This is a genomic window from Terriglobia bacterium (assembly GCA_020072645.1).
In the GTDB taxonomy this organism is placed as follows: domain Bacteria; phylum Acidobacteriota; class Terriglobia; order Terriglobales; family Acidobacteriaceae; genus Angelobacter.
This window is the reverse complement of record JAIQGK010000014.1, coordinates 114,728-156,388: the sequence shown is the minus strand read 5'-3', so window position 1 is coordinate 156,388 and position 41,661 is coordinate 114,728. Positions and strand designations below refer to the sequence as shown.

Below are 41,661 nucleotides of genomic sequence, written 5' to 3'. Positions count from 1 at the left end.
ACCTTCCTCGCAACACTGCAAGATTCTGCGCCGCAACTCGTCTCCGAATGCTTTCGCCATCCTTTATGTTGCCGCAGGAGCTTCGCCGAACTTACAGTAGCATAGCTTCCATCAGTACGCTATTAACTAAAATGGTATAGCACATGTAAGGATCGCCGGAATTGCACGGGATGGCTGACATCGTACGAGATCGGGGCCCGGCGGGCCTCCCGTTTCTATCAGTGTCATCCGTGTTGGTCAGTAGTAAGGGTTTCCGCAAAGAAAAAAGCCTGGAGCAACTTTCATCCAGGCCAAAAAAAAACAGGAGAGAGATTTAAAATGCACAGAAAACTTACGGGGCAGAAAAATCGAATTTGATGATGATGCTTGATTCTTCCGCAGCGGGTTCGTACTTCCACTTGACCACGGCGGTCGTTACAGCCTGGACCAGCACCGGATTTCCGCCCAGGACTTTTACGTCTTTCACTCTGCCGTCGGGCGTAACCACCAGTTCAACGCGGGCGCTTCCGCTGATGTTATTTCTTTTGGCCAGCTCGGGATAAACAGGTTCTACCCGGCTTTTGACCTTGCGGGCCGTGGCCTGCGCCAATGACGTATTGTTAGAAACCAGAAAAAATAATGCCAGCAGTCCAACAGAAAACGAGCGTATCCATTGATGGCGTGCACGGCGCCGAAAGGGGATGAAATTCACCGTCTTCTCCTCAGTTGCCTGCTACGCGGCGTGCCATGCTTTCCCGGCGCACAGGCCACAACTTGATGAGAATCCTAACGGCGAAATGAAAGAACGCAAACGTCACGAAAGTAACCGGAAGCCGCAGAGCCACTGCGTTGCCGGATTGCTTTATCTCAAGATTGCTGGCTGGCCGTCGAGGATTGAGGCGTGGCATTTGCCTCAACCTCAGCGCCGGTTGTATGAGGAGTCTGGCCGCGCATCAGGAAGTGTCCGACGAGAGAAATTACGCCCAGCACGGCGGCGCAAGCGAGAAAAACCGCCCGGATGCCGAGCTTTTGCGCCAGATATCCGGAGAGAACTAGCCCAAACACCTGGGATACAGCAATCAATGACATGAAGGTGCTGCTCACTCGCCCAACCATGGAGGGCGGAGTTTCCTGCTGGGACATGGTCTGAGCGGGAATCCAGACAAACGCAATACCGAAGCCCATGGTAAATGTGCTGAGCGCCGCCATCGGAGTGTTGCGGAACGCTCCCAGCAGTCCTGCACCCAGGCCAAGCAGGAAGAGGCCTCCCAATACCACATAGGATTTGGGCCCGCTTCCCGCCAGACGCGTAATCAGTTGTGTGCCCACGATCATGCCTACGCCCACCATGGCGCTGATAGCGCCAAACATGAATGAGCCGGCATGGAGCGAGTCGCGAATATAGATTGAGATCAACGGGCTGAAAGAGCTCAGCACAAACATCGCGACGGCCATCGCAATAAAGACAAATGCCAGTCCCGCATGCGTGAAGATGAATTTGTTTCCGGCCAGAAAATCCTGGGCCAGAGACTTCACGGTCTTTTCGCTTTGCGCGCGCGCGGGCCGTATCACTGAAAGGGTTGAAATCATGGCGGCGGAGAAGATGAAGCTGGCCACGTCAAGATAGAAACAGGATTTTTCAGTAAGCCATGCCACCAGGGCGCCCGCCGCTGCCGGTGATAATAGCCGAACGATATAAAAAGCCTGCATCATCAGAGCGTTGGCGGAAAGCAGCCCTTCCGGAGGGACAATGGTGCGCAGGGTTACGGATTGGGCCGGAGTAAAAAAGCTGGAGACCGAACTCAAGACCAGAAAGATCGCGGAGACCTGCGGGACGCTGTGGACAAATACAAGCATCAGAATCAGCGCGGCGCGAATGAGATCGCTGGCAATCATGAGGCGCTTTACATTCAAGTGGTCCACAAAAACGCCGGCAATCGGGCTGATGACGGCCATGGGGAGTACGAATGCGATGGTGACCGTGGTGACCTGAACGGGCGTCCCGTGCCAGCGGAACGTGATGAGGCTGATCACGCCGAAGAGGGCAAGAAAATCGCCAAAGACACTGACAAACTGGGCCAGCCAGAGCGTGCGGAATGGCTTGTACTTCAGGATTGTTTTTACCGTAAAGGCAGCCGGAGTTGTCGCGGAAGAGCTCATGAGTTTTTGATTTGTCAGAGGCAAGATTATCGCAAGCCAGAGTCCTCTGCGCTGCCACATGGACAAAAAAATTCACGGTCGCGAGGATAACGAGAACCTTAGAACGCAGACCATCTCTCACCGGCACCAGGTCGCATCTAAATCTGGCTCAGCTTTTTACGAATTGCGAACATTATTGGAGTTTTTAATTGTAAAGGAGAATAAAACTCAGCTAAGCTATTGAAAATAAAGAAGTAACAGGATAGTACTGTTCGAATTCTAAAAATACATTTAAAGTAAGGTTAATAACGTTTGTTGCATGGAAGTTACCCCCGAATGGCACAACATGCTCTCCCTGCTGCGCTGCTATTGATTGTGGCAACCGAACCCGCCTTGCGCCTGCGACTCGAATGGCTCGAACGCGCCGGTTATCGTGTAAGGACCGCATGCAGCCTGAAGGAAGTTGACCAGGCTTGCCAGGGACAAATCTTTGACGTCGTCCTGATCGCCGATAGTGTGGAACCGCGCATGAAAAAGGCCATTGGCCATGCCGTGCGGCACCATCTCCCTGAAGCTCCCATTTTGCAGATGGGAAGAATCCGCCCGGATATGGATGGCAACAGTTTCGTTACCGGCGATTCACGTGAAGGCGTGCTGCAATCGGTATCAAACATTCTTCAGCGCCGCGACGAGATAAGACCGGCAGCAATCTAAGCCGAGCCGGTTTACTCCTGACAGAAATAAAAAGAGGAACCCTTTCGGGTCCCTCTTTGCATGATTTGAAGGATGTAGCTATTTCGGCGTGACGGTAGTTGCAGAAGCTGTTTTCATGCCGATAGCTTCACCGGAAAGAACGAGTTCAACGCGGCGGTTCTGCTGGCGTCCTTCCGCGGTGTCATTGGTAGCAACGGGCTGGGTCTTGCCCAGACCGCGAGACACAATGGAGTTGTCCGGAATACCTTGTTGAATCAGGTAGTCGCGCACAGCTTGCGCGCGATTTTCAGACAGCTTCTGGTTGTAATCATCGCTGCCCACGGCGTCCGTGTGGCCTTCCACCTCAAGATGCAGGCCGGGATGCGCGATTACGATGCCGCTGACCTTGGCCAGCCGCTCGCGCGCGCCGGACAGCAATTCATAACTTCCGGTCTTAAACAAAACGTCTGACATGTTGGCGATCAGGCCGCGCGCGGTATCACGGGTGGCCAGAATCGTATTCAGCTGCTGCAGCAGTTGCGCGCGCAAGTCGGCTTTTTCCTGCTCGGCTTGCTGGCGCAGACGGTCGGACTCTTCCGCAGCTTTGCGCGCTTTGTCCGCTTCCACGGCCAGCGCCTGCTTTTGTTGTTCGGCTGCTGCGCGGGCTGTGTCTGCCTGCTGACGAGCGGCGTCTGCTTGCTGGCGGGCAGCCTCTGCTTCCTGGCGGGCCTTTTCGGCCTCAGCTTTCATGCGCTCGGCGTCGGCTTTTGCAGCCAGTGCCTGTGCGCGGGCCTGTTCTGCCTGCTGGCGAGCGGCTTCAGCTTCCTGCCGGCGCTGGGCTTCTGCAATGGCATCCTGCCGGGCTTTGGCTTCGCGGTCTTCAGCGGCTTTCTTGTCGGCGGCGGCCTTGGCCTGTGCCTCTTCTTCCGAGCGCTGCTTTACGGCCATCACGCGAGCTTCCTCGGCAGTGCTCACGGTTTCACGCGCCAGCGTTTCAACCGTGCTCTTATCGCGCTTCTGGACGTACGCTTCTTCGGCCTTGCGGAGCTGCTGTGTAGCGCTGGACAGGATGGCGGGCGCGTACTTATCGGCAGCCGTGAGATTGGCAATTCTCACTGCGTTGCGCGCTTCAAAAAGCACGCGCGGCGTCTTGCGGTCGATGCCAAAAATAGCGTCGGAAATCTTGGTGTTGGTGGCCGAATAGGTGCCGCGGCCCAGCAGTTCATATTTGGCGTCAATGTTCTCCTGTCGGCCAACAGTGGTCGCGCTCATAACATTTTCCATCACCACCATGTTGCCCGGTTGGTTCACGGCGAAATAGGGTTCAGCCGTAACGATCATGCCAAATGTCTGCATGTCTGTGATGGCTTTTACGCGGCTGCTGTTATGGTCAAACACCAGTTCGCCCAGATTCACCGCGCGGCCTTCCGGAGAGATGGCCCACAGCACCAGCGAGAGGTATTCCAGGCCGAATTTCGTGGGATCTTCCAAGCCGTCAAACTTAGCGTCAATTTCTACGCTGCTTTTTTTGCCCGTGACCCGGGCTTCACCGGAGGCGTTCTGCATGAGTTCAGTGCCGTGAAAATCAACCTTGACGGCATCACCGCGCAGCCGATAGTTCACTGCCTTGGTGGTGCGGTGAACAGGGCTTGCAGGCGCCGCGGACTGCGCCACGGCAGCTATGCTGGATGCGGCCAGGCAGAGGAACAGGGAAAACGCCAGACGTTGTTTCATGGCATGCCTCGCTTCAATTTCTTCTCTGGATCAATTTGTTAGAACGATTTAGTTCGGTATAACTTTATGTGACACTGGGTATTATGAAAAGTCGCACGCGGTCAACGTGGCGATAGTACTTTGGTGACCACGCCGGCGAGAGGCGGCCTTTATGCCGGGACCCGGACGTTCGCCAACACTTGTTAAGCTCCACCTGCCGCGGCGATCATAACCTGCTTTAAAGGGAAAGGAAATCAAAAGATGCAGCGGAAACGTTTAGCAGTTGGAGTCTCATTGGTCCTGTTGATTGCCGTTATGGGAATGGCCCAGCAGCCGCCACAGGACAAAAGCAAGCGTCCCAGCCCTCCCGGCACAGCCGAGGTGACGCTGAAGAACAAGAAGATCACCATCGATTACAGCCGCCCCTCACTGAAGGACAGGAAAGTTGGGCAGGAGCTTGCTCCTTACGGCAAAGTGTGGCGAACGGGCGCGAATGAAGCCACCGCGTTGAATACGGAGATCGATCTCAACATTGGCGGCGTCAAGGTGCCTGCGGGAAAATACACGCTCTACATTTTGCCTTCAGAAGGAACATGGAAGCTCATTATCAACAAGCAGACCGGGCAGTGGGGAACGCAATATGACGAAAGCCAGGACCTGGCCCGCGTGGATATGAAGAAAACCGCGCTGCCTCAATCGGTAGAGCAGTTCACCATCTCCTTTGACAAGAAGAATGACAGTACGGCAAATCTCAACCTGGATTGGGAAAATACGCGTGTTTCCGTGGAAGTAAAAGCTCAGTAAGAGGTTGTTACAAGTGATGGGGCGCGGTGGAAGGGCGGCGGTAAGCTACTCGCAGCCGGAGCTGCCCGCTCCTACGGATCTACCGCCGGATGTGCCGGGGCTGCCAGGGAGAGTTATGTGGATATCTCCGCCTTGGTTCGACGAGATATTGCAGCGTCCTGAGAGGCCCGACTCCGGTGTGGCAGTCACGATATAACTGGTGGTAGGCGTTTGGCCATCTCCAACGACTTCAAACATGTAACCGGTTTTCAGGCCGCCTGTAAGCGCCTCATCCATGATCAGGCAGGCATTTGTTCTGGTGGGCTTTTCACACGTACTGCCACGAGTGCCAAGGTCCGCCAGGCTGCTGGCGTACCCAACCTCAGGGAAAGCGTCTTTGTACATGAGCTGAGCGGTGTTAATCGTCTTGACTGAAGAGACGGCAGCAGCTTCATTGGCGCGCATTTTGGCATGCACCAGATTCGGAATTGCGATTGCCGCAATGGTCAGGATGACCATTACGACCACCAGGAGCTCAACCAGTGAGAAGCCGGCGAGTCCCGGGTCCGCATTTCCGATAGCGTTTTGTGTTCTTACTCTGGGCATAGCACAAAAGTAACCGCTGAATGAGCACTTAGAATACCCCAAAAACTCCGGAAACTCCCGATTATTAAATTTTCTAATGTGTGTCCAGTTAGGCGGTAAGCCTTAAATGCTTTCGATTCAATAAGGCGAGAGGTTACTTAAGTTTGGCAGATACCGTACTTTCGGGTGAAAGACATCCACGGCCCCCGGCGCACGTCCTGAACGGTCGAGAATAGATTTCCCCTGTTGACAATCCACATGAGCAATCTGTAGCTTTGTGTTGATAGCCAACAGGAGGCGCACATTCATGGGTGAAGCCAAGACAGATGTCTTGCAAGGCACGCTTGATCTGATGGTGCTGAAGACCCTGGAAGCGCTCGGCCCCTTGCACGGTTACGGCATTGCACGGCGCATTGAGCAGGTCTCAGAGAACCTGCTGCAACTGAACCAGGGCACTTTGTATCCCGCGCTCTTGCGTCTGCAGCAACGCGGATGGATAAAGTCAGAGTGGGGCACGTCAGAGAACAACCGCAAAGCCAAGTTCTACAGCCTAAGCCCGGCGGGACGACGGCAGTTGGCAGTGGAAGCCAAAAACTGGGAACGGATTTCTGGCGTGATGGCGCGCCTGCTCAGCGGCCAGGAAAGCTGACGCTTATCCGAGGTTTTCCGTGATGAAAATAAAAAACAAGTCGGAGATCGATCTTAAGATTTTTAATTCCGTTTTAACTAACCTGCCGGAGATGGCCTGACAACATGCCCATGTAAGAGGTGGTTATGGGCAAGCTAATTGAGTTTTATATACCGGCAAGTTTTCAGCTGCGTCCGGCAAGCTCGCTTTCACCGTCGGAACGTGGAAAGGTCATTGAGTTCCACACGCTGCGAGATAAGAAAACGGCTTAGGCCGCGGAGCGATCGTTGCCGGAACCGGCGGTCTTGGTCATCACGTCCTGCGCCTGATCATTAGACGCCGCAGACTCATCTTCTGCCGGGGCCTCATGGGCGGCAAAGGGCAAAAAGACGCTGCAGCAGGTACCGTGTCTTGCTTCATCGGTACGGCTGCGCACGCGCAGGATGCCCTGGTGCTTCTGCACAATGCCCTGGCTCACCCACAGGCCCAGTCCGGTGCCTTTGGAGTCTTTCGTAGTAAAGAAGGGTTCAAAGATTTGCGGCATGTTTTCCGCTGGAATGCCGCAACCATCGTCCGCCACGATAACGCGAATCCCCTCGCGCTCTTGCCGGTCATGCGCGTGCCGCACACGAATATAAATATTGCCCTGCCCTGAGATGGCTTCAATCGCGTTCAATACCAGATTGGAAAATACTTGGCGCAATTCACTGGGAAACGCCGCCAGGGGAACAACGTCACTGAAATCCCTGTGCACCGTAATCCGGCCTTGTTCGATGCGAGCATCGTAGGCGGCCAGCACTTCTTCAAACAGCTGTGGCACGGAACTCATTACCGGGGAAGATATCTCGCGGTAGAAGCCAAGCGTCTGCTTGGTGATGTGCACCACGCGGGCCAGTTCTTCTTCAGCGGTCTTTACGTACACCAGCGCGGACTCAGGCATTTTGGAGTTGGTGCGCAGAATGTACAGCGCGTTCATCACAGAAGCCAGCGGATTGTTGATTTCATGCGCGATGCTTGCCGCAAGACGACCGGTGGCGGCAATTTTTTCCGACTGCCGCAGCGTCTGCTCCGCCGCCTTGCGCGATGTCACGTCCATGGCCACGCCCAGCATGCGCACGGGCAGATCATTCATTACGATGATGCGTCCGCGGGCTTCCAGCCAGTGTAAAGCTTTATCGGCCATGTAAACGCGGTATTGGACTTCATACTCACTGTTGCTGGCCAGCGCGTTGGTAATGGACTGGTGCACCTGCTGCCGGTCTTCAGGAACAATGCTTTCCATCCAGCTTTCATAGCGGCCGTCGAATTTCTCAACTTCGATTCCGTGCAAGCGACGGATCTCATCTGACCATGCCAGCTCGCCGGTTTGCAGGTCCCACTCCCAGATTCCGATACCGACGTACTGCTGCGCCAGCTGCATGCTTTCCTTGCCGCGCTCCAGCATTTCCTGCGCGCGTTTGGTTTCGGCAATCTGCTCCTGCGCTTCACGGTAGAGCCGCACGTTGTCAATGGCCACGGAGGCCATATGCGTGAGCTGGACAAGGATAGCTTCGTCGTCGGGAGAAAACTCGCCAGTCAGTTTTTGCGAAAGCTGGATCAGGCCAAGATTGCGACCGTCGCGCGTGAGCAGCGGAGCCGCCAGCCAGCCGTGGCGCGTGGCGTCTGTAGCGCGACGCACCGGTCCCCAGCTATTTGCTCTTGCGCCGGCATGCAGACGGACAGGCTTGTTGAGATTGCAGGCCAGCATGAACATCTCAGAGCTTTCTTTGGCGAACTCAAGAGCTGCCTGGCCTTCCGCAACGGAAACGCAGGTGATACTGCGGTTCCATTCGCCGCGGGGAAGCAGTGTGGTAAGAGCCTGTCGCGCGCCAATAATGTTTCGCGCCTGATCTGTGATGGTCTGGAGCAAAGAATCGAGCGCGAAAACGGAATTGATCTGGACGGAAGCTTCCGCCAGGGCGCGCAGCACGGCGGTGCGCTGCTGTTCCGCGGCCAGAGTCTGTAGCGACTCATGGTACAAGCGCGCGTTATCCAGGGCATTGGCGGCCTGACGGGCGTAAAGTTCCACCAGCCGCGACTGGCGGTCACTGGGAACGTATGACTTGCGGAAGAACGTAACCACCACGCCAAGCGCGTCGCCACGGGTGTTGACGATGGGCGTGCTGAAGACTGAGCGGAAGCCGACTTGCGCGGCCGCATCGACAAACGGAAAATATATTCCGGCCTTGTCAATATCTTCAATCAATACGCGGTGCTCAGGAGAAAAGAAAGATGCCGGCAGATCACCGAAAGACTTGATCTGCTCGGCAGTGAAGCCGGCGAATGTCGCAACTTGAAGAGTTCTGCTGGAACGCTCCGGCAGAAGCAGCAGCATGCCAAGATCTGTCTTTTGCAGCGCGGCGATGGACGTGAGAACGTCATTCAATAAGCGCTGCAATTCCAGGTTGCTGGAAAGGCGCACGCTGAGATCGTGAAAGCGCTTGAGGTCACTGCGCTGCGATTCCAACTCATCACGCAGCCGGGCAAGGTCATTGCTGAGCGTTCCAGCAACCATTTCCGCCGTCGACCACTTTTGTCGAGCCAGCCCTACCACCAGTGTTACGGCGATCAGCAGAGCTGCCCAGAGTTCATTGCTGGTTGTGGATATCTCCGGTTGATAGAGATAAGAGAAGCCGACCAGCGCGGCGGTGTTGAGCAGAGCTCCCGTGATGGCGGCGGGCAGGCCGCCTATGACAGCGGAAATGCCAGCGGCGGCAATGAAAAATACTCCCACTCCGGGATGGAAGAACGAAAGGCTATAGTGGGCAACGCTCCAGGCTGCCACAGGCAGCAGAAAGGTGACGACCCACGAGATCACGCGCAGGCGAGTGGTAGACGGGGGATACATTCTTTCTCGTTTACTCCTGCTCTAAACTGAGCGTTTGCAGACGAGTGGCAATTCCGAGCATATCACGCAAAAGACTGTGTAAAGCCATCATGGGGGCTAAGGCATTGGGACGAGGACGACAGTGGACTGATCCAGAGTAGAAGCAGGAATTTGGCGACTACGCAGGTGGTCTGGAGTGAGCGCTTGATGAGCATAGGTACAGCGCACCATGGACATAAAAATTATTCTTCAAGTTAAGAAAGTTCTAACAGATCGAAATCTTTGAAGGTTTGTCTTGGGTTCTCAGATTGGAATCAGACCTTTTCGGATTCCGAGGCTCACGGCTTCAGTCCGGCTGGCTGCATGCAGTTTGCCTAGAATCGAGCTGATGTGAAATTTGGCGGTGTGCTCAGAGATCGCCAGACGAGTGGCAATTTCTTTGTTACCCAGTCCCATGCTGACGAGGCGCAAGACTTCGGATTCGCGGGCGGTTAGGTCTTCAATCAGGTCTTCGACTATATCTTCGCGAGCCAGGTTTTCGTGGTACATGTCTTCGCCGTTTATGTCGCGCATTTCATCGATGGCATTGTTTTGCAGCAGACCGTGAACAGAGGTGGGATGGAGAAGAATGAAGCCAGCTTCGGCGGCCTGCAGCGCCATTTGCATGTCTTCAGTATTGGCGTCACGCGAGATGATGGCATGCATAGACCCTTTTAGCGCGGTCCGCACCCATTCTGGATCGGGATCGTCGATCAGGGCGATTGTACCGGAGGAGGCGGGAGCCGCTTCAAGAAAATCCAGCATAGCGGCGGCCGAAGATGGAGTGTCCAGATCGGCCACCAGAATGTCAGCCTTGGAAGCGGCAAATCTTGCCGGTGAGATTTGGGAGTCGCAAATGACGGTTACTCCACGCACCGCGCGCGATATCACGGCGGCCAAATGTGTACGGCGCGCGGACGTGGCTGCGATCACGAGCACACGCAGCGAAATGTCGTCTCTTTTGTTCATTCCCCGAACCGTTTGCTCGTTGTGTCTGTGTGATCGTTATGCTGCGCGGGCTTCCAGGCGCAGACTGACGTTGGTGATTGCGCCGCCACGAATCAGGCTGGCTTCAACGGACGCGCCGGGTTTGTGCGAGCGCAAAATGCCTTGCACCGAATCAATGTCAGCCGCTGGCTCGCCTGCCAACGTGATCAGCACGTCTCCCAGAAAAATTCCGGCTTTATCCGCAGGGCTGCCCGGCTCAACGTGGACCACCAGCAATCCCTCACTGGCGGTTAGATTCAGACGAGTTCGTAAAGATTCCGGCAACGGCGCGGCCTGCATGGCAAGGCCGAGATAAGGACGCTGGATGCCGCCTTTTTCCAGAAGTTCAGCTGAAACGCGCTGTACTGTCGCGGAAGGCACGGTGATGCCCGAGCGATGCAAGCCCGCCGTATTCATGCCCAGAAGCTCTCCCTGGCTATTGACCAGCGGGCCGCCGGAGAAGCCGGAATACATGGTGAGATCGGGACGGATGAATTGGTCAATTTCACCACCGCGCCATGTCCGCATGGGCCCGTTGATCAAGCCAGAGATGATTCCCGAACTGGCGACTATGTGGCCGCGCCGTGTGCGCGCCAGCGCAAGCACCAGTTCACCGACGCGCAGATTTGTGGTCGATGCCCACCGGATGGCAGGAGCATCGAGCGGCTGTTGCAGGCGCAGAACAACGAGGTCAGTGCTGGGATCGCGCCCGCTGACGCGCGCGGAAGCTTTTTGTCCGGGCACGGTAATCACGGTGATTTCGTCGTCACGACGGACGGCGTGGCTGGCGGCTACCACAGCGTCTTTGGCAATGATAATGCCGCTGGAAGGATGTCGCGTGCCGTGCACTGCCACAACGGATTTGCCCACTGCTGCAGAGACGTCCGCCAGATCGTTTGAAAGCTTGCTCCAGATATTTTCCATTTTCGATTCACTGCTCCTGGTTGCGATGGAGAGCAGTATGGAACAATCGATATGGCGGGCGCATCAGCCATTTGGGCAGGGAGATTCTGAGCAGCCGGGGGCGGCTGCGGTCCACGATTCATGAAGGTTGATGCGAGAAATCGCCATGGTCCACATCAATTAAAATTGATTTGGCAGCAAGCAGCGGATAGTCTGCGTTCTTCGCAAGCCGTAGAGTTGGGTTGCGGAGAAAAAATATGCAAATGACATCAGGCAGTCCAAACCAAAAATGGAACCTTGTGCTGGCGCATGACGCCAAGGCAGACGGCCGCTTTGTTTACGCAGTGAAGTCAACCGGAGTATTTTGCCGTCCTTCATGCCCCAGCCGGCGGCCAAAGCGCGAGAACGTTGAATTTTTTGATTCACCTACGCAGGCGCAGCAGGCGGGATATCGTCCGTGCCGCCGCTGCACGCCGCTCGAACGCAATCGGCAGACGCAGAAAGTGGAAGCGGCCTGCCGGTACATTGACCAGAACCTGGACATCACGCTGAGCCTGACGGCCATCTCGCGCCACGTGGCCATCAGCCCATTTCACTTTCAACGACTGTTCAAGCGGATTCTGGGAATCAGCCCGAGGGAGTATCAACAGGCGCGGCGGGCAGGGAAGTTTCGGCAGGCGCTGCTTGGAGACGGCAGCGTGACAGAAGCGATCTATGAAGCTGGATACAGTTCCAGCAGCCGCGCGTATGAAAGCATTCCCGCACAACTGGGGATGACGCCATCGGCGTTTCGCAGGGGCGGGGAAGGCATTGAGATTCGTTGCACCGTGATTTCGACTGAACTGGGCAAGCTGCTGGTTGCGACGACTGAGCGCGGCGTCTGCGCTGTGCGCTTTGGCGAAAGCGATGCCGCATTGCTTCGCGAACTGAAGCATGATTTTGGGGCGGCGGAGATCCGTCGCGATGACGCGGGGCTGGAGGCGGTGGCAAAACAAATAAAGCAGCTCCTGAAGGGATCGACCGCGCCCTTGAACATCCCGCTCGATCTGCGCGGCACGGCGTTCCAGCAGATGGTGTGGAAAGAGCTGCAACGCATACCGTCCGGACAGACATGGAGTTATACGGAGCTGGCGAAGACGATTGGTCGACCGAAAGCTGTACGCGCCGTGGCGAACGCGTGCGGATCGAATCCTGTTGCGGTGGTGGTGCCGTGCCATCGCGTAGTGCAGAAGAATGGGAGCCTGGCGGGATATCGTTGGGGAGTAAAAAGGAAGGCGGCGTTGTTGGAAAAAGAAGCTGCTGGCCACTAGCTACTAGCTGCTAGGGAAGCTCTTACCGCGAAGGGCGCAAAGGAGAAGAAGTTTGAATTACAGTCTTTGCGATTCTTTTGCGTTCGTTGCGATCAAATTTTTGTTATATCGAACGAAGGCACCAGTTCACTTTGCGTACTTCGCGTCCTTTGCGGTGAAATTTTGGCTAGTTGCTAATTGCTATCTGCTATTTGCTCAACAGAAATGAGAACCCATCAAACTTATACTCTGACCAGTGCTCGGCTTTGATGGGCTTCATCTTTCCGCTGCGCGCTTCTTTAATTGCGGCCAGAACGCGAGGCAGGTCGGCGGGATCGGCGACAGGGACGTTGTGCGCGGGAAGTAGCAGCGTGGCTCCCAGCGCAGACATCTTTTTTATAGAAGCTTCGTAGGCGTCGAGATCGGTTTCCGGACGGAATAGGAAGATTGCTCCGGGATAATACATGTCGCCGGTGAAGAGTAATTTGTTTTGCGCGTCCCACAGCGAGATGGAGTCGGGCGTGTGGCCGGGAGTTGAAATTACCTGCAAGACGCGTCCGCCCAGATCGATCTTTGAGCCGTCGTGGATCCAGTCTGTGATGTGAAACGGTTTCACGCGGTAAGTTTTTGGATTGAAGCCGGCGGGAAGCTCGCCACAGATCGCACCGGGAACAATCTCTTCCTGCGCCGCTGCGATAGTTCCCTTGGCATGTTCACGGGTGAAAGCTGTGTCCATGCCGTAAATCCTGCTGAAACGCCAGTTGTCGCTTACGTGATCATTGTGCGTGTGGGAGTTCATGACGCTGACGGGGAGAGTGGTGAGGCCTTTGACAACTTTTTTGATATCGCTGATGCCCATGCCGGTGTCAAAGAGCAGCGCCTGTTTTTTGCCGACGATCAGGTAGGAGATGATCTCTTCCTGCTGGTGCGGCTCGTAAATGGCGAACAGGCCGGGGCGGATGCGATAGACTTCAAACCATTTGTCTGGAACACTGACGCGTTCCAGCTTGCTATAAGCGGGACGAGGCAGGTCGCGGCACCACTCTGGTTTTGAGTCGGGCTGCGAAGCGAGAAGAGCAAGGAGAATGCCGAGGGCGAGATGCATTGGCCATCCTGACAAACAATATTTTCCCGCCAAGGATAATCGTTTTGACGGGGATCGGGTAAGCGATATCAGGAAATAAAAAAGCGTCCCTTCCCGGGGGACGCCTTTTTTCGGAGGAGGAAGCTCGCTGCTTACTGCTTGGGTTGCGGCGGCGCTTGCTGGTGTTGCTGCTGCTGGAAATGCTGGTCCTGCTGCTGCACCAGGGTGTCGAACTTCTTCTTCTGGTCGTCATTCAGCGCGGTACGGACCTTGTCGATGGTGCCTTGGCGGATGGTGTGGATTTTCTGGATCTTGTCATCGCGGGACATTGAGTTGTCCTGCACCACGTTCATGGCCTGGGTGTGCTGGTCTTCAAGAGCGGTCTTTACCTTGGCCTGCTGGTCAGCGGAAAGGTTCAACTGCTGCGACAGGGATTGCACCTGATCGTCAATGCTGGGACGGCCGGCGGACGACGGGCTCTGCGACTGGGTTGCCGCTCCGGGCTGCTGGCCAGGTTGCGCGCTCTGGTCTTGTCCGGGCTGCGTCTGTGAGGGCTGAGTTGAAGGTTGAGAGGGCTGCATGCCAGGTTGTTGCGGTTGCATGGGTTGCGTAGCTTGGCCGCCTGCTGGGTATTGTGCGAATGCCCCCGATGCGAACAAGAATGTGCAGGAAATGACTGCGGTCCTGATAGTTTTCACGGTTAATGGTCTCCTTAGCGCGTGGTGCGGCCAGTTCTTTTGAGATGCCTGTTTTGGCCGAGAGGAGGGCAGACCAGCTCTGGATAGCGAGAAAGATTTTTGGCAGAGAAGCTGCTTCAGCAGCTCGGGAATTCGGGCAGCAACTCTGGCTCCTCATTTTTCGATCGGCCAATAATAAAGAGAGAAATAAAAAAGGCGTCCGCGGGGCGAACGCCCTTCAGCAAAATTTTTCAGGGCCTTATTTTTGTAAGACCTTATTTATGGTCGTGATTGTGATCGGGCCCCTTGCCGTGCATTCCATTCATCTTGCTTTCCATGTCTTTTACCATGGCATCGAATTTGGGTTTCTGTTCGTCGGTCAGGATATCGCGCACCTTGGCGTGGACCGAGTCATGCATGCTCTTCATCTTGGCGTGCTTGTCATCCATGGACATCGATTTGTCGTTCATCGTGGCCTGCATCTGTTGGTGATTTTCTTCCAGGATGGCTTTGACCTTGGTCTGCTGGTCTGAAGTGAGGTTGAGCTTGGTGGAAAGTTCCTTGACGTGATCGTCAACATTGCCCATGCCGGGCCCCATGCCCATGTGCCCGTGGCCGCCCTGCTTCTGGTCTCCGCTTGGCTGCGCCGGAGGATTTTGTTGCGCGAGCGCCGCCATAGCGAACAGGCAAGCTGCAAGTAAAGCTGTCAGTCGGATCAGTTTCATAAGTGATTCTCCCATTTACTGCTTGAGGACGATTCGATACGCCCGCCGCGGAAATGAGCAGAGCTCATCGGCCGCGCAAAGCCATACCTAATAAGAACACAAATGCGGGCGGATGGGTAATCCGGCGGCGAGAGGACCTGCCGCCGTTGGAGCTAATCGATTCAGAACGAGCGCTGCTTTAGTCGCCAAAACCCTGCTTCTGCATGTATTGCAGCGTGGAGTTCAGACGTTCATAGTCCTGATCACTGAGCGCAATAAAGCGGAAGGGATAAGTGCACGATCCGACCTGCGCCGGCAGAAATTCCACCAGCCCGCTGACCGGCCCGGAGAGCGTATTTACCTTGGCCTCAGCGATGGTGGCGCTGCCGATGCTGCTGGTAAATTCGGCCAGGCCGCCGGTAAGAGAAATTTTCTGCAGCACCGCGGAAACCTGATGGCCGCCGAGGTTGAAGCGAATGGATTCGTTGTTGGGAACTCGTACTCGCGGAGACCGCGTCTTGGTTGCTGTTTGGGGAAAGTGTGGCATGAAGAGATGATCGTCTCTTTACGCCGCACGCGAAAGATTACTGAAGCCTACGCCCTAATTTATGTCGCTGTGCTCCAAACCGCTTGAGTTGGTCGTTGAACTAAAGATTGCTTTGCTCCTGATGCAGGCGGCTCGGCGCGTGGTCGGCCTCGCCGCTTGGTTGCTCAAATAACATGTCACTTCGTTCCAACACCAAGTAGAAGACGCAATGCAACATTCATTAACCTTTGGCCGGAGTTACGTGGGCACATGACAGTCGCCTGCGAGAGGCTACAATGGACGGCGAACTAATTGACTCAAACCAGTGAATCTGCCTATCGACAAACTTTTTTTCCTGATCGATTTTCTGGGCGTGTTTGTGGGCGCGTTTGGCGGAGCACTGGCCGCAGTGCGCGACACACGCTATAAGTACGATCTGGTTGGGGTTACCGGCTTGGCGCTGGTGTCAGCGCTGGGCGGCGGCATAACGCGAGACCTAATCCTGCAAAAAGGCCCGCCGCTGGCGTTTGCCGATGTCCGCTACCTGATCACCGCGCTGGCGGGCGCTGTGATTGGAATGCTGTTTGCGCAAAAGATCGGCAAGAACACGGAGCGGGCTGTCATCTTTATTGACGCTGCAGCGCTCGGGTTGTTTGCGGTGGCCGGGTGCACGCGGGCGCTCAATAACGGAATGACCATCCTTGCGGCATTCCTGCTGGGCGTGACAACGGCCGTGGGCGGAGGATGCATCCGCGACGTGCTGAGCGGGCGCACACCGAAAATTTTTGAACGCGGCGAACTCTACGCGATTGCCGCTGCTTTTGGCGCAGCGATGTTCTTATTGTGTGACGCGCTCAAGCTGCCGCGTGAAGTTTCGACAGTCGTGGGTTCGCTGTGCGGATTTGGGCTGCGATTGCTGGCGTTGCGGTATCACTGGGAGACGCGGTCAATCAGGACGGAGTAGAAGCTTAACCACAAAGGACACGAAGGAACACAAAGGATTAACCGCAAAGGGCGCGAAGGGAACAAAGTTTGCTTAGTGCCGGTCAATTACATAGACTTCAGTGGCGCTTTCCCGAGGTTTCCATCTGGCAACGACTACAGCCGAACAGCACAAGTATCCTTCGCTGAGATTTCTTTTCCTCATGGCTGTAATGATCGCCATGGCCGCGTGCGCATCTGCGCAGGGAATCAAGGTGACACTTCTGGGGACCGGTTCTCCTCTTCCCCGAATGGACCGCTTCGGGCCGAGCATTCTGGTGGAAGCCGGGCAAGAAACGTTGCTCTTTGACTGTGGCCGAGGCGCGGCCCAGCGGCTGAATCAGCTTAAAGTTCCGTTTGCCGACGTAACAGCTTTATTTCTCACTCATCTGCATTCTGACCACACGGTTGGAATTCCGGACGTGTGGCTGACCGGCTGGATACGAGGGCGGAAACTCCCGCTGCGAGTCTGGGGGCCACCGGGCACGAAAAATATGATGACGCACCTGGCCCAGGCCTATGAGTTCGACATACATATCCGGCGCGACGTGGATGAAAAGTTTCCCGGCGCAGCCGTGGAGGTTGTGGCCAAGGACATCGGCGAAGGCGTTGTCTACGAAAGCAACGGTGTGAAGGTAACCGCCTTTACAGTCGATCATGGAGTGGTTAAGCCGGCGCTGGGATATCGTGTGGATTTTGGCGGCCACGCGGTCGTGCTTTCAGGAGATACGCGTTATTCTGAAAACCTGATCCGCTTCTCCCATGGCGCGGATGTCCTGGTCCACGAAGTGATCGATCCGGAAGCGTTTCGCGAGCAGGCCCCATTTCTCAACGCGGAACAAAGGGAGAATGTGATCGCGCATCACACCACCCCAGAGCAGGCCGGGAAGATTTTTACCAAGGTGAAGCCAAAACTTGCGGTGTATTCACACATCGTACCGGGGACCACGCCCAACGTGGTCCGGCTAACACGAACCACCTATTCAGGCCCGCTGGAAATGGGAGAAGACCTGATGGCGATTGAAATTGGGGACAAAGTAGAAGTCCACCGGGCTCAGCCTTGAGTGCTACCATATTTCCGCCCGGTAACGTTTTGCCCTGAATCAGGTCAAAACATAAGTTCCCGGACCAAATACAACTATGAGAAAACTGCTGATCGCTTGCGTACCGTTGGTCGTCCTTACTCTTGTTTCATTTTCCGCTGCGCAATCTGCGCCGCCTGCGCCGACGCTGCCGTATTCGCCCAGCCTGGACGTGAGTTCCATGGACAAGTCGGTCGATCCCTGCGTGGACTTCTACCAATACTCGTGCGGCGGCTGGCAGCAGAAAAACCCGATTCCGCCGGACCAGACTTCATGGGGCGTTTACGGCAAGCTGTACCAGGACAACCTGAATTTTCTGCGCGGCATTCTGGAGCAGGCCGCCGCGACCAAGGCCCAGCGCGATACGGTGACGCAGGAGATCGGCGATTTTTACGCTGCGTGCATGGATGAGCCGGCGGTGGAGAAGCTGGGACTGGGCGCGCTGAAGCCGCAACTGGCGGCGATCGTACAGTTGAAATCGGTAAATGAGCTGGCGCCGGTGGTGGCGCGGATGCAGCTTGACTTGGGCGGCGCGATTTTCTTCGGCAGCAGCGCGCGTCAGGACCCGGACAACTCAGAACAGCAGATTGCCGGAGTGGACCAGGGCGGAATTGGACTGCCGGACCGCGACTATTACACCAAGGATGATCCCAAGTCCAAAGAGACGCGTGAGCGCTACGTGCAACACGTGCAGAAGATATTTGAGTTGCTGGGAGACAAGCCGACGATCGCGAAGGAAAATGCCGACGTGGTGATGCGGATTGAGACGGCGCTGGCCACTGCGTCACTCACGCGGGTGGAGCGGCGCGATCCGTACAAGCGCAAGAACAAGATCAAACTGGCCGATCTGGAGCAGATGGTGCCGAGCTTTGACTGGGCGGCTTACTATCGGACGCTAAAAGCGCCGCAGTTTGAAATTATCAATGCGGCCCCGCCTACGTTTTTCAAAGAGCTGGAAGCGCAACTGAAGGGCGAGCCGATTGGCAACCTGCGCAACTATCTGCGCTTTCATCTGGCCAATGGCTATGCAGCGTATTTGTCTTCCCAGTTTGTGCAGGAGAATTTTGACTTCTACCTGAAATACCTGCGCGGCGCGAAAGAGCTGCAGCCGCGCTGGAAGCGCTGCGTGCAATACACTGACCGCGACCTGGGCGAAGCGCTGGGGCAGGCTTACGTGCGCAAGGTGTTCTCGCCGGAGCTGAAGGCGAGCACGCTGGACATGGTGCGCCGGATAGAAGACGCGATGGCGCAACGGATCGCGCAGTTGGACTGGATGAGTCCGGAAACCAAGGAGCAGGCCATGGCGAAGCTGCATGGCATACGCAACAAGATTGGCTATCCGGAAAAGTGGCGCGACTATAGCTCAGTGAAAATCCTGCGTAATGATTTTCTGGGCGACGTGCAGCGCACGACGGAGTTTGAGCGGCACCGCAACTTCAGCAAGATTGGGCAGCCAGTGGACCACGGCGAATGGGGCATGACGCCGCCAACCGTAAATGCTTACTACAACGGCCAGATGAACGACATCAATTTTCCCGCAGGCGTGTTGCAGCCACCACTCTATGACGCGAAGATGGATGACGCGCCGAACTATGGCAATACTGGCGGAACGATTGGCCACGAGTTGACGCACGGTTTTGACGACCAGGGCGCGAAGTTTGATGCCAAAGGAAACCTGCGCGACTGGTGGACGAAGGAAGATAAACAGAAATTCGAGGAACGCACCAAGTGCGTGGCCGACCAGTACGCGCAATACGTGGTGGTGGATGACCTGCACATTAATAGCCGGTTGACGCTGGGCGAGGACGTGGCTGACCTGGGTGGAGAAATCCTGGGCTATATCGCGTGGAAAGACGCCACCAAAGATAAAGACCTGAAGCCGGTGGACGGGCTGACGCCGGAGCAGCGCTTCTTTATCGGCTTTGCGCAGTGGGATTGCTCGAATACGCGTCCGGAGGAGATGCGGCTGCGCGCGCTGACCGATCCGCATTCACCTTCAAAATACCGCATCAATGGCGTGGTGGTAAACATGCCGGACTTTGCCAATGCGTTTTCCTGCAAAGCGGGCCAGCCGATGGTGAATCCGCCGGAGAAGGTGTGCAAGGTTTGGTAACCAGCGTAGATGTACAGTCAAAAACCTGTACCACGACCGATATCAGCGTCTCGGCTGCCATGACGCGGGTGGGAATTCCGGGAATTCGCCTCCTAAATAAAACGGGAGCGCCGCAGCGCTCCCTCTATTCAGGCTATCGATTGGTTTGACTAGTTGACTTTCTCCAGTGTGGCGGTCAGGTTGACTTCGGAACCTGACATAACGGTCATCTCCCGCCCCCAATCCTTGTAACCGACCATGGTTACCTTGATCATGTGTTTGCCCGGCTTTAATCTCAGCTTGGCGGGAGCATTGCCGACGAATGCGTCATCCACGGAGACCTCGGCCCCAACCGGCGTTGAGACCAAGGCAATCATGGCGTCGGCTTCGGCAGGAGTGATGCTGCTTGAGGCCGCAGCCGCGGCCGCGGTTGCGCTCTGAGGTGAGCCTTCCTGGAATTTCGCCTTTTCCAGTGGAATATTGGAGGCTACATAGGCGGTGATTTCGGTTCCTTTGGGAATGTTGATGTCTTTGCCGTGCATGAAGAGGAACAACGGCGCCGCTGGAAAAAAAACAATACCGGTAGCCACCATGGCGCCGGTCATCGCGCCTACGTGTCCTCCGCCTTTGTTCTCCTTCACTGCGCGCATTGGGACTTTCTCTCCGTCCTTCAGGCGAACGCTGTCGATGTTCACGTCCAGCTTGCCGCCGCGGCCCATGCGCCTTTTGGGCTGCGCCTCGGTAATAGTGGCCCAGGCAATACCGCCGCGCGGGATCACCACGAGTCCGTTCACGCTCACATCTTCCATGACCTCAAAGTCGACCGTGTCGCCCTTTTTGTCGGTACCCGACGAGAGGTTCCGCGTCAGCCGCAGTTTCACCGGCGTTCCATCTTCCAGCCCAAAGCCCGTCAGCGCCGGCGCGGCGGGGGTCCCGGGCTGCGTAGAGCTTTGCGGCTGCGCACCCTGCTGCGGCGCGGCGTCTGCTTTGGGAGCGTCCGGCTTTGATTCCTGGCCGGCTGCCGGGGGCGCGGCCTGCGGCTGTGTTGAAATTTGCTGGTCAGGCGAGCCTGGCGAAGGCGGTTGGTTCTGAGCGATAGCAAACTGTAAGCACAAAAGCACACACAAAACGGCGCGGATGTATCTCATGTGGATATCCCTTGTTCCTAAAAAGGATCAACTCTGGATGGCTGCACTCTAACAAAGCTAGACGAAGCTAGCAAGAGAACTTTCGTGAAGGTAGGTTAAGTTGCTGAAGTTTGCGGAGAATGGAATAATTTTATGATTGGTATAGAGCGTGTGGCACAGCCGCCCTCGACTGTGCGATCTTCAAAGCAGGGAGAAATGTTCTCTCTACTGCTTTCTTCCAAAGCAAGTATGGATCGCTATTCTCCAGAAAATCCTTAAGCCGCGAATTTCGCGAACAAACACGAATCCGCCAGTTTGCATAACCAGCATGCGTTTTGACGGACTGTCGCTAACCTTAAATGACTGAAAGAGGTAGGGTTCCCTCACTGCGCTCGGGATAAAGCAAAGCGCTCGGGATTAAACTTCGAGCGCATGTACAATATGCGTTCCAAATGACTCTGACCATCGTCCAAGCCGGTGATCCCGTCCTGCGCAGGGCTGCGCGGGCGTTGCGGCCGAACGAGATTCGCAGCCGCGAGATCCGCGAACTGATCCAGCAAATGAAAGAGACAATGTATGCCGCGCCGGGCGTAGGGCTGGCCGCGCCGCAGATTGGGCAGGGAATTCAACTGGCGGTGATTGAGGACCGTCCGGAATATATAAAGGACTGGACGCCGGAACAATTGGCGGAGCGCGAACGCCATGTGGTGCCGTTCCAGGTGATCATCAATCCAAAGATCACGCTTCTGGGCGAAGAGCGCATTGAATATTTTGAAGGCTGCCTGAGCCTGAATAACCTGATGGCGCTTACGCCGCGCGCGCGCCGCGTCCGGGTGGAATGTGTGGACGAAAAAGGCGAGGCGAAAGTGATTGAAGCCAGCGGCTGGTATGCGCGCATTCTGCAGCATGAGATCGACCATCTTGGCGGAACGATGTACGTGGACCATATGTATCCGCGCACGCTGATGACGGTGGAAAATTTTACGCAGCACTGGAAGGGCAAGACGCTGCCGGAGCTGCAAAAACAACTACTCGCACCGGAAAAACGGCGATAGGTAACATTGTTTTAGATATTCGAGCTAATCATTTACACTTCCCATTCAAAAATCCATTGAAGGAAACTACATGAACAGGACCGCCTTTCATTTCACCGTCGCCATTATTTTCTTTGCAGCTTGTTCCTCCGGGGCACAAAGACCGGCGGGCCCTTCGCCAGAGGACAGCGCCAATCCAGCGGAACAGGTATTCAAGAATATTCAGGTGCTCAAGGGCACGCCGGCGAACCAGATAGTCCCATCGATGCAGTTCATCGCCAATTCGCTGGGCGTGGAGTGCGATTTCTGTCACGTGCGCGGCGCGTTTGAGAAGGACGACAAGAAGCCGAAGCAGACGGCGCGCCAGATGATCCAGATGCAGATGGCAATCAACCGCGACAACTTCAAGGGCGAGCGCGAGGTGACGTGTTTCTCATGCCATCGCGGTGCGCATGATCCGGTAGGCGTGCCGATCATCTCTGACCAAGAGCCGAAACGGCCAGCGGTCGAAGGACTCATGGTGGCGCCCACGCCCAATGCTGCGGAAAAAATCATTGATCATTACATAGAAGCGGTTGGCGGCGCAGAGGCCATGCAGAAAATCACCAGCCGCGTGGAGAAAGGGACGATCAGTTTCGGTCCGCAACAGCTCCCGGTCGAAGTGCTGGCCAAAGCCCCGAACAAACGCATCTCCCTGGTGCACACGCCGAACGGCGATAACATTACGGCGTTTGACGGCCATGCGGGATGGCTGGGCAATCCGGGCGGAAGGCCACCGCGCGACATGAGCGCGCCGGAAAACGAAGCCATCGGCTTTGACGCCACGTTTTACCTGCCCACGGAACTCAAGAAGATGTTTGCGCAGTTCCGCGTGCGGCCCGCGGCGGACAAGATCGGCGGGCACGACGTGTATCAATTGATCGGAGAGAATCCGGGCAAGCCTCCGATGCGGCTGTTCTTTGATAAAGAGTCAGGCCTGTTGTTGCGCAGTGTTCGCTATGCTGACACGCCGCTGGGCCGCAATCCGACGCAAGTGGATTACGCGGATTATCGCGCCCAGGATGGAATAAAAGTTCCTTTCCAGTGGACCGTTGCGCGACCGCTGGGGCGCTTTACGATTCAGATAACAGAGCTGCAGCAGAACGTGCCGGTGGACGATAAGAAGTTTGAGAAACCTGCTGCTGCGCCGCCAGCTCCGGCGGAAGGAAAGGGGCCGGCGAAGTAGGAACTGCGTTTCCAAAAAATTCTTTACCGCGGTTTTCGCGGATAAAGAGTTCGCCGCAGATTGCAGACCTCCGCCCAGATAAGACAAAACTAATTCATTCATCGACGCCGATCTGCGTAATCTGCCCTGATTTGTATTCCCAACTTGGGTCCAACCTATTGCAAGTAAAGCTCCTATTACCTCAGTAATCTTATCTTCCTTGAACTTCCAACATACACTGCATGGTCATGAGCATTGGACGCCGAATTTGGGTCTTGTTATTGCTGACTGCCGGACTTGCCGCTTCATGTGAAGCGCGGCAGTTGGCTGTCATCGTGGACAAGACGAACAACACGGGCGGTCTTTCAACGGTGGATCTGGCGAAGGTCTTCAAGTTTGACAGCCACAAATGGCCCGATGGCCGTCCGGTGATTCTTGTTCTGCGCGATCCTTCCACGCCTGAGATGAAAACGGCGATTGAGAAGCTCTACCACATGCAGGTGGAGGAATTTAAGTCTCTGCTGGCGGCGCATGCCAGCGGCGTAATCATTGTGCGGTCGGAAGATGAGCTTTTGAAATCCGTGGAAGCCATTCCCGGCGCGGTAGGGCTGGTGGATGTCTACTCCATCAATAGCCGCGTGAACGTTTTGAAAGTTGACGGCAAGCTTCCGCTGGAGCAGGGATATTTTCTGAAGGGCAACTAGCCCAAACCGCGGGACGCACAGAGCGTCACGGCCGGCTGCAAAAAAGTTCAAGGAGTTACAGATGAGGCGGATCAAGGTTTCCACGCTGGCGCTGGTCATGATTTTTGGGCTGCAAGCGTTCGCGCATGAAAGCGCCAATGGCATGCATATTTCCACCAAGTCGCCGCAGGCGCATGTGTTCTTTGAAAAAGGCATACAGAAGATGGAGATGCTGCACACGCAGGACGGCCTGGCTAATTTCCGCAGCGCCGTGCAGGCTGATCCGCAATTCGCCCTGGGCCACATCATGCTCACCTTCTTTTCACAGGACCCGACGGAGCAGGTAGCCGAGCGCGAAAAAGCGCTGGCCACGCGCGCTTCCGCCGGTCCGGAAGAAAAATTGATCATTGACTGGCTGGCCAACGCAAGCCAGGCCAACTGGGTCCCCGCGATCCAGGCCATGAATGAAGCGCTCAGCGGCTATCCCCACGACAAGCATCTGCACTGGCTGGCCGGATGGTGGCTGCAACTTGACCGCAGCCAGACGCAGCGCGCCATCGCCATGTTTGAGCAGACCATGAAGATCGATCCCCAGTTTGCCGACGCCTATAACGAAGCCGCGTATTGCTACGCGCGGCAGAACAACTTTGACAAGGCTTTTGCCGACATCAAGCGCTACACCGAACTCGTTCCCAATGAGCCCAACCCGCAGGATTCTTTCGCGGAAATCTCGCGCATGTCCGGGCGCTTTGAAGATGCGCTCACGCACTACCGCATGTCACTCAAGATCGATCCCAGCTTCCATGAATCACAGCTTGGCCTGGGCGATACTTACGCGCTGATGGGTGACCAGCAAAAAGCCCGCGCAGAATATGCCAAAGCCATTGAAGTTGCGTCGCCGGTGCAGAAAGTTTTGTGGTCATTGCAGGTGGCCGCAACGTATGTCCGTGAAGGCGACCTGGCCAATGCAGACAAGGCTTTTACCGCTGTAGCCGAGCAGGCGCATGCCAAGGATTTCGTCAATATAGAAGCTGAAGCATATCGCAGCATGTCCTTGTATCAGCTTGAGGGCGCTGCGTCGCTGGCTTTGCTGGCCAAGGCTGAAGCTGCTCTCCATGAAGTGCATAAAGTTCCGCAATCGTTGCTCAATCAGGAACTGGCCCAGGTGCTGCGTACCCGCGTGGAGCGCGCCCTGGCGGATAACAACTCCGAGCTGGCCGCGGCCACGCTCAAGCAACTGCAAACGCTTTCCGAGGCTAATGACGCTGACGGCATTATCGCCGGAGCATTTCATGGCGCCGCCGGCACTATGGCGCTGACGGAAGGCAAATTTGCCGACGCCGTGAACCATCTGGAAGAAGACGAGTCCAACGCCATCTCCATGCGCGCCCTGATTGCCGCCTATACCAAGAACGGACAGCAGGGCAACGCCACTCGACTGGCCGCCAAGCTGGCCGCGCTGAACGTTCCGCTGATCGAGCAGGCAGTTGTGGTCCCGGAATTCCGCAAGCAGCGCGCCGCCATGGCGTCAAAGTCGAATCCGGCGCTGGATCCGCGAGCAAAATATCGCTAAGACGCAAGCAGTCAGCACTCCGAGTTTAGCGACTAGCCAAACCTGGTAACGAACTACGGGTTTGGCTGTTGAGTTTGATCAGAGCTGCACAGCTTGAGGCAAAAAACCACCATGACACGATCCCACCTGCTGCCTGTCATCCTACTGTTGTCTGCCGTGACCGTGGCCCGTGCCGCGGAGCTGGAGATTACCACTAAGTCGCCGCAGGCGCGCACCGCCTTTAAAGGCGGAATCGCAAAAATGGAAACGCTGCATTGGGAGCCGGCGCTGGAAAGCTGGCGCACGGCGGCCAAGGCCGATCCTGACTTCGCGCTGGCGCACGCATTCCTGGCCATGCTCTCGCGCGATCCGGTGGAGCAGGTTGCGGAGCGCGACAAGGCTCTGGCATCGCGAAAATCCGCTGGACCGGAAGAGCAACTCATTGTTGACTGGGTAGCAAACGCCAGCCAGGGCCGCTGGATACCGGCCATACAGGCCATGAATGAGGCCCTGCGTGAGTATCCGCGCGACAAGCACCTCGCGTGGCTGGCCGGGCTGTGGCTCACCAACCAGCGCCAGTCTGAGCACGCCATCAAGATGTTTGAACGCGCCACCAAAATCGATCCCCATTTTGCCGATCCATGGAACCAGGCGGCGTACTGCTATGCGCGCCTGCGTAATTTCGATAAAGCATTTAGCTACATGAAGCGCTATACCGAGCTTCTGCCGCAGGAAGCGAACCCAATGGATTCGCTGGCCGAGATTTCGCGCATGGCCGGACGCTTCGACGATGCTCTGAAGTATTACCATGAATCGCTCAAGCTCGATCCCACGTTCGTCGAATCGCAGGCCGGACTGGGCGACACCTACGCTCTGATGGGAGACCAGGCGCGTGCCCGTGCCCAGTACGCTGTCGCCATCCAGAAGGCCTCCACGCGCGTCCAGAGCGTGACGTTTGCCTTGCAGTCCGCTGCAACATACGCCCGCGAACAGGATTTCACCCAGGCCGACGCGGCCTTTGAGGAAGCGGCGCAGCAGGCACACGGCAAAGACCTGGGCACGCTGGAAGCTGAAGCCTGGCGCATGATGTCGGTCTACCAGAAAGACAATGCGCGCGCCATGGAGCTGCTGGCAAAAGCCGAGGCTGTGCTGCATGAAAAACACAGCATGTCCGCCACCATGCGCGAGCAGGAACTGGCGATTATTCTCCGCACACGCTCCGGACGCGCCGTCCACGATGGCAGCATGAAAGCGGCCCAGCTTGCATTGCGCCAACTGGAGAAGCTGGCGGCCGCCAACAACAGCGGACAGGTCCAATTCTCCTGGCACGGCGCCGCCGGAGCGGTGCTGCTGGCCCGCGGCAAGTATGAAGAAGCCATCACCAATCTCGCCGAGGACGATAAAAATCCTTTCTCCATGCAGCGCCTGATCGTTGCTTACAAGAAAACCGGCGCCAGGGACGAAGCTGCGCGCATGTCGCAAAAGCTTTCCCGCTACTACGAGCCGACCATCGAGCAGGCCGTGGTTGTCCCAGAATTTAATAAGGGCCTGGTGGCAATGGGGGACAAGAATTAGCACTCAGCCTTCAGCAGTCAGACCAAACTAGAGACATTCCAAAGACGTTAAGCAGATTTCCCGCCGCAAGGCGGGATTTTTTGCATGTGGCGTCGGAACTCTATACCCGTGTGCGCAGGCACTTCTGCCTGTGTCCGATTCCGGCTGTTTCCCCGCGTCTCAGCGCCTCCGCGTGAGCTTCTGGTTTTTCCAATGTACTAATCATCTGATTAACCGATCAGTCCTAGCTGCTTCACAATCTTGCTCAGTTCCAGCACCTGCAGGTTCGGTGGGCAGTTCTTCCAGTCATGGCGCCAGCAGACGATCAAATCGCATTGCCGCGCGTCGTGACCGTGCCGCCTGAAACTGCTGCTTAGGTATTCCACCTCGATTCGCACAGGCTGCCACCGCCCCGGCTGTACTTCCATCCTGGCCAGCAGGTCGGGAAAGGCCGCCTGGACCGCGTCCACAATAAAACCCAGCTGGCGGCTTAGCATGGAAAAGAGCACAAGAACTCCCATTTCGTTCACCGGTTCATGTGCCAGCCCTGGCAACTGTGTGGGGGCGCCCATCAGTGGGCGGTCGTGGAGCATGCGCCGCGGAAACAAGGCGCCGGTGATCCATTGCAACCCGGTAGGCGCCAGCTCAGCCAGAAAGACCGCAAGCATCGTCGCGGTGACACGTTTTTTGCCCCACAAGGGCGGCGGAAGAACTGTTGCCATGGCGGCAATCTCTTTGGGTTCAGTTTCTCTGGGGTCACTCTCTCTGGGGTCACTCTCTCTGGGGTCACTCTCTTTGGGGTCACTCTCTTTAGGGCCAATCTCTTTGGCTTGCCCCATCTCATCGCCCGCCGCAAGTTGGCGCATTTCCACCCCCGCTGCCGGCGGATGGGGTTCCAGTCGCGTTCTTACGCTCTTCCTTTTTCTTACCTCGGCCTCGGCGGCCAATCTCACGGCTTCGCGCCTCTCCGCCAGCCGGCCGCATTTGCCGCAGGTGGGCATGGGCCCCTCTCGGACCATCTCCAACACGTCCGTCCAATCGCCCGCCAGTCCGCCGGAAGCCACAAACCGGGAAAACGCTGCTGGGACTCCTGCCCAGCTTTGAAAGCTTGTGGTAAAGCAGCAGCGTGAGTAGCCTCCCGCACGCTCATACTCAGTGTTGGAGGGCACGCGGCCAAGCTTGCGTACCACCCTTCCCCAGTCCTCCAGCAGGATTGCCGCTTCCACTCTCACTCCAGCTTGGTGTGGCTTTACGCCGGCCGCGAATACAGCGGCGCGATAAGTGCCAAAACGCCTTGCCACCTGGGAAGCGGTAATACCGCTCAGCTGTCTTAACTCTCTGCCACTCGGCCCATGGTCCAGCCTGCGTGCCGCCGACTGAATAGCTGAGATGATCAACTCTTTAGTCAGGAACTTGGCGGCTAATCGTTTGATAGTGCGGGTTTTGGCGATGATTGGTTTGGCTTTGGTTTTGGCGGAATGCAGCGTGGTTTTTGGCATCGTCTAAGACCTCGGCAGGAAGAGACTCGTGGTTGAAAACAGACACAACTCTCCCCTGAATTTGATCGGTTCTTTTTGAAAAACACGTTGCAGGACGCCCAGATAGCCCGTCGGCGCAAACGGGCTAGTCATTTTATAGCACGAATAAAGAACGAATGCAACTACTTTTTTTGTTCCCTGTTCCACGATTGCCGTCGCCCTGGTCCCTTCATGCCCATTCAGATCCGTGAAAATCAGTGTCATCAGTGGAATCAGCGGTAAGGTTTTTCCCCGTGCAGACCAGCCGCGCAAAAATCGCGGCGCAACAAACCGTCATCCTGAATGAGCGGCAAAAGCCGGGAATGCATCCTCTTCGGGCCTCCGTATCGCGCCGCCTCTTGCACAAAAAACAAGGGACACCCGGGCGAAGCGCCCGCGCGCGAAGGCGCCCCATCCTTACCTAGTACGCCAAGGCAGTGCTCAGGACTTCACGATGCGATAAAATCCTGCTAGACATCAAGTCCATTCTTATGCCATTTAGTGTTACGACAAAAACCGAAATGTTTGTTCGGAGTGGCCGACTCTGCTGTCTATGCCTTAAGCAGTGTGGTACGAATATGGAAGCTGCTCACATCATTGCCGAATCAAAGGGTGGCTCTAATGAGGCAGATAATGGTATCCCAGTCTGTTTTGATTGCCATCAAGAGATGGGATCTTACAACGATCAGCATCCCAAGGGGAACAAACTTCGCGATGAAGAGTTGAAGGCTCGTCGAGATCACATTTATCGACTCGTAGAGACAGGTGTGATCTATGCGCAGATTATCGCAACACGCGCTCGCTCAGGAGCTACTGATAATGCGAAGCCGGATCTTATTGAACCTTCAGCTTTTCCTGATGGATCTGCTGAAGCAAAGCGATTCCTGTCAATTCTCTTGTCTCCAACCGGCCTGCCTGATGCATCTGCGCGCAAGCTAAAGCTCTTCAATGAACAGGATCGAGCTTGGATATTGGATCAGCTGCTAGCTAAAGCCGAAGAGAGCGCTCAGGCTATTTCGGTTATCTGCCCTATCATGCAGAGCCCGACATTCCCACAGAGCCAGGCGATACTCCTGTTGGAACATTTAGTACGTGCCGTCACACTTTATGGCAATGTAGCCTCAAAGGCCGAGTTGCTTCGAGCTTGCTCCAATGAGTTGTTATCTACTATTTACGAGGGTCTTCGTGTGGCATTCTTTGATGACATCATTTGCATTGCCCAAAAAGATCAATTTGATGAAGTAAATGAGATTGTCCCAGCTTTGGTCGGTCATATAAGCGCGATTCCAGAAGAGCTACATAAAGAATATGTCATGATGCTTCTCGATCAAGCCAGATCGAATTCCTACAAGGGAGCACCTGCAGCTAGACGCGCTCTTATGGATCTGCCCGACAGCGTTGCAAAGTCTGGCATGGATGCAATGGACTCAAAATTCCTCACTTGGAACTCGCGATACGACCATGTGAAACGCTTTGTGACCCAATACAAACATCTTGCAAATCCCAATCAAACCGACCTATTGAATGATTTGATAACCCTTTCTGATAAGAAGTTTTTTGAGAAATACATGAGCGACGATTAAAAAAGTATTTTTTAAAGAATAGCCGACTCTCATATGATTGCCGGTATGTGCCTGATGCAGATTGCTAATCTGGCTCCCTTTACATAATGACAAGAATGCGCAATGACACTCGAGCAGCTCGTAAATGATTTTGCAATTCGATCTTTTCGTGATCAGGGAGATGAAGACTATATTTCTGCTAGGTTGGCGTGTCGCGCCGCTTTACCGAGTGTTTTTCTTTGGGCATGTCAGCAAACTATAGAGAAATATTTGAAGTGCATTCTTCTGCTGAATCGTATTCCGGCAATACGTGTCAAACATGATCTCGGCGCTGCTCTAACCACCATCAATCATTCTGGTAAACTGACCGTCATTCTGACTCCCCCAACTCAGGACTTTATCAAACAAATCGATACCTTCGGAAGGTTCAGATATTTCGAAATTCCCAACTTTGCGTCTGGTACACAGATTATCGCGCTGGACCGCGCTGCTTGGGAACTTCGCCGGTATTGCACATTTTCTCTTGCTCAAAGGCAAATTGTAATTACCGATGGACAACCCGTACCAAAAGTTCGGCTAGTCGGTGGGTTTCTTGAGCAAATAATTGATGACAATGAGAATCCAGCACGGGAGCCGTTGCTTTGGCAAAATGCATTTTTCGGAAGGAGAAGAAGAAGCCGGGTTTCCGTCTATACTTGGTCGAAAATGAAAAATTCTCCGCTTTATTTACATCCAGAGATTTTAGATGAGGTTTTAAAATATGTTTTTTTACCCAAGGATGTCATCACCGTGTATCGATCCCATAAGGTATCCAAGAATCCCTAACGCCGGTTTGGCGGCCCAAACCAACCGAGCATTAAGCCGCAGGGGCTAAAAGCTCGGATTGATTGTGTCTTTACGGTATAGCTGAAGCCGGTGCCCTTGATACAAACCGGTGAAGGAGTGGCTTGGCACTTTTTAAAAATAAAGGCATTCGCACCATTAAGCAGATTTCCCGCTGCAAGGCAGGCTTTTCTTCTCCACGCCTCCGTGGTAGGTTTGCTTTCCTGATCTCTGCAACGTCCTCTGTGTTCCTTTGTGTCCTTTGTGGTTAAAGATTTTGATTTTTTTGCCTTGTCACTATCTCTTTCGCGTTGAGCTGAGCGGGCCTGAAACATATCCTGCATGAAACGGCCCTCTTGGGCGTTCTTCCCAGGAGGCAGGGACAACTCCGTCTGGCTGCGTGCTGGCTGCTGATTGCTGCCGTAATTTCATGTATCCTTTACTATCTTTTCAATTGCAGGCTTAGGAGACTCAATGAGGGCAGGGAAGTTGAAGGCCTTTTACGGCGGAATAGCGTTTTTAGCGGTCTGTGCGGCCGGCTTTTTGAGCGGATGCGCCAGCGGGCACAAGCAGTTTGTGTATGTAACGGGCCCGGGGACGAATGAGACGTTTGAGTTCCGCGCACAATCCGATGGATCGCTGGTGCCTTTGGGGACGCCGAATTTCCCTGTCGGGTCGAATCCGGTGGCGCTGGCCCCGCATACTTCCGGCGACTTCCTTTATATAGCCGACTTTTCCGGCAATGACGTGACCCTGCTGGATATTAACCAGAGCAACGGTAATCTTTCTGTCCCGGTAAGCACCAGCATTGTTTCTCCGGTGAACCCGGCCAATATTTTTGCCACCGATAAAGGACCAGTTTCCCTGGCCATGTCGCCGGCGTCACCTTTTCTATATGCGGTGAACCAGACAGCCGGCAATGTGACGGGTTACACAGTGGACCCGGGCAGTGGAAGCCTGGGCGTTATCCAGGGTACGACGAGTTCGCCGGCTTCGCCGTTCCCGATCCAGCCGGTGTCGCATCCTTCTGCTGTGGCGATTGCGCCCGCGGGCAACTTCCTGTTTGTGGCGAATGGCACGGAAGGGACCATTGCTGTTTTTAGTATCGGCGGAAATGGAGCGCTGGCGCAGGCAGGATTGCCGGTATCAGTGGGTGCGGGCGCCACGCCGGCTTCAATCGCAGTGGAACACTCCGGCCGCTTTCTTTATGTGACGGATTCAGCCAACAACGCGGTTGTGGGATTTGCCATTCAGGGCAATGGAACGCTGACTCCGATCAGCGGCTCGCCTTTTGCCACTGGTTTAACGCCGCTTGGGCTTGGCATTGATCCGCAGGGAGCGCTCCTGTTTGTGGCCAACAGCGGATCGAATAACGTTTCTGCCTTTGCGATTGATTCCAGCACCGGCGCGCTGGGCGCGGTGAACGGATCTCCCTTCCCCACCGGCGGCGTTGGACCTTCAGCCGTTGCCGTGGACTCAGATACGAATTTTGTCTATGTAACGGAGCAGACGAGTCATGACATTGCGGCGTTTGCGATTGCCTCGAACGGCGCGCTGGGGGCGGTGAAGGGATCGCCGTTTGGCGTGGCCACCTCAGCCAGGGCAATTACCGTGGTGCGGCGATAGAGAGCGCGGCGATAGAGACTTGTGTGATCGGCTAAAGAGGTTGCGGAAAAAGTGTCCTTGATGAAGACAAGTGTCAGGGCACGGACTTTAGTCGTGCCGTAAGTGCTTCAAAATAATCCGGGCTTTAGCCCGTGGAAAAATAAAATAGCGGATTGAAACTGCGGCGGCACTGCGCTGCGAAAACCGCTGAAATCAATGCCTGGAGCGGTCTCTACCGCGAGTGCAATTCAGGCTATGCACTGTTGGTGCTTGTGCCCGATTTTCAAACCGTGCTAAACAAGCCAGTACGATGGAATCAGTGTACGAGGGCGCAGCAGAGGTTAGCCAAGTTGAGCTAACGCCGCAGGACCAGCTCCGTCTGCAATGGCAGCAACAGCCGGGAGCAATCCCGTTGCTGCGCCAGAAAAACGTGATTGACCAGAATGCCGAGCTTCTGCCTTTTGCCGCTGTTGCCGGACTGCGCGGCTGGATTTCTCCTGGCATGTTTGCGTTGCAAGGCCTGGTGCTGATCGCAGTCATCGCCGCGGGCATGAACTGGCTCGCGACCCGCCATTCCGGCAAGCTGGAAGAAGAAATCACCGCATTGCAGTCCAGCTCAAAGATAGAGATCAAGCGCCAGGAAGAAATTATTTCAGCCACGCAGGCTGAGATCAGGAGAATTTCCAGTTCGCCGAACTCGACTTTTAAGCTGCACATTTCCGCAACGCCGCTCAGCCGCGAGCAGGCGCTTACGGCATTGAAAAGTTCGCTGGAAGAATCGCGCAGCTCTGAGGAGCAGTACAAGGAAAAAATGGCGGCGCGGGAGCGTAACCTTCGCGCGCGGCAGAGCACAATGGCAATTGTGAATTCAGGCAGCCCGCTGATATTTTCTCTGGCGCTGTTTCTGGCCGCGGGTCTGTTCAGCCAGGGTGCGCAAAAAGAGTTTCCGCGCAATCGCCACGCGCGCAATTTGGCTGACTATTATCTTTACTTCATCACTGCGGAGGGCCTTTGGCCCAACCTGGTGTTGCTGGCATTTTTGTTTGTGGCGCTCAGCGGCAGTGATTATGGCTTTGACGGACTTTTCTCCAGCGTGGGCCCGCTCTTCTGGGTAGTTTTCTGGATCGGCTTTTATGGTCTGCTGCTGCACTTGTTTGTGATGACGGCTCGCGGCCTCTATCGCGCCATGCAGGCGCGTCCGCCTGAGGCTGAGTGGGGCTTCGATAATCGATTGCTCTTCCGCATCCATAATAGTGTTTTTATCGTTTTTGCCGGACTGGAAGCCGTGTTTCTCGCGCTGTGCTATGCGTTTTATTTTTTGCAGAGCCACGCGGCGTAGGCCGAAAGTAGCCGCTTAGGAAAAGTGAATAAACTCGAATCTTGTTCTCTATTACTTCAGATTCGTGCTTTTTCGCGTTCATTCGCGGCTAAAATTTCTTCCACCGTCCTTCATGTCCGTTGTGGTTAGAGTTCTTCCGCCGCCGTTTGCAGCAACTCCCACGCTTCCTGCACATCGCGCCAACTGGTTTCCAGATGGCCAATCGCCAGCCGCAGCGTGAGTTTTCCGTTCAACACAGTGCTGGCAATGAACATACGGCCTGAAGCGTTTACTTTTTCCAGGATCGCGCGGTTCTCATCGTCAGAGCCTTTATAGCGGAAGCAGACAACAGACAGCGGCGTCGGCGCAACGCGCTCAAATTTCGGATGCGCGTCCACCAGCGCGGCAAAATCCTGGGCCCATTGAATGTGCGAGCGCAAAATGGTTTCAATGCGTTCGCGCCCAAAGTAACGCATCACAAACCACAGCTTCAGCGCGCGGAAACGATGTCCCAGCGGAACGCCGTAATCCATGAGGTTATGCGCGCGCGGATCGTCCTGCGTCTTCAAGTAATCCGGCGTAAGGGAAAACGCTCGCCGCAGAATGTCCGGCCTGCGCGTGTAAAACGCGCTCAGGTCAATGGGCGTAAAGAGCCACTTGTGGGCGTTGAATACCAGAGAATGCGCGCGCTCCACTCCCGCCATAATGTGCCGCTGCTCCGGCAGGATTGCCGCGGCGCCAGCGTAAGCGGCGTCCACATGCAGCCACAGGCCGTGCTTCTCCGCGACATCCGCAATCTGCGGCACAGGATCAACGCTGGTGGTGGAAGTTGTGCCCACGGTTGCAACCACGCAGAACGGCCGCTTGCCCGCGCGTTTGTCTTCCTCGACCATCTCTGCCAACGCGTCGGCGCGCATACGAAACTCCGCGTCCGACGGCACCTTGCGAATGTTCTTCTGGCCCACGCCCACGGCAATCGCGCCTTTCTCAATTGACATGTGCGACTGCTCAGATGTGTACAGCACCATGTCGTTGCGGCTTCCCGCCGTTCGCGCTTCCGGATCGACCAACTCACGCGCGCACACCACCGCATGCATGCTGCTGGTGGAAGCCGTGTCGTAGACAATGCCAAACCATCCTTCAGGGAGGCCGATCCATTGCCCCAACCAATCGAGCGCGCGCTGTTCCAGTTCCGCTACAGCAGGAGAAGTCTTCCAGTGCAGCCCGTTGGTGTTGAGCGCCGCAGCCAGCATCTCGCCCAGGATCGCCGGCGTGGAACCGGTGCAGGCAAAGTAAGCAAAAAAGCGCGGATGGTTCCACTGCGTTACCGCCGGCATCACCAGCCGGTCGAAGTCGCGGAGGATCGCGTCAAACGTCTCGCCTTTTTCCGGCGCCGACTTCGGCAGAGCATCCAGCAGATCGCCCGGTTTGGTCTGCGCCAGCACCGGCATTTCAGAAACGTTGTTCAGGTACTCGGCAATCCGGTCCACGGTCTCGTGCCCCGCTCGCCGAAAATCTTCTACATACGCCTGCCACTCGGTGTTTTGCTGCGCCGCTGCCGCATCTTTAGAATCAATGGTTTTGCTCATAATTTAGCCCTTAGCTTTTAGCCGTTAGCCTTTGATCTCTGGCCTGAATCTTGATCTTTCCTCTGGATGTTGAGTGCCACCGTTCTGGCTAAAGCCCAAAAGCTAATGGCTAAAAGCTGTTTTTTACATTAACTTTCTTGACAACACCCAAAAATCTAGACTACTATCCGCTGAGCATGCACGCCAGCCGATTTACTTTCGCGTTTACTTACCGCTACCACTTTACGGGTAGCGGCCACGCGGATCTGTGCTGACAAATGCAATAAGAAGTTAGTCATCATAAATCACCGTAAGCCGCGATCCCCAAGGGGTCGCGGTTTTTGCTTTCGGGGGTTGGTCAGTTTGAAAACTGACCAACAGCCAGTATCAGCGTCTAGCGATTCGCTTTGCGGGGTCCCCAACGCGCGCGGTTTTTGCGCGTGGTGGGGCAGGAATCGCGGGCCTTTAGGCAGACGTTCATCGCGTAGCTGGGGTGGCGTAGCGATGAACCTCAGTTAACAAGCTGATACCACCTCTTGCTTTTAGGAGCTTCTATGGATTTGCCAAGCATTACCGGCGACAAAACGCTTGACGACTGGCGCCGCCAGATTGACGCGCTCGATGCCGAGCTGCTTCGTCTGCTCAACCAGCGCGCCGCCATCGCCTGTGAAATTGCCTCGATCAAGGTTGCCTCGGGCTTGCCCGCATACGACGGCAATCGTGAGCGCCAGGTGCTGGCCCGCGTGGTGGAAAAGAATAACGGCCCACTCGACCAGCAAAGCGTCACCGACATTTTCTCCGGGATCATCCGCGAAACGCGCCGCCTGGGCACCCAGCGCATGGAGGAACAAACGGGAGATCCGGCAAGAGTCAAGCCTTCACAGCTTGGTACGTAACGACTTTTAAATTTTTCGAGGGGGCAACAAACAGAGTTTGCAGCAACAGATTTCTGGCTAATTACCAAGTACTAAATACTAAGTACCAAATGCTTTTACAGGAGTTTTCTCATGGTCATCAATATGGCGGCAGGTTCGTCTGAAGCGGAACTTCAACACGTAATTGAACGGGTCATCGAATGCGGTTTTCAGCCGCATGTCACGCGTGGATCGGAGCGCGCCATTGTGGCCGCGGTCGGCTCCGGCGGCAACCGCATCGCCCTGGAAGCGCTCAAGGCCGCGCCGGGCGTGGAAGACGTTGTGCCTATTGCGCATCCGTTCAAGCTGGTGAGCAAGCAAACCAAGAGCGGACGCACCCAGGTTGACGTGGGCGGCGTGATCATCGGCGGCGAAGAAGCTGTGGTGATCGCCGGGCCATGCTCAGTGGAATCGCACGAGCAGCTTTTCTCCACCGCGCGCGCCATCAAGGCCGCCGGCGCAACGCTGCTGCGCGGCGGCGCTTACAAGCCGCGCACTTCGCCCTATGATTTTCAGGGTCTGGGCATTGAGGCGCTGCGCCTGCTGCGTGAAGTCCGTGAAGAAGTTGGGCTACCCGTGGTCACCGAGGTAATGAGCACCAATGATATTCAGCTCATCTGTGACCATGCCGATATGCTTCAGGTGGGCGCGCGCAACATGCAGAATTACGATCTGCTGCGCCAGCTCGCCAAGGCCAAAAAGCCTATTCTGCTCAAGCGTGGCCCATCCGCCAGCGTAAAAGAGTGGCTGCTGGCCGCAGAATATCTTCTGGCTGGCGGCAATGACAATGTTGTGCTCTGTGAGCGCGGCATCAAGACCTTTGAGAGCGAAATGACGCGCAACACGCTCGACCTTGCCGCCGTTGCGCTGGTGCGCGAGCTCTCGCATCTACCGGTGATCGCTGACCCATCACATGGTACCGGCAAACGCGAGCTGATTGCCCCCGCCAGCCGCGCCGCTCTCGCTATCGGCGCCGATGGTTTGATTATTGAAGTGCATCCCTGTCCGGAGCGGGCTCTCTCCGATGGAGCGCAGTCGCTCAACCTCGAAGAATTCGCGCGGCTGATGAAAGGTCTGTGCGCGCCGATTCGGAGCGTGGCGATGGCAACCCCGTTGGCGACGGCAAACGGCAGATAGCCTAAGACCGCTGACTTCCTAGCGGACATGGTTCAGCGGTTTTATCTGCAACATGAATGGCCCCGACAAAAAATCGTCGACAGCCGGGAATGGATCCGCATGATTATCAGATCGTGCCGCTCGGCTGTTCGGTGATCGTCTTAGAAGCACATGGGCTGCTAGACAGTTCTATAAGTGTTCTTAATGCCCACTCGCCCCCGTCCCGAAATCCATGTCCGGAGTGCCGTCTTCGTGTGCTCCCCGATCTGGGCCCACACCGAAGAAGCCATCGTTAAAGTTCGGGATTATTACGCCATCGTCGTAGCCGTGAGTTCCCGGCACCAGACGGTATTTGCCGGTCCAGTACGCTGACCAGCCATTGCCGGTTTGGTATTGCGGAGTGGTGGCGGCGAAGCCGTTGGCTTCACTCATGACGCCGTTGCTCAGGTCGTAGTCAAGATCATTACCTGAAGCCGTGCTGTTGAAGGTGAAAGCTCCCCAGTTGGATTTCCAGACTTCAAACACGTTGTTCCTGCTCACGGTGTTTTCCAGCGGAGTGCTTGAACCTGTGTCTTCAACGCCTGTGCCTGCGCCCAGCGGATTAGGGCCTGTGGCTGAAGTTTCAGAAGTATAAGGTGGTTGCAGGGAAGTATTGTGGTAGAGGTATCTGCGGCCGCCGTCATAGCTACCAATTCCACCAGACTTCATCATGGAGTCGCGCCCGCCGCCATTGCAGGTCTCATTACCCCACGGATCGTCCAGGCACTCGCGCTGGCGGTTGTAAACATTTCTCCAGACGTACACCGGTCCTATATAGGTCGGCGTGGTAGAGATGGCCGACGCGCCGCCATAATCAAAGTAATTTTTCCAGACGCGGTTATTCGTGCCGTCGCCGTCCGTCTCCAGACCATCGTCAAAATAATTCATCACGGCATTCTTGTAGATATCCACGTCCGGCCCAATGCCCTGCTGGTCGCAGTTCGTGCCGATGCTGTTGCATCCGCCCATGACCAGTCCGTCTTCATGGTAGTGGTTGAGATCAGGCGGGCCACCCAGAACTCCGTTGGTGGTGGAGTAAGCCTCGTTGTAGCGGATCACAATCTGGCCTCCGGTTGGATACATTGTGATGGGCGCTGTGCCTGCGGGATGCTGCCCTCCATCCCAGGGATTGGCCCCGAATGCCGGATTATGGATCTTTGAATGTTGAATGACGATGCGCTTGGTGTTGAGCACCGGACCGTAACTCTGGTCCGGAAATTTGATGCCGGCATCTTCATTGCATGCGCGGTCCCCGGTTAGGCCCGCGCCCAGCGCTACGCCGCAATCGCGGCCGTACCCGGTAATCTCCACGCCATCAATCACAATGTCGTGCGAACCGGGATCAATAAAGATGCCCGATTCGCCACCCACGACCTTAAGGCCTTTCAGGATGATATAGCTTCCTGAAATGACCACTGGGAAGAAGTTGCTGGAGTTACTGGTTTGCGCCACCGCATTTGCGCCGGTGAAGTCATAGACTGTATAACCGGACGCAGTCCCGGACTGGTTGGCCAGGAGCACCTGCTGGCGCGACGATCCGCTGCGCGAGCCCTGATAGGAAGAACTGGTCGTGGTAGTGTTTGTGCCGGTCCAGGGTGTCAGTGTTGTGCCTGCAGGGAAAGTTTCGCTCCACGTGGAAGGACAATCACTCTGCCCATCGGAAATATGATTGAGCCAGGTGGCGGAACTGTAGCTCGCGCCCGTGCCGACCTCGAAGACGTACTGAGTTGCGGGCTCCAGATTCACCACGCTTCCGCGTCCGCGGTAAGGATGCAAGGGCTGGCCGCTGCTGTCATTACGGCTGTCATACCAGAGCGGGTGGCCCTGGTTCCATGTGAATCCGGGCGCGATGGGATCGGCAGTCGCCAGCCGGTAGCGGACGAAAATTTGGTCGCCGCTGGGCGCATTCGCTGGATTGTAGTAGAGGCTCATGCTGTTGAAAGTGGCGATGGCAATTCCACCGGCCGGCAGCGGAGAGTTCACACATGTTCCGGAGGTGACGGTCTGATAAGTAATGGTCAGCTTGGGACGCAATGCGGGAAAGTTAGTATTGTCTTTTGAGTTGAAGTCTTTGTATTGGTCGATGGCGCTGCTGCTCACCTGGGTAAGCAGCCATCCATTATTGGCTGTGCCAGTGGAGAAAGCCTGCACTCCGGACGTTACATCAATGTTGAGCCAGCAGGCCGCCGGATAAGGCGCAGCCGTACAGTTATTGACAGCCGCATCGGCAATTGAGCCCTGTCCATCGGCGCTGCTCACAACATCTGTCCCTACGCCGCCCGCGCCGGGAACTGTCCATGCAGTGCCGGTGCCGGTGGTGTTCCACGTGACTCCTGTTTCTGTCCAGTTTCTCAGCAGCCGTGTGGCCTGAATGACGGCATCTGGCCCGTTGTACTTATAAAGCGACAATGTTGCTGAAGTGATGGTGACACCGTTCGGGACCGGCCCGCCTTCAGAAGCGAAGATGGCAAAGCGGATCACAGTGCGGTCAGTGTTTTCATTGCGAATGTCGAGGTCACTGATCGTGCCTTGATTGAGGTTGGCCCCGCTGGAGTAAAGGATCCAGTCGTCAGTTGTTCCCGCGTAACTGTTTGTTCCGTTTTGAAGCGTGACGGTGGTCTGGGCGAAAGCGCAAGGCGCAAGCAACAACAAGAGCGCCATGAAGGCAGCGGCGCCAGCCAGAGAGACTGAAAAGTTTGATGTGGTATGTGATTGCGGATAGAAAAAATGCCCTGCAACAGTACGCAAGCGCACGAGCGCCTCCTTGATGCGTGAATGAACAGGGGAACAGGTGGGTTGACGTTCGAAGACACCTTGCGGCGCTTGCTGGAATCTTTCAAATCTTGCCGGAGAACAAAAGCTGCTGGTTGCTCCGCGATAGTCCTGTGCTTAGGAGCATACAAAGTTCCATTAGGTTGCATGCTCCATTCTAAGAAGTGAATGAATTCGAGCAGTTCTGGACTGTAAGTAGTACGCAGCGGCATGCGATTCGCGCCCTACCGCAGCTCCCAAACCTCCACGTTCCCACTGCTGTCACCCAGCGCAACCAGTTTGCCGTCGTTTGAAACCGCGACAGCCTTGATGCCGGTCATGTCCGTAGCGAAGGCGCGCGCTTCCGGCGTACCGGCGGACACAATGCCGGCAATTCCGTCGGTGTTGGCCATTACAAAACCGTCGTGCGTCGGCGCTACTGCGTACACTGTGTCTACGCCCAGGTTGGGCAGCGAAGGAGGGTTTCCACTGGGGTTGCCGCTTGAGAAGATGGCCTCGCCTAGTGACGACCATCGTGCCATCATCTTGCCGTCCCGCGAAGGCACGCATTTGTATGAATCACCGCAAACATCGGAAAAACTTCCCAACTCGCGGCCTGATTCCAACTCGCGCGCGGTAAATCCCTTTGCCGCTTTTGCCATCACCAGCCACGCGCCGTCCGGAGAAAGTTCCACCACCGAGCCGGTGCCTGATTTCACAACACGATTTCCGCTTATGTCCCACACAGCTGCCTTTTCATCTCCTGCCACGCCCAGTGTGTCATCGGGACCGAATGCCAGGGAAGTCACATGGCTGGTATCCAGCTTGTGGGTCATCTTGGCCGTTGCAACGTCCCAGATCTCGACGCCGCCATATCGATTTGTGGCAACCGTGCTTCCCGACTTTGAAAGCGCAATCGCGTCGGTGGAATAATCCGCGTGCATGGTGGCCACAGGCTGTCCTGTCGTGAGATCGAAAACCGTAATCGGCGAAGGAGGTGTTCCGCCGTCTAGGGGACGGCGCGACGCTTGCGCCACCGCCAGCCGGCTTCCGTCGCCGGAAAACCCCAGTGCGGAGACCTCAGCAAATTCCTTCAACTTGAGTCGCGCCTTGAAGTGCGCAACTTTCTGCTCCAGCAGCAGGCGCAGCCACCGCACCAGAATTTCTGTTGGCGGCTTGCCCATGCCCGCGCCCTTTTTGTATTTCCACTCGGGCGGCATTTCTCCATCCAAAGAGTGGCCCATGAAATAAACCTTGTGGTCTGAAAGGCGCACAAAGATTGTGCCCCATGCCGGAACATAACCCGGCTCCCCGGAATCGTAATGCCCCATTTCTATACGGGACTCTTCCACGCAGACCAACGTGCGCGCGCGGCCAGGCGTGGCGGCCTCCAAACCCGCTACGCGAATCGCCGGATTTTTTGCCCACGGCGCTTTGCTCTTTTCGCGATGGAAAAGTATTTGGATCGGCCCTTCCGGCCACCCGTCCGCCGTCTCAGTTATGGCGTAAGGATCGTCGCAGATTTTGGCGGCAGTTAAGGCCGCA

At 55.9% G+C, this 41,661-nt stretch carries 34 protein-coding genes (1 of these 34 running past the window's edge); 18 read left to right on the top strand and 16 right to left on the bottom strand.

The genetic code is table 11. The features are described from left to right. Positions 1-331: 331 nt before the first annotated feature. Both LAO76_21105 and LAO76_21100 read right to left on the bottom strand, forming a co-directional pair. Positions 332-691 (bottom strand): energy transducer TonB, encoded by a 360-nt coding sequence (locus LAO76_21105; protein MBZ5493424.1) that lies wholly within the window; start codon positions 689-691, stop codon positions 332-334. Positions 692-846: 155 nt separating this feature from the next. Further along, positions 847-2,139 (bottom strand): MFS transporter, encoded by a 1,293-nt coding sequence (locus LAO76_21100; protein ID MBZ5493423.1) that lies wholly within the window; start codon positions 2,137-2,139, stop codon positions 847-849. Between the two features lie 315 nt (positions 2,140-2,454). Here LAO76_21100 and LAO76_21095 point away from each other — a divergent pair, with 315 nt between their 5' ends. Next, a complete protein-coding gene (locus tag LAO76_21095; protein ID MBZ5493422.1) occupies positions 2,455-2,832 on the top strand; it encodes a hypothetical protein in 378 nt (125 codons plus the stop codon). Positions 2,833-2,910: 78 nt separating this feature from the next. Here the strand turns inward: LAO76_21095 and LAO76_21090 are convergent, their stop codons facing one another. After that, the gene (locus LAO76_21090) at positions 2,911-3,759 is read right to left on the bottom strand and encodes an OmpA family protein (protein ID MBZ5493421.1); all 849 of its coding nucleotides are present in this window, start codon (positions 3,757-3,759) and stop codon (positions 2,911-2,913) included. Between the two features lie 1,026 nt (positions 3,760-4,785). On the opposite strand from LAO76_21090, the gene LAO76_21085 reads away from it, so the two are divergent. Then, the gene (locus LAO76_21085; protein MBZ5493420.1) at positions 4,786-5,328 is read left to right on the top strand and encodes a DUF2911 domain-containing protein; all 543 of its coding nucleotides are present in this window, start codon (positions 4,786-4,788) and stop codon (positions 5,326-5,328) included. A gap of 45 nt (positions 5,329-5,373) precedes the next feature. On the opposite strand, the gene LAO76_21080 is transcribed toward LAO76_21085, so the two are convergent. Continuing rightward, positions 5,374-5,913 (bottom strand): prepilin-type N-terminal cleavage/methylation domain-containing protein, encoded by a 540-nt coding sequence (locus LAO76_21080; GenBank protein MBZ5493419.1) that lies wholly within the window; start codon positions 5,911-5,913, stop codon positions 5,374-5,376. A 286-nt stretch (positions 5,914-6,199) separates the two neighbouring features. On the opposite strand from LAO76_21080, the gene LAO76_21075 reads away from it, so the two are divergent. Beyond that, entirely contained in the window at positions 6,200-6,541 is a 342-nt protein-coding gene (locus tag LAO76_21075) for a PadR family transcriptional regulator (protein ID MBZ5493418.1), read from the top strand. A gap of 247 nt (positions 6,542-6,788) precedes the next feature. Here LAO76_21075 and LAO76_21070 read toward each other — a convergent pair whose 3' ends face one another. From LAO76_21070 to LAO76_21060, 3 genes are all read right to left on the bottom strand, one after another. Further along, positions 6,789-9,407 (bottom strand): PAS domain-containing protein, encoded by a 2,619-nt coding sequence (locus tag LAO76_21070; GenBank protein MBZ5493417.1) that lies wholly within the window; start codon positions 9,405-9,407, stop codon positions 6,789-6,791. A gap of 282 nt (positions 9,408-9,689) precedes the next feature. Further along, on the bottom strand, positions 9,690-10,394 hold the full coding sequence (locus LAO76_21065) for a response regulator transcription factor (GenBank protein MBZ5493416.1): 705 nt from the start codon (positions 10,392-10,394) through the stop codon (positions 9,690-9,692). A 36-nt stretch (positions 10,395-10,430) separates the two neighbouring features. Next, a complete protein-coding gene (locus LAO76_21060) occupies positions 10,431-11,336 on the bottom strand; it encodes a S1C family serine protease (GenBank protein ID MBZ5493415.1) in 906 nt (301 codons plus the stop codon). 236 nt (positions 11,337-11,572) lie between these two features. Here LAO76_21060 and ada point away from each other — a divergent pair, with 236 nt between their 5' ends. Then, on the top strand, positions 11,573-12,625 hold the full coding sequence (gene ada, locus LAO76_21055; GenBank protein ID MBZ5493414.1) for a bifunctional DNA-binding transcriptional regulator/O6-methylguanine-DNA methyltransferase Ada: 1,053 nt from the start codon (positions 11,573-11,575) through the stop codon (positions 12,623-12,625). A gap of 187 nt (positions 12,626-12,812) precedes the next feature. On the opposite strand, the gene LAO76_21050 is transcribed toward ada, so the two are convergent. The 4 genes from LAO76_21050 to LAO76_21035 all read right to left on the bottom strand — a co-directional run bounded on the left by LAO76_21050 (position 12,813) and on the right by LAO76_21035 (position 15,616). Next, positions 12,813-13,709 carry an MBL fold metallo-hydrolase gene (locus tag LAO76_21050; GenBank protein ID MBZ5493413.1) on the bottom strand — a complete coding sequence of 299 codons (897 nt, stop codon included), beginning with the start codon at positions 13,707-13,709 and terminating at the stop codon, positions 12,813-12,815. Between the two features lie 131 nt (positions 13,710-13,840). Next, positions 13,841-14,386 carry a hypothetical protein gene (locus LAO76_21045; protein MBZ5493412.1) on the bottom strand — a complete coding sequence of 182 codons (546 nt, stop codon included), beginning with the start codon at positions 14,384-14,386 and terminating at the stop codon, positions 13,841-13,843. Positions 14,387-14,640: 254 nt separating this feature from the next. After that, the gene (locus tag LAO76_21040) at positions 14,641-15,090 is read right to left on the bottom strand and encodes a hypothetical protein (GenBank protein ID MBZ5493411.1); all 450 of its coding nucleotides are present in this window, start codon (positions 15,088-15,090) and stop codon (positions 14,641-14,643) included. 178 nt (positions 15,091-15,268) lie between these two features. Beyond that, positions 15,269-15,616, bottom strand: coding sequence for a hypothetical protein (locus tag LAO76_21035; GenBank protein MBZ5493410.1), 348 nt, complete (start codon positions 15,614-15,616; stop codon positions 15,269-15,271). Positions 15,617-15,920: 304 nt separating this feature from the next. Between LAO76_21035 and LAO76_21030 the strand changes: the two genes are divergently transcribed. From LAO76_21030 to LAO76_21020, 3 genes are all read left to right on the top strand, one after another. After that, positions 15,921-16,559, top strand: coding sequence for a TRIC cation channel family protein (locus LAO76_21030; protein ID MBZ5493409.1), 639 nt, complete (start codon positions 15,921-15,923; stop codon positions 16,557-16,559). A gap of 181 nt (positions 16,560-16,740) precedes the next feature. Next, positions 16,741-17,640, top strand: coding sequence for an MBL fold metallo-hydrolase (locus LAO76_21025; GenBank protein ID MBZ5493408.1), 900 nt, complete (start codon positions 16,741-16,743; stop codon positions 17,638-17,640). Positions 17,641-17,716: 76 nt separating this feature from the next. Next, entirely contained in the window at positions 17,717-19,771 is a 2,055-nt protein-coding gene (locus LAO76_21020) for a M13 family metallopeptidase (GenBank protein MBZ5493407.1), read from the top strand. A 149-nt stretch (positions 19,772-19,920) separates the two neighbouring features. Here LAO76_21020 and LAO76_21015 read toward each other — a convergent pair whose 3' ends face one another. Beyond that, entirely contained in the window at positions 19,921-20,898 is a 978-nt protein-coding gene (locus LAO76_21015) for a PEGA domain-containing protein (GenBank protein MBZ5493406.1), read from the bottom strand. Between the two features lie 431 nt (positions 20,899-21,329). Between LAO76_21015 and def the strand changes: the two genes are divergently transcribed. From def to LAO76_20990, 5 genes are all read left to right on the top strand, one after another. Next, positions 21,330-21,932, top strand: a complete 603-nt coding sequence (def, locus tag LAO76_21010) for a peptide deformylase (GenBank protein ID MBZ5493405.1) — start codon at positions 21,330-21,332, stop codon at positions 21,930-21,932. A 70-nt stretch (positions 21,933-22,002) separates the two neighbouring features. Continuing rightward, positions 22,003-23,136, top strand: a complete 1,134-nt coding sequence (locus LAO76_21005; GenBank protein ID MBZ5493404.1) for a c-type cytochrome — start codon at positions 22,003-22,005, stop codon at positions 23,134-23,136. Between the two features lie 227 nt (positions 23,137-23,363). Then, the gene (locus LAO76_21000; GenBank protein ID MBZ5493403.1) at positions 23,364-23,819 is read left to right on the top strand and encodes a hypothetical protein; all 456 of its coding nucleotides are present in this window, start codon (positions 23,364-23,366) and stop codon (positions 23,817-23,819) included. 61 nt (positions 23,820-23,880) lie between these two features. Then, positions 23,881-25,371, top strand: a complete 1,491-nt coding sequence (locus tag LAO76_20995) for a tetratricopeptide repeat protein (GenBank protein ID MBZ5493402.1) — start codon at positions 23,881-23,883, stop codon at positions 25,369-25,371. 111 nt (positions 25,372-25,482) lie between these two features. Continuing rightward, positions 25,483-26,925: a tetratricopeptide repeat protein gene (locus LAO76_20990; protein MBZ5493401.1), complete on the top strand. Its 1,443-nt coding sequence runs from the start codon at positions 25,483-25,485 to the stop codon at positions 26,923-26,925. Positions 26,926-27,134: 209 nt separating this feature from the next. Here LAO76_20990 and LAO76_20985 read toward each other — a convergent pair whose 3' ends face one another. Continuing rightward, positions 27,135-28,403: a hypothetical protein gene (locus LAO76_20985; protein MBZ5493400.1), complete on the bottom strand. Its 1,269-nt coding sequence runs from the start codon at positions 28,401-28,403 to the stop codon at positions 27,135-27,137. Positions 28,404-28,999: 596 nt separating this feature from the next. On the opposite strand from LAO76_20985, the gene LAO76_20980 reads away from it, so the two are divergent. The 4 genes from LAO76_20980 (at position 29,000) to LAO76_20965 (ending at position 33,749) form a co-directional block, all read left to right on the top strand. Continuing rightward, positions 29,000-30,004: an HNH endonuclease gene (locus tag LAO76_20980; protein MBZ5493399.1), complete on the top strand. Its 1,005-nt coding sequence runs from the start codon at positions 29,000-29,002 to the stop codon at positions 30,002-30,004. A gap of 102 nt (positions 30,005-30,106) precedes the next feature. Beyond that, complete coding sequence (locus tag LAO76_20975) at positions 30,107-30,808, top strand: hypothetical protein (protein ID MBZ5493398.1); 702 nt, start codon at positions 30,107-30,109, stop codon at positions 30,806-30,808. A 471-nt stretch (positions 30,809-31,279) separates the two neighbouring features. After that, the gene (locus tag LAO76_20970) at positions 31,280-32,431 is read left to right on the top strand and encodes a lactonase family protein (GenBank protein ID MBZ5493397.1); all 1,152 of its coding nucleotides are present in this window, start codon (positions 31,280-31,282) and stop codon (positions 32,429-32,431) included. A gap of 289 nt (positions 32,432-32,720) precedes the next feature. Next, positions 32,721-33,749, top strand: coding sequence for a hypothetical protein (locus tag LAO76_20965; protein ID MBZ5493396.1), 1,029 nt, complete (start codon positions 32,721-32,723; stop codon positions 33,747-33,749). Between the two features lie 125 nt (positions 33,750-33,874). Here LAO76_20965 and LAO76_20960 read toward each other — a convergent pair whose 3' ends face one another. After that, on the bottom strand, positions 33,875-35,317 hold the full coding sequence (locus LAO76_20960) for an amino acid decarboxylase (GenBank protein ID MBZ5493395.1): 1,443 nt from the start codon (positions 35,315-35,317) through the stop codon (positions 33,875-33,877). Between the two features lie 533 nt (positions 35,318-35,850). Between LAO76_20960 and LAO76_20955 the strand changes: the two genes are divergently transcribed. Together LAO76_20955 and aroF are read left to right on the top strand one after the other, a co-directional pair. Then, positions 35,851-36,192, top strand: a complete 342-nt coding sequence (locus tag LAO76_20955; GenBank protein ID MBZ5493394.1) for a chorismate mutase — start codon at positions 35,851-35,853, stop codon at positions 36,190-36,192. Between the two features lie 111 nt (positions 36,193-36,303). After that, complete coding sequence (gene aroF / locus LAO76_20950) at positions 36,304-37,347, top strand: 3-deoxy-7-phosphoheptulonate synthase (protein MBZ5493393.1); 1,044 nt, start codon at positions 36,304-36,306, stop codon at positions 37,345-37,347. Positions 37,348-37,527: 180 nt separating this feature from the next. Here aroF and LAO76_20945 read toward each other — a convergent pair whose 3' ends face one another. After that, on the bottom strand, positions 37,528-40,119 hold the full coding sequence (locus LAO76_20945; protein MBZ5493392.1) for a DNRLRE domain-containing protein: 2,592 nt from the start codon (positions 40,117-40,119) through the stop codon (positions 37,528-37,530). Between the two features lie 242 nt (positions 40,120-40,361). After that, positions 40,362-41,661 carry the 3' portion of a WD40 repeat domain-containing protein gene (locus LAO76_20940; GenBank protein MBZ5493391.1) on the bottom strand. The gene runs 116 nt beyond the window's last position, so 1,300 of the gene's 1,416 nt are visible here — the last part of the coding sequence; its start codon lies beyond the right edge, outside the window; its stop codon occupies positions 40,362-40,364.

What these genes read in the sequence shown, in the direction of transcription:
- LAO76_21100 (MBZ5493423.1), bottom strand. Translation starts at nt 2,139, where the DNA reads ATGAGCTCTTCCGCGACAACTCCGGCTGCCTTTACGGTAAAAACAATC.
- LAO76_21095 (MBZ5493422.1), top strand. Translation starts at nt 2,455, where the DNA reads ATGGCACAACATGCTCTCCCTGCTGCGCTGCTATTGATTGTGGCAACC.
- LAO76_21090 (MBZ5493421.1), bottom strand. Translation starts at nt 3,759, where the DNA reads ATGGCCGTAAAGCAGCGCTCGGAAGAAGAGGCACAGGCCAAGGCCGCC.
- LAO76_21085 (MBZ5493420.1), top strand. Translation starts at nt 4,786, where the DNA reads ATGCAGCGGAAACGTTTAGCAGTTGGAGTCTCATTGGTCCTGTTGATT.
- LAO76_21080 (MBZ5493419.1), bottom strand. Translation starts at nt 5,913, where the DNA reads ATGCCCAGAGTAAGAACACAAAACGCTATCGGAAATGCGGACCCGGGA.
- LAO76_21075 (MBZ5493418.1), top strand. Translation starts at nt 6,200, where the DNA reads ATGGGTGAAGCCAAGACAGATGTCTTGCAAGGCACGCTTGATCTGATG.
- LAO76_21070 (MBZ5493417.1), bottom strand. Translation starts at nt 9,407, where the DNA reads ATGTATCCCCCGTCTACCACTCGCCTGCGCGTGATCTCGTGGGTCGTC.
- LAO76_21065 (MBZ5493416.1), bottom strand. Translation starts at nt 10,394, where the DNA reads ATGAACAAAAGAGACGACATTTCGCTGCGTGTGCTCGTGATCGCAGCC.
- LAO76_21060 (MBZ5493415.1), bottom strand. Translation starts at nt 11,336, where the DNA reads ATGGAAAATATCTGGAGCAAGCTTTCAAACGATCTGGCGGACGTCTCT.
- ada (MBZ5493414.1), top strand. Translation starts at nt 11,573, where the DNA reads ATGCAAATGACATCAGGCAGTCCAAACCAAAAATGGAACCTTGTGCTG.
- LAO76_21050 (MBZ5493413.1), bottom strand. Translation starts at nt 13,709, where the DNA reads ATGCATCTCGCCCTCGGCATTCTCCTTGCTCTTCTCGCTTCGCAGCCC.
- LAO76_21040 (MBZ5493411.1), bottom strand. Translation starts at nt 15,090, where the DNA reads ATGAAACTGATCCGACTGACAGCTTTACTTGCAGCTTGCCTGTTCGCT.
- LAO76_21035 (MBZ5493410.1), bottom strand. Translation starts at nt 15,616, where the DNA reads ATGCCACACTTTCCCCAAACAGCAACCAAGACGCGGTCTCCGCGAGTA.
- LAO76_21025 (MBZ5493408.1), top strand. Translation starts at nt 16,741, where the DNA reads ATGGCTGTAATGATCGCCATGGCCGCGTGCGCATCTGCGCAGGGAATC.
- LAO76_21020 (MBZ5493407.1), top strand. Translation starts at nt 17,717, where the DNA reads ATGAGAAAACTGCTGATCGCTTGCGTACCGTTGGTCGTCCTTACTCTT.
- LAO76_21015 (MBZ5493406.1), bottom strand. Translation starts at nt 20,898, where the DNA reads ATGAGATACATCCGCGCCGTTTTGTGTGTGCTTTTGTGCTTACAGTTT.
- def (MBZ5493405.1), top strand. Translation starts at nt 21,330, where the DNA reads ATGACTCTGACCATCGTCCAAGCCGGTGATCCCGTCCTGCGCAGGGCT.
- LAO76_21005 (MBZ5493404.1), top strand. Translation starts at nt 22,003, where the DNA reads ATGAACAGGACCGCCTTTCATTTCACCGTCGCCATTATTTTCTTTGCA.
- LAO76_21000 (MBZ5493403.1), top strand. Translation starts at nt 23,364, where the DNA reads ATGAGCATTGGACGCCGAATTTGGGTCTTGTTATTGCTGACTGCCGGA.
- LAO76_20995 (MBZ5493402.1), top strand. Translation starts at nt 23,881, where the DNA reads ATGAGGCGGATCAAGGTTTCCACGCTGGCGCTGGTCATGATTTTTGGG.
- LAO76_20990 (MBZ5493401.1), top strand. Translation starts at nt 25,483, where the DNA reads ATGACACGATCCCACCTGCTGCCTGTCATCCTACTGTTGTCTGCCGTG.
- LAO76_20985 (MBZ5493400.1), bottom strand. Translation starts at nt 28,403, where the DNA reads ATGCCAAAAACCACGCTGCATTCCGCCAAAACCAAAGCCAAACCAATC.
- LAO76_20980 (MBZ5493399.1), top strand. Translation starts at nt 29,000, where the DNA reads ATGGAAGCTGCTCACATCATTGCCGAATCAAAGGGTGGCTCTAATGAG.
- LAO76_20975 (MBZ5493398.1), top strand. Translation starts at nt 30,107, where the DNA reads ATGACACTCGAGCAGCTCGTAAATGATTTTGCAATTCGATCTTTTCGT.
- LAO76_20970 (MBZ5493397.1), top strand. Translation starts at nt 31,280, where the DNA reads ATGAGGGCAGGGAAGTTGAAGGCCTTTTACGGCGGAATAGCGTTTTTA.
- LAO76_20965 (MBZ5493396.1), top strand. Translation starts at nt 32,721, where the DNA reads ATGGAATCAGTGTACGAGGGCGCAGCAGAGGTTAGCCAAGTTGAGCTA.
- LAO76_20960 (MBZ5493395.1), bottom strand. Translation starts at nt 35,317, where the DNA reads ATGAGCAAAACCATTGATTCTAAAGATGCGGCAGCGGCGCAGCAAAAC.
- LAO76_20955 (MBZ5493394.1), top strand. Translation starts at nt 35,851, where the DNA reads ATGGATTTGCCAAGCATTACCGGCGACAAAACGCTTGACGACTGGCGC.
- aroF (MBZ5493393.1), top strand. Translation starts at nt 36,304, where the DNA reads ATGGTCATCAATATGGCGGCAGGTTCGTCTGAAGCGGAACTTCAACAC.